At 64.0% G+C, this 57671-nt stretch carries 46 protein-coding genes and 2 pseudogenes (2 of these 48 only partly in view); 22 read left to right on the forward strand and 26 right to left on the reverse strand.

All coding sequences use genetic code 11. The features are described 5' to 3' along the window. Positions 1 to 662, reverse strand: partial view of a patatin-like phospholipase family protein gene (locus CD04_RS0112125; RefSeq protein WP_031407134.1) — the 5' end (the start) only. The gene continues 1624 nt to the left of window position 1, outside the view; 662 of the gene's 2286 nt are visible here — the first part of the coding sequence; it begins with the start codon at positions 660 to 662; its stop codon lies beyond the left edge, outside the window. A gap of 433 nt (positions 663 to 1095) precedes the next feature. On the opposite strand from CD04_RS0112125, the gene CD04_RS0112130 reads away from it, so the two are divergent. Both CD04_RS0112130 and CD04_RS0112135 read left to right on the forward strand, forming a co-directional pair. Beyond that, on the forward strand, positions 1096 to 2193 hold the full coding sequence (locus tag CD04_RS0112130; protein ID WP_031407136.1) for an RNA-guided endonuclease TnpB family protein: 1098 nt from the start codon (positions 1096 to 1098) through the stop codon (positions 2191 to 2193). A gap of 140 nt (positions 2194 to 2333) precedes the next feature. Continuing rightward, the gene (locus CD04_RS0112135; protein ID WP_231480588.1) at positions 2334 to 3830 is read left to right on the forward strand and encodes an IS5 family transposase; all 1497 of its coding nucleotides are present in this window, start codon (positions 2334 to 2336) and stop codon (positions 3828 to 3830) included. Positions 3831 to 3851: 21 nt separating this feature from the next. Here CD04_RS0112135 and CD04_RS0112140 read toward each other — a convergent pair whose 3' ends face one another. The 4 genes and pseudogenes from CD04_RS0112140 to ltrA form a co-directional block, all read right to left on the reverse strand. Further along, complete coding sequence (locus CD04_RS0112140) at positions 3852 to 4718, reverse strand: Druantia anti-phage system protein DruA (RefSeq protein WP_031403796.1); 867 nt, start codon at positions 4716 to 4718, stop codon at positions 3852 to 3854. Next, positions 4715 to 6408: pseudogene (locus CD04_RS0112150) on the reverse strand (IS66 family transposase). The gene CD04_RS0112140 and the pseudogene CD04_RS0112150 overlap by 4 nt, the downstream one beginning before the upstream one ends. Before the next feature lie 150 nt (positions 6409 to 6558). Beyond that, complete coding sequence (locus CD04_RS0112155) at positions 6559 to 8262, reverse strand: IS1634 family transposase (RefSeq protein ID WP_031407141.1); 1704 nt, start codon at positions 8260 to 8262, stop codon at positions 6559 to 6561. A 330-nt stretch (positions 8263 to 8592) separates the two neighbouring features. After that, positions 8593 to 9951, reverse strand: a complete 1359-nt coding sequence (ltrA, locus tag CD04_RS0112160; RefSeq protein ID WP_231480571.1) for a group II intron reverse transcriptase/maturase — start codon at positions 9949 to 9951, stop codon at positions 8593 to 8595. A gap of 462 nt (positions 9952 to 10413) precedes the next feature. On the opposite strand from ltrA, the gene CD04_RS23750 reads away from it, so the two are divergent. Then, positions 10414 to 10641 (forward strand): transposase, encoded by a 228-nt coding sequence (locus CD04_RS23750; RefSeq protein ID WP_231480572.1) that lies wholly within the window; start codon positions 10414 to 10416, stop codon positions 10639 to 10641. Here the strand turns inward: CD04_RS23750 and CD04_RS0112165 are convergent. The 14 genes from CD04_RS0112165 to CD04_RS0112235 all read right to left on the reverse strand — a co-directional run bounded on the left by CD04_RS0112165 (position 10622) and on the right by CD04_RS0112235 (position 30871). Further along, entirely contained in the window at positions 10622 to 11731 is a 1110-nt protein-coding gene (locus tag CD04_RS0112165; protein WP_156030250.1) for a zinc ribbon domain-containing protein, read from the reverse strand. The two genes, CD04_RS23750 and CD04_RS0112165, sit on opposite strands and share 20 nt — an antisense overlap. Positions 11732 to 11853: 122 nt before the next feature. Further along, positions 11854 to 13203, reverse strand: a complete 1350-nt coding sequence (locus CD04_RS0112170) for an IS5 family transposase (protein WP_031407147.1) — start codon at positions 13201 to 13203, stop codon at positions 11854 to 11856. A gap of 273 nt (positions 13204 to 13476) precedes the next feature. Then, entirely contained in the window at positions 13477 to 15123 is a 1647-nt protein-coding gene (groL, locus tag CD04_RS0112175; protein ID WP_031407150.1) for a chaperonin GroEL, read from the reverse strand. Between the two features lie 42 nt (positions 15124 to 15165). Continuing rightward, positions 15166 to 15456, reverse strand: coding sequence for a co-chaperone GroES (groES, locus tag CD04_RS0112180; protein ID WP_031407152.1), 291 nt, complete (start codon positions 15454 to 15456; stop codon positions 15166 to 15168). 669 nt (positions 15457 to 16125) lie between these two features. Next, the gene (locus CD04_RS0112190; protein WP_031407154.1) at positions 16126 to 17388 is read right to left on the reverse strand and encodes a hypothetical protein; all 1263 of its coding nucleotides are present in this window, start codon (positions 17386 to 17388) and stop codon (positions 16126 to 16128) included. A 16-nt stretch (positions 17389 to 17404) separates the two neighbouring features. After that, positions 17405 to 18964, reverse strand: a complete 1560-nt coding sequence (locus CD04_RS0112195; RefSeq protein WP_197033092.1) for a glycosyltransferase — start codon at positions 18962 to 18964, stop codon at positions 17405 to 17407. An 80-nt stretch (positions 18965 to 19044) separates the two neighbouring features. Then, entirely contained in the window at positions 19045 to 21015 is a 1971-nt protein-coding gene (locus tag CD04_RS22650) for a rhamnan synthesis F family protein (protein ID WP_051849145.1), read from the reverse strand. Positions 21016 to 21153: 138 nt separating this feature from the next. Continuing rightward, a complete protein-coding gene (locus CD04_RS0112205; protein WP_197033093.1) occupies positions 21154 to 22284 on the reverse strand; it encodes a DegT/DnrJ/EryC1/StrS aminotransferase family protein in 1131 nt (376 codons plus the stop codon). Between the two features lie 100 nt (positions 22285 to 22384). After that, positions 22385 to 23401 (reverse strand): hypothetical protein, encoded by a 1017-nt coding sequence (locus tag CD04_RS24165; RefSeq protein WP_031407163.1) that lies wholly within the window; start codon positions 23399 to 23401, stop codon positions 22385 to 22387. Beyond that, a complete protein-coding gene (locus tag CD04_RS0112215; RefSeq protein WP_051849146.1) occupies positions 23398 to 24057 on the reverse strand; it encodes a hypothetical protein in 660 nt (219 codons plus the stop codon). Before CD04_RS0112215 ends, CD04_RS24165 begins: the two co-directional genes overlap by 4 nt. A gap of 197 nt (positions 24058 to 24254) precedes the next feature. Beyond that, positions 24255 to 26627 (reverse strand): hypothetical protein, encoded by a 2373-nt coding sequence (locus CD04_RS0112220; RefSeq protein WP_156030252.1) that lies wholly within the window; start codon positions 26625 to 26627, stop codon positions 24255 to 24257. Between the two features lie 187 nt (positions 26628 to 26814). Beyond that, the gene (locus tag CD04_RS0112225; protein WP_031405719.1) at positions 26815 to 28170 is read right to left on the reverse strand and encodes an IS1182 family transposase; all 1356 of its coding nucleotides are present in this window, start codon (positions 28168 to 28170) and stop codon (positions 26815 to 26817) included. A gap of 46 nt (positions 28171 to 28216) precedes the next feature. Further along, positions 28217 to 28471 carry a hypothetical protein gene (locus tag CD04_RS0112230; protein ID WP_031407170.1) on the reverse strand — a complete coding sequence of 85 codons (255 nt, stop codon included), beginning with the start codon at positions 28469 to 28471 and terminating at the stop codon, positions 28217 to 28219. 252 nt (positions 28472 to 28723) lie between these two features. Continuing rightward, positions 28724 to 30871 (reverse strand): tetratricopeptide repeat protein, encoded by a 2148-nt coding sequence (locus CD04_RS0112235; RefSeq protein ID WP_081857920.1) that lies wholly within the window; start codon positions 30869 to 30871, stop codon positions 28724 to 28726. Between the two features lie 199 nt (positions 30872 to 31070). Between CD04_RS0112235 and CD04_RS0112245 the strand changes: the two genes are divergently transcribed. The 8 genes and pseudogenes from CD04_RS0112245 (at position 31071) to CD04_RS0112285 (ending at position 40921) form a co-directional block, all read left to right on the forward strand. Then, the gene (locus CD04_RS0112245; protein WP_031407174.1) at positions 31071 to 32621 is read left to right on the forward strand and encodes a ShlB/FhaC/HecB family hemolysin secretion/activation protein; all 1551 of its coding nucleotides are present in this window, start codon (positions 31071 to 31073) and stop codon (positions 32619 to 32621) included. 2 nt (positions 32622 to 32623) lie between these two features. Continuing rightward, positions 32624 to 33490: a peptidyl-prolyl cis-trans isomerase gene (locus tag CD04_RS0112250; protein ID WP_081857921.1), complete on the forward strand. Its 867-nt coding sequence runs from the start codon at positions 32624 to 32626 to the stop codon at positions 33488 to 33490. 439 nt (positions 33491 to 33929) lie between these two features. Further along, the gene (locus CD04_RS0112255) at positions 33930 to 34610 is read left to right on the forward strand and encodes a glycosyltransferase (RefSeq protein WP_031407178.1); all 681 of its coding nucleotides are present in this window, start codon (positions 33930 to 33932) and stop codon (positions 34608 to 34610) included. Then, entirely contained in the window at positions 34610 to 35287 is a 678-nt protein-coding gene (locus CD04_RS23225) for a class I SAM-dependent methyltransferase (RefSeq protein WP_081857922.1), read from the forward strand. Before CD04_RS0112255 ends, CD04_RS23225 begins: the two co-directional genes overlap by 1 nt. A 43-nt stretch (positions 35288 to 35330) precedes the next feature. Continuing rightward, positions 35331 to 36248, forward strand: a pseudogene (cysD, locus tag CD04_RS0112270) (sulfate adenylyltransferase subunit CysD); the annotation flags it as partial. Between the two features lie 87 nt (positions 36249 to 36335). After that, complete coding sequence (gene cysC, locus CD04_RS0112275) at positions 36336 to 38132, forward strand: adenylyl-sulfate kinase (RefSeq protein WP_231480573.1); 1797 nt, start codon at positions 36336 to 36338, stop codon at positions 38130 to 38132. A 231-nt stretch (positions 38133 to 38363) separates the two neighbouring features. Beyond that, positions 38364 to 40058 carry an IS66 family transposase gene (locus tag CD04_RS0112280; protein WP_031403963.1) on the forward strand — a complete coding sequence of 565 codons (1695 nt, stop codon included), beginning with the start codon at positions 38364 to 38366 and terminating at the stop codon, positions 40056 to 40058. Beyond that, positions 40055 to 40921, forward strand: coding sequence for a Druantia anti-phage system protein DruA (locus CD04_RS0112285; protein ID WP_031403962.1), 867 nt, complete (start codon positions 40055 to 40057; stop codon positions 40919 to 40921). The genes CD04_RS0112280 and CD04_RS0112285 overlap by 4 nt, the downstream gene beginning before the upstream one ends. Before the next feature lie 94 nt (positions 40922 to 41015). Here the strand turns inward: CD04_RS0112285 and CD04_RS0112290 are convergent, their stop codons facing one another. The 4 genes from CD04_RS0112290 to CD04_RS0112305 form a co-directional block, all read right to left on the reverse strand. After that, positions 41016 to 42719: an IS1634 family transposase gene (locus CD04_RS0112290; RefSeq protein WP_031407186.1), complete on the reverse strand. Its 1704-nt coding sequence runs from the start codon at positions 42717 to 42719 to the stop codon at positions 41016 to 41018. A gap of 444 nt (positions 42720 to 43163) precedes the next feature. Beyond that, positions 43164 to 44288, reverse strand: a complete 1125-nt coding sequence (locus CD04_RS0112295) for a porin (protein WP_038167769.1) — start codon at positions 44286 to 44288, stop codon at positions 43164 to 43166. A gap of 293 nt (positions 44289 to 44581) precedes the next feature. Next, positions 44582 to 45769: a porin gene (locus CD04_RS0112300; RefSeq protein ID WP_031407190.1), complete on the reverse strand. Its 1188-nt coding sequence runs from the start codon at positions 45767 to 45769 to the stop codon at positions 44582 to 44584. Positions 45770 to 45856: 87 nt separating this feature from the next. Continuing rightward, a complete protein-coding gene (locus tag CD04_RS0112305; RefSeq protein ID WP_031407192.1) occupies positions 45857 to 46048 on the reverse strand; it encodes a hypothetical protein in 192 nt (63 codons plus the stop codon). 25 nt (positions 46049 to 46073) lie between these two features. Here CD04_RS0112305 and coq7 point away from each other — a divergent pair, with 25 nt between their 5' ends. Continuing rightward, positions 46074 to 46700 carry a 2-polyprenyl-3-methyl-6-methoxy-1,4-benzoquinone monooxygenase gene (gene coq7 / locus CD04_RS0112310; protein ID WP_369792829.1) on the forward strand — a complete coding sequence of 209 codons (627 nt, stop codon included), beginning with the start codon at positions 46074 to 46076 and terminating at the stop codon, positions 46698 to 46700. An 18-nt stretch (positions 46701 to 46718) separates the two neighbouring features. On the opposite strand, the gene CD04_RS0112315 is transcribed toward coq7, so the two are convergent. After that, the gene (locus CD04_RS0112315) at positions 46719 to 47156 is read right to left on the reverse strand and encodes an OsmC family protein (RefSeq protein WP_031407196.1); all 438 of its coding nucleotides are present in this window, start codon (positions 47154 to 47156) and stop codon (positions 46719 to 46721) included. A gap of 417 nt (positions 47157 to 47573) precedes the next feature. On the opposite strand from CD04_RS0112315, the gene ilvA reads away from it, so the two are divergent. Then, positions 47574 to 49121, forward strand: a complete 1548-nt coding sequence (ilvA, locus tag CD04_RS0112320; protein WP_031407198.1) for a threonine ammonia-lyase, biosynthetic — start codon at positions 47574 to 47576, stop codon at positions 49119 to 49121. 18 nt (positions 49122 to 49139) lie between these two features. On the opposite strand, the gene CD04_RS0112325 is transcribed toward ilvA, so the two are convergent. Continuing rightward, positions 49140 to 49667 (reverse strand): type II secretion system protein N, encoded by a 528-nt coding sequence (locus CD04_RS0112325; protein WP_156030253.1) that lies wholly within the window; start codon positions 49665 to 49667, stop codon positions 49140 to 49142. A gap of 221 nt (positions 49668 to 49888) precedes the next feature. On the opposite strand from CD04_RS0112325, the gene gspG reads away from it, so the two are divergent. The 8 genes from gspG to gspN all read left to right on the forward strand — a co-directional run bounded on the left by gspG (position 49889) and on the right by gspN (position 55575). Then, on the forward strand, positions 49889 to 50347 hold the full coding sequence (gspG, locus tag CD04_RS0112330; protein ID WP_031407202.1) for a type II secretion system major pseudopilin GspG: 459 nt from the start codon (positions 49889 to 49891) through the stop codon (positions 50345 to 50347). Further along, complete coding sequence (locus tag CD04_RS21830) at positions 50322 to 50897, forward strand: GspH/FimT family pseudopilin (protein ID WP_038167771.1); 576 nt, start codon at positions 50322 to 50324, stop codon at positions 50895 to 50897. Before gspG ends, CD04_RS21830 begins: the two co-directional genes overlap by 26 nt. A gap of 7 nt (positions 50898 to 50904) precedes the next feature. Further along, positions 50905 to 51273, forward strand: coding sequence for a type II secretion system minor pseudopilin GspI (gene gspI / locus CD04_RS0112340; protein ID WP_031407206.1), 369 nt, complete (start codon positions 50905 to 50907; stop codon positions 51271 to 51273). Then, positions 51273 to 51965, forward strand: a complete 693-nt coding sequence (locus CD04_RS0112345; protein ID WP_031407208.1) for a type II secretion system protein J — start codon at positions 51273 to 51275, stop codon at positions 51963 to 51965. Before gspI ends, CD04_RS0112345 begins: the two co-directional genes overlap by 1 nt. A gap of 2 nt (positions 51966 to 51967) precedes the next feature. Next, positions 51968 to 52978: a type II secretion system minor pseudopilin GspK gene (gene gspK, locus CD04_RS0112350; protein WP_031407209.1), complete on the forward strand. Its 1011-nt coding sequence runs from the start codon at positions 51968 to 51970 to the stop codon at positions 52976 to 52978. A 42-nt stretch (positions 52979 to 53020) separates the two neighbouring features. Beyond that, positions 53021 to 54184 carry a type II secretion system protein GspL gene (gspL, locus tag CD04_RS0112355; RefSeq protein ID WP_031407212.1) on the forward strand — a complete coding sequence of 388 codons (1164 nt, stop codon included), beginning with the start codon at positions 53021 to 53023 and terminating at the stop codon, positions 54182 to 54184. Continuing rightward, positions 54184 to 54717 carry a type II secretion system protein GspM gene (gene gspM, locus CD04_RS21835; protein ID WP_038167775.1) on the forward strand — a complete coding sequence of 178 codons (534 nt, stop codon included), beginning with the start codon at positions 54184 to 54186 and terminating at the stop codon, positions 54715 to 54717. The genes gspL and gspM overlap by 1 nt, the downstream gene beginning before the upstream one ends. Positions 54718 to 54834: 117 nt before the next feature. Then, positions 54835 to 55575 (forward strand): type II secretion system protein N, encoded by a 741-nt coding sequence (gspN, locus tag CD04_RS0112365; RefSeq protein ID WP_051849152.1) that lies wholly within the window; start codon positions 54835 to 54837, stop codon positions 55573 to 55575. Positions 55576 to 55721: 146 nt separating this feature from the next. On the opposite strand, the gene CD04_RS0112370 is transcribed toward gspN, so the two are convergent. Next, entirely contained in the window at positions 55722 to 56861 is a 1140-nt protein-coding gene (locus tag CD04_RS0112370; protein ID WP_031407218.1) for an RNA-guided endonuclease TnpB family protein, read from the reverse strand. Between the two features lie 107 nt (positions 56862 to 56968). On the opposite strand from CD04_RS0112370, the gene CD04_RS24670 reads away from it, so the two are divergent. Beyond that, positions 56969 to 57671, forward strand: the 5' portion of a protein-coding gene (locus tag CD04_RS24670; RefSeq protein ID WP_038167778.1) for a secretin N-terminal domain-containing protein. The gene runs 494 nt beyond the window's last position; only the first 703 of its 1197 coding nucleotides appear in the window; the start codon lies at positions 56969 to 56971; its stop codon lies off the right edge, out of view.

Genomic DNA, 57671 nt, shown 5'->3' on the forward strand with positions numbered 1-57671 from the left:
ACCGACATGCTGGCACGCAGCGCTGCAGCAAGATCGCCCTGCTGCAGAACCACTTTCTTGCCGTCGACCATATTCGTGGCCACCGCGCGAAACGCAATGGGAAGCGCCGCAAAATCAGCTACCGCGCGGGTCTGCAACGTGAGGTTGGTCAGAACCGTCTCGAGCGCGGTGCTGTTGACCGCAGCGTCGGGCAGGCTGAGTTGTCCGTGTTCGTTGATACCGAGTTCGATCCCTCCCGGGACGCGCATGTCATCCACTTTGCGCTGAAAATCCAGGCCCGCGCGCGGCGGGCGGCCGCGGAACACGGCATTCCAGTCCAACCCGGCCACCTGCTGGCGCAGCACGGCCAGCGGGACCCCTGCCGCGTACAAGCCGCCAATGATGGCGCCCATGCTGGTGCCGGCGATGCAATCCACGGGCACGCGCATGTCCCGCAGCGCCATCAGCACACCAATGTGCGCCAATCCCCGAGCGCCACCGCCGGAAAGCGCAAGGCAGATGCGAGGCTCGGCCTGCGCACCAGCGATCCCGGGCATGACGCGCTCAGCTGACGCGCGCGTAGCAGGCGCTGCCAGCCCGCCTTGTGCATGGGCGGGATGCCTTGCCACGCCGGCGAGGACGATGGCCCCAAGCAGGAAACACCGGGTGATGAGTCGAGACATGCGCATGAGCTCAAGCGTACCGAAGGCCCGCGTGGTGCAGTGGATTTCCTTCGCGGCGATCTTGCCTCATTCACCCCTTGCGCGCGGTCACACCCGCGGGTCAGACCCTCGGCAAGCGCGCCGATCGCAACATCGCTGTCAGCCCTCGAAGGGCAACGTTGATCGCAGACGGGCGCTTCGTCGGCCGCCTCCGAGCCCGGGCTCGGACCGCGGGAAGCGATCGTGTGCCGGCGCCTTCGAACCGCCCCACGCGCTTTGCATGTCAGTCGCGGAAACTCATCAGACCTTTGAGCCACTGAACACATGCTCGCGCATTCCCCTTCCTCGCCCGGCCCGACGCACAGCGTCGCATAGGCGAAGCCGTCCGGGCAGGAGGGGGTCAAGCGGGCGGTTTTCGCTTGTTGTTCCTCGCCATGCTGGATAAAATACCAGCATGCAACGGCGCAAAGTCACGCTCAAGCTGTATCCCAATGCCGCGCAGATGGCGCGGCTGGAGGCGTGGACGCGGCTGCACTGCGAGTTGTACAACGCGGCGCTCGAAGAACGCATCGATGCCTGGCGCAAGGCCGGCAAGCATGTCTCCTACTACGACCAACAAAACGTCCTACCGCAGATCAAGGCAGATCGGCCTGAGTTCAACGAACTCGGCAGTCATGCCTTGCAGCAGACGCTGCGCCGCCTCGACCTGGCCTTCCAGGCGTTCTTTCGCCGGGTCAAAGCCGGGCAGACGCCCGGCTTTCCGCGTTTCAAGGCAGCGAAGCGGTTCTCGGGCTTCGCGTATCCAGACCCGTCGGGATGGAAGCTCATGCAGCACGGCGGCCGTGGCGCGACGCTGCGTATCGGCAGCGGCGAGGCCGCCATGTCCATCCGGGCGCGCGGGCGTCACCGCTTCGGGCCGGATGCCAAGCCCAACGACATCACGCTGACGCGCCGCGGCGGCCAGTGGTTCGTGTCGGTGACGCTGCGCGTGCCGGACGCCGCCTGTGCACGCCAGCGCACCGAGGAGCAGCGCCGGGGTGTGGACTTCGGCGTCACCGACTGGGCCACGTTCGACGATGGACAGACCATCGCCAACCCGCGCTGGGTGCGCGAGGAACTGCCGCACCTTGCGGCATTGCAGCGCGAACGCGCCAGAAAGCGCAACGGGTCGTTGCGTTTCAAGAGGCTCGGGCGTCGGATCGCCAAGCTGCACGATCGCATCGGCAATTTGCGCCGGGACTTCGTGCACAAGGAAACGACCAGGATGGTGCAGCAATGCGCAGTGCTGGCGACGGAGCAACTGGCTCCGAAGACCATGAGTCGCAGCGCCCGAGGTACGGTGGATGCGCCGGGCCGGCGCGTGAGGCAGAAGTCCGGACTCAACCGAGAAATGCTCTCGGCAGCGTTCGGCATGGCGCATCAGATGCTCGCGTACAAAGCGGAAGAAGCTGGCACGCGACTGCACCTGAGTAACACGCGCCAACTCAAACCGTCGCAGCGCTGCTCAGCCTGTTGGGAGATCGTGCCCCCCGACTTCGTAAAGATTCGGTGATGACGTCGGCAGCCGTTACCGAGTCGGCCCTGAAGAACCCCCGCAACCCGCATGAATACGGGGTTTCTGGGGTGATTGCCGATGGTGTGAACTCCCAGTCTGATTTCCAATAGGGGCTGTTTTCTGGGAGTTTTGCCGTGATGTTTGCCTGCCCTGCCACCGACGATTTTTTCCGCGCACGCATCGACCACATGATCGATCTGCGCCATCCGCTGGCCGTGCTGGCCTCGCGCATGCCCTGGCAGGAGATCGAAGCAAGGGTGGCGCAGACTTTTTCGCGCAAAGGTCGTGCAGGCGTGGCCATGCCCGACCTCGATCTCTTCGGCGAACAGGTGCAGCGCGCGGCTGTGCCCAGCAACGCCGGGCGGCCTCGCGTGGCGCTGCGCATCATGATTGCGCTGCTGTACCTCAAGCACGCTTTCAACGAGTCCGACGAGGGCGTCGTCGAGCGCTGGGGCGAAACGCCGACCTGGCAGTTCTTCTCGGGTCAGGCGTACTTTGAACACCACCAGCCTTGCGACGCCACCACCCTGATCAAGTTTCGCAAGCTGCTGGGTGAGGACGGCGTGGAAGAGCTGCTGGCGCAGACCCTCAACGTGGCTGTGGACCTCAAGCTGATCAAGCCGCAGGAATTCGCGCGGGTGATTGTGGACAGCACGGTGCAGCACAAGGCGATCGCCCACCCCACCGACAGCCGCCTGCTGGAGACGGCGCGCACCAAACTGGTCGAGGCGGCCAGGGATGCGGGGATTGCGCTCAAGCAGACCTTTGCCAAGGAAGGCAAGGAGCTCAGCCGCAAGGCCGGGCGCTATGCGCATGCCCGCCAGTTCAAACGCATGCGTCGGACCATCAAGCGCCAGCGCACCATCGTGGGCCGCTTGCAGCGCGAGATCGAGCGCAAGGGCAGCGCCATTGGCCAGGCGGTGCGAGAGGCACTGGGTGAGACCTTGCACAAGGCCCAGCGCATCAACGCCCAGAGCGGCCAGCGCAAGGCGGCGGATGGGCAACCCAAGCTTTACGCCTGGCATGCGCCGGAAGTGGCCTGCATCAGCAAAGGCAAGGCCCGAACGCCCTATGAGTTCGGGGTCAAGGTGGGCATCGCCAGCACGCTCAGGGGCAATCTGATCGTGGGCGCCCGGGCCTTCCACGGCAACCCGTACGACGGCCACACCCTGAGCGAGCAACTGGAGCAGGCCACGATCCTGATGCAGGACAGCAGGTCAAAGCCGGCAACCGCGTTCGTTGACCTGGGCTATCGGGGCGTGGATGCTGACAACCCGGATGTGCATATCGTGCACCGGGGCAAATCCAAACGCATCAGCAGCAAGGACAGAAAACAACTCAAGCGGCGCCAGGCCATCGAGCCCATCATCGGCCACCTCAAGAGCGATCACCGCATGGACCGTTGCCCCCTCAAGGGTGAGCAGGGCGACCGGTTGCACGCCGTGCTGTGCGCGGCAGGCTACAACATCAAATGGCTGCTGCGCATGATCGCCAGGAAGGGGGTGCCCTTTGTGCGTCGGCTTTATTTGCGCCTGTGTCAGGCTGCGTACTTACGCCCGAACTGGCATCAGATGCTGCGCGAACTCGCCTGCTATGCGCTCAACGGCCCAGCGCTGCGACTGGCCGCCGCTTGAAAATGAATAAATCAGGGCCGACTACCGACGCAGGATGGCTGCGTAGTCGGGACGCAGCGGGTACAGCCAGATGTCCTTGATGGGCAGCGCCTGTTGGTGCGAGAGGCTCTTTTTGCCGCGGCCGGTTGTTTTGCCCACGAGGACCCAGTTGGCGGCCTTGTAGCAGGTGCCTTTGTGCCTGGGGCTTTCGACGAAGGTCTCCAGCATCACGGGCGAGTAGCCGTAGCGCTGCTGCCAGTCTTTGGGCAGGCGACGCGCGGCGAGGGCCAGGATCTTCGAGGCAAGCCCTTTGGACTGCACCCACGGCAGGATCAGGAAGCGCGTGTTGTTGACGACGCGCTGCAGGTTGTTCTGCCGCTGCTCGTGATTCCAGCCGATGAATCGTTCGCGATCGGCCAGCTTCCAGGCGCTGGCGCCGAAGCTCAGCAAGGCAACGAGCCGGTCGCCAGCGTAGACGTTGTAACGGATCTGGCTGCCCGACATGGGCGTGTAGCCCAGGTAGTGGTAGCGGGCCACGTATTCGTTCCACAGCTTGGAGGCCGCGCCGACACCGGCGACGACCTCCAGGCGCAAGGCATCCAGAGCATGCACGGGCATGTCGATCGCACCTTGCGCATCGGTGGCTGGGGTGGGGTCGAACTGCGCCCGGCGCCGCGGGTGAGGCATCTGTGAGGGTGGCAGCGTGATCAAGCCGTCAGTCTGCATGCGCAGCATCGCCACGCGGCAACTCATGTCGCTGAGGCGTCCATCAGGGCGGCGCCAGTCCAGCATCTCGCACACCCTGCGCGACAGCGGCGCGCGCTTGAGCTGGGGGTTTTGCGCCATCAGCCAGGCGATGGCGTCAAGCTCCTCCTGCGTGAACACGCGCCCGCAGTACCGTTTGTTCATGAGCTGTCGATTGTTGCGCAGGCCACGCCGCGCATCGCGCTCAGCCGGGTTTCATCCATCCGCCAGGGCAGGAAGCGGTCGAGGTCCGCCGGCATGCAGCCGCCCGCGTGTGCGCAGGCATGCAGATACGCGCTCAGCCAGGTGCGCGGATTGAGCCCCCACAACTCCAGCGTGCCGAGCACACTGCGCATCGTGGCGGCCAGCTGCCCGACCACTGGCTGCCCGAACCATAGAAGTTCTTGCGCCCGACCACCGCGGGCCGCAGCGCGCGTTCGGCGGCGTTATTGTCCAGGTCGATGGCGGGATGATCCAGGAACAGGATCAGTCCCGCCCAGTACGTGCGCAGGGTACGCAGCACCTTGTGCGCCGCGCCTGCCAGTGCCGTGTCGGCCAACTCATCCAGGCAGCGCTGCTCCATCGAGGCCACCAGCGCGCGCGTCTCGGCATCGCTGTCCTTGAAGGCAGCGTCGCCATCCGCCCATTGTTGCCGCCGCCGGGCGTGCAAGGCGTACAGCTCGCCGATGAGCCCGACCCAACCCATGGCCCAGTCCCACAGCGCCGGATGCTCGTTGGCCGCGCGCAGGAAGTCGCGCCGCTGGTGCGCCCAGCAGATCGACAGCTTCACCCCCGGGTTCAACCGGGCGAACTTGCGGTACGAGGCGTAGCGGTCGACACTGAGAATCCCCTCGTCCACATGGTTGAGTGCGGCCGCCGGCACCGAGGCCGAGCGTGAAGGATCGAGCACAAAGCACACCGCAGTGGCCGACTGAAACACCCACAGGTACCAGCGATGCCCGACCTTGCCGGGCTCCTCCTCGAACACCTCCCAGCGTGTCTCGTCGGCATGCCAGTGCGAGCCACGTCGCAGCTCATCCAGGCCAGCCTCGGCCACCGGCCCCAGCAACGGCCACAGCATGCGCAGGCCCTCGGTGAGCGTGCCCTGCGCGATGTGCAGCCCATGATCGTCCCAGTCCTGCAGCAGCCTGTGGCTGGGCTGCCCATAGAGAAACTTCGACAGCAGTGCCTCCACCCAGACCGACACGCCCAGCTTGCCCCGTGGGATGAGTTGCGCCGGCGGCGGCGCCGTCACGATGCCGGGAAGTGCGCCGCAGCAGCACAGCGGCCGGTAGCGGTGCCGACGGACGATGCGGCGGTACGCCTTGACCTCGATCTCCAGAATCTCGGCATCCTGCGTGCCGGGAAACGCGCTCAGCCCCAGGCCGCAGCGTGGGCACGTCGTCTGCAGCGTCACCTCCTCAACCCTGGCCGGCAATCCGCCCAGGCGCGTGCGGCCGTGACCACGCCGCCCACGTTGCTGGCCCCGCGGCCGTGGAGGGCCAGCGCTGACCTGGCACACCGCATTGATCGAGCGCGACTGTTCCGTCTTGGCGCCAAACACACGCAGGCGAAGGTCACGGATCTGCGCCTGCGCGGCCTCCAGCGCCGCCTTCAACTCGGCTTCACGCTGCGCAAATCGCGCCTTCTCGGCCTGATGCCGACGTTCCACGAACTCGATGCGTGCCACGGCTCGCGCATGCAGGGATCGGTATGCGTTTGCCCGCTGCACCAACTCGATGTGCTCGCGCCTGGTCAGCGTGACCAACTCCTGGTCATAGGGTTTCGGCGTCGGCCGTCTTGCGTCGGGCACCGTCCCGATCGCCGAGTCCAGGTCTGCGGCTGTGTCGTTCACAGCAAACAGGGTACGGCGAAAAAACTTCTGTGTCCAGCACGTTCTGCTCGCGACTCGGTCAGCCTACGTCATCACCGAATCTTTACCCGACTTCGTCACTTCCGGCACGCAAGTTATTGATTGCATTGAAAGCAAGCTTCCAAACGCAGACTACAGAACGGGGGCAGGAAGGTCGGCCGGTATGGGAGTTGGCAGTGACAGGTCGGCGAACAGGGCCTTTTGTGCAGGCGTGATCTCGGTGAGTCCGGTGGCGGTTTCGCCGTCAGCGGATTGGACTGTCTGCTGGTGGATGGCGCGCAATTGCTCGAGCCAGCGGGTCGGCGAGCCCTCGCGCCCGGCGGCGCGCAGCCGCATGCGCATGACGCGGTGCAGGATCAGCGCGATGAAGCAGATCAGCGCATGGGCGCGGATGCGCCTGGGCAGGCGGTGGTAGACCGGGCCGATGGCGATGTCGGATTTCAGAACCCGGAAGCCGCGCTCGATGTCGGCCAGGCTCTTGTAGCGCTGCACCACCTCGTCGGCTGGCGCATCGGTGTTGGTCACCAGCAAGAGCTTGCCGTCGAGCAATTGCAGGTACTGCTTGCGCGCTTCGTCGATTTGAAAGCTGAACAGCTTGCCCTGAAGGTCGACTTTGACCACGTGGGCCATGTTGGCTTCTTTGACCGCGTGATAGAAACGCGCGGTCGCCCCCGAGTCTGATAGCGGCCGCCCGCGCCGGCGCTCTCCAGCGTCCTGCGCGTCGAGGGTTCCGCTCCACTGCTGGCCCAGCGCGATGAGTTCGGCAAGCTGCTCCTCGCGCTGCTGGCGGCGGCGCGCGGCACCCTCCGGGTCGTGCGCGACGACCAGGCGCTGCTGTTTCCACGGCAACTGCGCCGCCCAGGGTTTCGTGCTGTCCTGGGTCGCGGCCAACGTGCGCAGATCGTCGGCGAACTCGCCGTAGCGCGCAGCCGGCACGGCCAGGATGTACTGCACCTCGACGTCGCGCCCCTCGGTGCGCAATGCGTCCTGCAGCGCGCCGAGCTCCTTGAGGTTGTCCAGGCTGAGCAGTCCGCGATCGGCAATCAGCACCACGCGCTTGAGCGGGTAGCGCGCCAACAGTGCGCGAATCATGGGCAGCAATGTCCTGGCCTCGGCCGTGTTGCCGGGGTGGACCTCGTGGGCGATGGGCAGCCCGTCGGCGGTCTGCACCAGCGAGAGCATGAATTGACGCTCCACCTTGCCCGACTTGCCCATGCCGTGCACGCGCACGTCGCCGGGCAGTTCGCTCTCGCCGGCAACGCTCACCGTCGTGAGGTCGTAGAACACCACCGACAGATCCTGATCGACCAGCGGGCGCAGCAGCATCGACAGCCTCTCGCCAAGGGCGTCGGCGTGCTCGTCGATCACGTCCATCGCCCGCAGCAGGTGCTGGTGCTGCGGCGCCTGCGAGAAGGCGAACTCCACCGGCAGGGCCACCGTGTCCAGCCAGCGCAGCACGCCGAGCTTGCTCTGCGCGTCGCTGAGGCGGTTCCACACCATGGCGCGCAGGCACCCCAGCACGTCGACCTCGGTCTTGGACCTGCGCCAGGCGCCGGCCAGCTCATCGAGTTCGAGCTGTTTCCACAGCTGCGCCAGCGCCCACACGTCGCCGGCCTGGCGGCTGGCCAGAAAGCGCAGCCCTTGCAGCGACGAAGCTGCAGGAGCGCGGCCCTGGGCGCGCTGCAGTCCGGCGATGAGCTTGTCCACGTCGCCCCCGACGTCCAGACGACCCAGCGTGCACACCGTGCGCTGACGCGGCTGACCGGCGTCGTTGCGAAACGATTCCACGAGCTGGGCGTAGCGCCGACCGCCGGACTGGGTGATCTTGATGAACATGGCCGAAGTGTAGCTGGCGCGCTCCGCGAAATCAACTACACAACATTTACAAACGTGCCACTACACGCAATCAACGAGAAACGGCCTCACGGTGCACTCAAGTCATTGATTCAACACGCCCCGGTCGGCGTGCAAGCGCCGCGCACAGACCAAAATCGGCCCGGAAAGTGTAGAGTCGAGATGTGGCGCGCCGACCGTAGGTCCAGGTTGTCTGTTTGCCGCCCCTTTCGTCTGGCGGTGCCCGAGTACCCTCGCCATAGCCACGTTTCCACACCCCGCTCATCGAACCCGGCGTGCCGATTTCCGGCACCGGGCTCTCGGACAAGGCGCTCATGCCTTCGCACACGGCCAGTTGCTGCGCCGCGCCGACAGTCGTTCCAGACCCAAGGTCTCGAACAGGTACTCGTAGGGATACAAGACCCTGCCACTGCGTCGCTGCTTGTGTTTGCGCAACAACCACCGCCACAGCCGCTGCGTGCAATACGCTTCCACGGCGCGATAGGCATTGCCCACCGTGCCGAGGCTGAAGTAATTGGCCCAACCCCGAAGCACGCGGTTGAGCTGCTGCACAACGTCAGCAGTTTCCTTCCAGGTCCACTTCCGATCCGTGATGGCGTGGAGCTCCTCCACCACACCACGCATGCTTTTCCTCGACGGCCTCAACCCATAGTAGGGATTGCCCGTGCGAGGCGAGTACATGCGCGCGAACGTGTACCCCAGAAAGTCAAAGCTCTCGCTTTGCGCCGTGCAGATGCGCGTCTTCGCCTCGTTGACCGCCAGTCCCAGCTTGCCCGTAATCGTGCGCAATCCTTCCAGCGCCACATGGGCCTCGCCCGGTCTGCACAGAATCACGAGGTCGTCGGCGTACGTCACCACGCGAGCCGCCAGTCCCAGTCGCTTCTGCCATTGTTTGAGGCCCAGAAGGACCCTTCGCATGGACAGATTTGCCAACAAAGGACTCAGCGGGGAGCCTTGCGGGATGCCCCGGCCGGTGTCGCGGTTCGTCGTCGTCCATCGCGGTTTGCCGCGATCGCCCGCTTCCTCCACCACGCATTCCAGCCAGCTCTTGATGAGCGCCAGCATCCGCCGATCCACCACGCGTCGGGCCACGCTGCGCATGAGCGCGGCGTGCTCGATGCTGTCGAAGTACGCCTCCAGGTCGGCGTCTACCACCTGCGTGTAGCCGTCGCGCAAACCCTGCGTCACGGCGCTGAGCGCGCCGTGTGCATTGTGGCCCTTGCGATAGGCGTATTGCTCAGGCTGCAGATCCGACTCGAAGATCGGCTCCAGAATCAGCGTCGCTGCCATCATGCACACGCGGTCGGCCAGGCACGAGATGCCCAGCGGCCGCATCTTGCCGTTCGCCTTGGGGATGTACACCCGGCGAATCGGCTTCGGTCGATAACTGCCATCTTTCAGCGTCTGTGCCAGTTCCCCGAGCCACCGCTCCGGACCGTACCTGGCCACATCCTCGAACGTCAGCCCGTCCACACCCGGCGCGCCCTTGTTGGCGCGGCACCTCGCGTAGGCGTGCTCAAGCACGTCCGCACGATACAGCTTGTCGTACAGCGCGTAGAAGCGAAACTCAGGTTCGGCCTTCGCTTTCGCATGCAATGCCTCCCGCAGATTGCCGACACCCTCCGGAGTTCGTAGGTCGCCCAATCTCCTGCCCTCAGCTGCCTTTGACATCGTCCTTGAACCAGGGCCCCTTCCCTCCACCGGCATTACCCGGCTTCGGCAGTACTACAGGCCCCTCCGCCATCCTGCACCGCCCGCTTCCGCCGTCACCGGCCAGCGGTTGTACGTCCCTTCGTACACGGCACAGGACTTCCCATGTTGCGGTCGCTTTCCCCTTGCATCCATGCCGCCGCCAATACCCCGGCGCGTCCACTCGGAGCCCTACCATGCTCGTCTCTCCAAGCAGTGCCAGCCTTCCCCGCATCAACTGACGGGTCGGCACGCGCATCACCCTTTTCGAGGATTGCTCAGCGTTCACTCGCGTTGCGGCCTGCATGCTCGCCAAGTCACCTAGCGTGACCCTCTACACCGAAGGCTTCAGTCATTTCGTTACCTCCATCACTGCTCCGGTTGCTTCCGGCTGGAGCACTCTGGCCGGGTGGGATTCGCACCCACTGGAAAGCGCCACCTTTCATGGCGCACGTTGAACTTGGGGTGCCCAAGACGTTGGCGCAGCGCGAGCATGCGTGTCCGCACTGCGGTCACGTCATGCAACGCGACCAGAACAGCGCGTTGGTGGTGCTCATCGACGCAAACACGCCTGGAACGGGCGTGGCGGCGAGACCCAAACCTCTGCCACGGCAACGTGGCAAGTCCAGGTCCTTGACCCGCGAAACCCCCGCTACAACGCCATGCGTTTAGCGGCGGGAGAGTTCATGAAGTTGCCCTTGGCCTGGCACGCAGTGATGGCCTCGCGCAGTGCTTCCACCCGCCCCTGGGCACCCTGCACGGGCTGCGAAGACTGTTGCGCGACCTGCTGGGACTTGGCCACCTGCACCGAGCCTTCAGCCTGCCGTTGATGCGTTCGCAGCCCAGCTGCCGCATGACTTTTCGCCTCAGGCTTGGGCTGCGTGTCCGCGCGCCGCCGCTGTGCGACTGACTTTTCCCGCTGCATGGCCTCAGGCGCCGCGCCGCGATGCGCACGCGGCTTGCCTTGGTCAGCCGCAGTCGTTAAGCCTGTTTGTTGCGCAGTGTGGGGCGCCAACGCAGCCACGCGCGGCGCAGACCCTGGCGCTGCGGCCCGCGTGGCGGGCACGTCGCTGGAGTGTTCCTGCCGAGCTGGTGGTACGGGCGGCGTCCTCACCACGGCCGGCGAATCAGCCGTCCCGGGCGTAATCGCTGTCTGGCGCACGTGGATTGCCCAGTAAGCTCCGCCAGCAATCACCAGTGCGGCCAAGCCAGCCACTGGCAGCGTCATGTGCGTGCGTTGCATGGGCGTGCGCGCGCGCACCACTCGCGCCGGCGGGGACTTCGCGCCCTCCTTCCCCATACCGTTGGCCGCATGCGCCTGGGAAACACTCTCCTCCTCAGGCATTGGCGCCGACAGCAAGCTCGCCCTTCGTGGGCGCTTGACGTCAGCCGCCACGGGAATGCGCGCGGCAGCCAACGCGGCAGCCCGCGCTTTGTCCTGGGCTTTGATCCGTGCTGCGATCTCGGCCAGGCGGGCCTGCTCGCACTCGGCCTCGGGATGGGTGGCGTCGGTTCGTGCACCATGCCCCCGGTCGACGTGCACGTGGCTCGCCGCAGCCGGCGCAGCATCCTCACCCTGCACCGCAGCTTGTGGCATCGATCCGCCATCGCGCCCTGAGGCAATGCCCGAATGGGCTTGTTCGGCTTCAGTCGAGGCCGAAGCGGTTCCGGCGGACGGCGCGGACAGCGTCGCCCCACAGCCTTTACAAAATCGGGCCTCGTCGTCATTCGACATGCCGCATCGGGTACAAAAGCGTGGCATTCCAACCCCGTGAGCCGAGTCGCCACATGGTAATGGACACACACGGGCCGGGTGCAAGCTGCAGCGCCCGATTGGCTTGTCGGGACCAGTTCCTCATTAGTCGGCGCTGAACAATGGCGTTTTCAGCGCACCGAGCCCAAGGGGATAGAGGCTGGCGGCACGTTCGCCACCAACCATGCGTGCACGGCGTCGGCAATGCGGGCGCAAAGAAACCTCAGCTTTTTCAGCAGCAGACGGATGTTGTGGCCGGCGCCGCACATCACGGCATGCAAGGCATCTCCGAGTGCGCCTTTGAGCGGATTGCGGGCAAGTCGGCCGTCGGATTTCATGTGACCGATGGCGGGTTCGATCGCGCTGCGCCGCTTGACCATTGCGTGCAGCGTTCGTGTGAGACCGCGTTTCTGGCCTGAGCGCAAGATGCGCACGCCATCGACCTTCACCCCCTGGTAGCCTTTGTCGACAATGGCGATCTTCGGCTTGGCGTCGGCCAGGATCTCCACTTGTTCCAGAGTTTCGGCCAGCGTGTGGCCATCCCAGGGGTTGCCCGGCATCGAGCGCATGCCTACGACCAGGCCCTCCTTGAGCGTGGTGGCGATCGTGACCTTCACGCCGAACTCATAGGGCGTCCTGGCCTTGCCTTTCGAGATGCACTCGACCTCGGGGGCATGCAGCGCGTACAGCTTGTTCTTGTCCTTGGTCTTCTGCGTCAGAATGCGCCCGGCACGCTGCAGCAGATCCTGGGCTTTGTCCCGCTGGGCTTCGGGCAGCGCGTGCAGCTTGCGCCCGACCTCGCGGTGCACCCGCCCGACGCGGCTGCGCAGAGTGCGCAATGCCTTCTTCATCCGCTTGAACTGCTTGGCGTGCGCGTAGCGGCCGATCTGCGCCGCCAGGCGTGGTGCCTCGCGGTTGTAGTTCTGGCGCAGCTCGATGCCGCCTGCGTCGGCCAGCTTGACCAGATGCTGGCGGCTTCTCTCCAGCAGCCGGCTGTCGGTCGGATGGGCAATGGCCTTGGGCATCACGGTCGTGTCGACGATGACGCGGTCCACGCTCGTCTTGCTGATCATCCCGGCCTTGCGCGCCGCCTCGATCGTCAGCGCCAGCAGCGTCTCGACGCCGGCTTCGCCAACGCGCTTTCTCCAGCGCGTCAGGCTCGATGGATCCACTGGCGCCTCGGTCTGCAGGTAGGTCTCGCCCGTGAAGAACTGCCAGTACGGATTTTCCACCCAGGTGCCCACCACCGCTTCATCCGAGGCGTCGAACGCGTGCTGAAGGTACAGCAGCCCTGCCACCAGCCGGGGAGACAGCGCCGGGCGGCCACGGCCCGAACTGAAGTGCCCGGCAAACGTGCGATGGATTTCGTCCCAGTCGATCAAACCCGCCAGGCGCACCAGCGGATGCTTCATGTTGATTTGTTCATCCAACCGCGCCCGGAACAGATCCGGCGGCGGCGACTGCGGGGAATGCGGACCCATGCGCCAAACCTCGTCGAAATTTGCAGGAAACCTCAGCGTTTAACGCACAAGCCTGCGATTTGGACGACTAAGAACGCTTGAATTGACGAACAATATCAACGTGTTGAGAATTGTTCAGCGCCGACTCATTACCGGTGCATCCCCCGATTTCGCGCTGGCAGGTCGGCTCAGCCGGCGCCCAAAGAAATGGGCCTGCAAACCCGAAAGTCTGCAGGCCCATGACCGAGTGAGCTGCGGCGTACCGCCGCGGCCCAACCCAGACACCGGACAGCTTTACATGTCCATGCCACCCATGCCGCCCATGCCGCCCATGCCGCCACCCATGGGTGCACCGCCCGTCTCATCCTTGGGCGCGTCGGCCACCATGCACTCGGTGGTCAACAGCAGGCCAGCCACGGAGGCCGCATTTTGCAGCGCGGTGCGGGTGACCTTGGTGGGGTCCAGAATCCCCATCTCGATCATGTCGCCGTACTGGCCGTTGGCCGCGTTGTAGCCGTAGTTGCCCTTGCCTTCCAGAACCTTGTTGAGCACAACACTCGGCTCGTCACCGGCGTTGGCCACGATCTGGCGCAGCGGCTCTTCGACGGCGCGCATCACCAGCTTGACGCCGGCGTCTTGGTCGTGGTTCGCCCCAGTGACCTTGACGTTGATACGGGCACGCAGCAGGGCCACGCCACCGCCGGCGACGATCCCTTCTTCCACCGCAGCGCGCGTGGCATGCAGGGCGTCTTCGACGCGGGCCTTCTTTTCCTTCATTTCCACTTCGGTCGCGGCACCGACTTTGACCACGGCCACACCGCCGGCCAACTTGGCCACGCGCTCTTGCAGCTTTTCACGGTCATAGTCGGACGTTGCTTCCTCGATTTGCACGCGGATCTGCTTGACGCGAGCTTCGATGTCGGCAGCGTTGCCGGCACCATCGATGACCGTCGTGTTTTCCTTCGCCACTTCCACGCGCTTGGCTTGGCCGAGGTCGGCCAGCGTCACCTTCTCCAGGGTCATGCCGGTCTCTTCCGAAACGACCTTGCCACCAGAGAGAATGGCAATGTCTTCCAGCATGGCCTTGCGACGATCGCCGAAACCTGGAGCCTTGACAGCCACGGTCTTGAGAATGCCGCGGATGCTGTTGACCACCAGGGTTGCCAGTGCCTCGCCGTCCACGTCCTCAGCGATGATCAGCAGCGGCCGGCCCGATTTGGCAACCTGCTCCAGGATCGGCAGAAGATCGCGAATGTTGGAAATCTTTTTGTCGTTCAGAAGAACGTACGGATTTTCCAGCACAGCGACCTGGCGGTCCTGGTTGTTGATGAAGTAGGGCGACAGGTAGCCGCGGTCGAACTGCATGCCTTCGACGATGTCGAGCTCATTGTTCAGGCTCTTGCCATCTTCGACCGTGATCACGCCTTCCTTGCCAACCTTGTCCATCGCCTGGGCGATGATCTGGCCGACGTCCTCATCGGCATTGGCCGAGATCGTCCCGACTTGGGCAATTTCCTTGCTCGTGGTGCAGGGCTTGGACGTCTTCTTCAACTCTTCAATCAGGGCTGCCACAGCCTTGTCAATGCCGCGCTTGAGATCCATCGGATTCATGCCGGCGGCAACAAGCTTCATGCCTTCGCGGGCCATTGCGTGCGCCAGCACGGTAGCCGTCGTGGTGCCGTCACCGGCATTGTCGCTGGTCTTGGACGCCACTTCTTTCACCATCTGCGCGCCCATGTTCTGCAGCTTGTCCTTCAGCTCGATTTCCTTGGCCACGGACACACCATCCTTGGTCACGGTCGGGGCACCGAAGCTGCGCTCCAGCACCACGTTACGGCCCTTGGGGCCCAGCGTGGCTTTCACGGCGTTGGCCAGTACGGTCACGCCTTCCATCATGCGGGCGCGGGCATCTGCGCCGAATACAACTTCTTTTGCTGCCATGTGTATATCTCCGAATGGGGTTTGAATGAGGACGGGTGCGAATTACTTCTCGATGACCGCCATCAGGTCATCTTCGCGCATCACCATCAATTCGTCGCCGTCAACCTTGACGGTCTGCCCGGCGTACTTGCCAAACAGCACGCGATCACCAACCTTGACCGACATGGGGCTTAGTTCGCCCTTGTCATCACGCTTGCCTGGGCCCACGGCCAGAACTTCACCCTGATCGGGCTTTTCGGCGGCGTTGTCGGGAATAAAAATGCCCGAAGCCGTCTTGGTTTCTTGTTCCACGCGCTTAACGATCACGCGGTCATGCAAGGGACGCAATTTCATTCGTGTTGCTCCTGTTGATGGAATTCGAGGGATTGAACGCATGCCAGTGCAGGGCACCAGCCTGAGCGCTTGGGGAGACTGCCGGATTTCCAAACATCTGCCGCTAGCACTCACTACATGCGAGTGCTAATTGTAGGGCCAAAGCGCGGGAATTCAAGCCCCTCACTCACCACATACCCGACCCGCTGTCGAGTTTCATTCAATTCTGAATTCCGTTCACTCAATTCTGAACTCCACGCACGGCCAGCACGGCTGCTCACAAGACCGCAACCCAATCCGTCCCGCGCTGTCGATCGGCTCCAACGAGCAATCGGACGCGTCAAGTTGTCGGGCAGAGGAAGCCGCGGTGCGTCTTCACACAGCCTCCGCCCGAAGTGGTCGGCCATGAACGTGCAGCCGATGGACAGGTCACGGCCCGGGCCTGCCGTTCATCGTGGCAAGCTTCCCATGGCCGGTTCTGTTGCCATTCGGGCACGTCCGTCGCAGCGTCAGCGGGGCCTGCGAGATCGTCCAGCAGCCCTTCCTGTCCGTGCGAGCCTACGGAGATGGTGACGCGCTCAGCTGCCATGATGCTTGCCATCAATTTCACCGCTGCGGCACTGCAACGCAAAACACTCCCTGAAGTCGGACCGTGCGCAAGTCGCCCTTGAAGACCTGGCGACACATCGCTCAGTATCTCTTTAACCGACGCAACAAGCCGCTGAGTCCTTCGCTTTGCAGCACCTGCATCCCCCTTGAGGCAAGCCGGCGCGCCGTTGTGGGGTTGCGCAGTGCCTGCAAGAGTAGGTCAGTCAAAGGCACCATCCCGGCAACCTCATCTCCGGCGCGATAACCCGGGCTCAAGCGCGAACGAAGGCGCTCAAGCGCCGCCGGCGCGAGCCTTTCATCGAATAGCTCCGGAAATTCACGCACGCCCTGCTTCTTCCACCATTGCAAAAAGCCACCCGCTGCGAGAGGGTCTGGGAACGCACGTTGCAGATCCACGCGCTCACGATACACCACACGCTGTTCCGCGCTGATTGGCTCGCCATTGTCGAAAGTCGCAAAAAACCAAGGAATGCGGCACAACGGGTCTTTTCCCAACTCAGCGATTCTGTTGGCATACCACCGAAGCAGCATTTCCACGCTTTTATTTCCGCTGGCGTTCTTAGCCGCCATAATATGGTGATCGCCCTTATCAAATCCGGTAAAATGATAAAAGCCGAGTGGCTTGCCATCCACCGTAAAACCCCGGTCGAAATCACCGTCCAATTGGCGCGTTGTCAAGTTCCAAGTGGCAACATCATGGCGTGTCGTTCTGACAATCCCAACTTCATCAAAAAATGCTGGAACGAGATCGACCCACCGCTGATCCGTAAACAGTCCATTGCAAATATCGGCACGGCAGAAATAATAAAGTCGTTGCGCCCACCAATGCGCAAAACGCATACCCTCGTCGGTTGGTGAAACACCAAGAAAGCCGAGGTTATAAATCCCATGTTTGAGGCTGCCAATTTCATTATCGATCACAGCACTTAGGGTCGTCTCCGGGTCAGTCTGATGCGGCACGAGAAGAATACTCGACTGCCGCAATGCCGCGATGATATCGTCCAAGGGAGAAAACAGCACGACATCGGGATCGAGGTAGATGACACATTCACAGTCCTCACGCCTGAGCAAACTCTGCAAGGCAAACGGCTTGATCGCCGTGGCCAGTTCGACGATGCGATGCGTGAAAGCCCAGGCACGATGCTCTGGGATCCCGAGCGAATCGATGGTCATTAAGTCGTCGAAGGGCTCTTTCGACAAATCAATCTCGCCGCGCAACTCATCGGCCAAAGCCAAATGCAACACCCAATCAGGATGATATTTTCGGACCGACTCAAACAAGACGCGCGCCTTGGGGATGTAATTCAGCGCCGCACTGGTGAAAACATGTATTTTTTTTTGCATTATTAAGCTCGCTTGGTCACTTATTTTGCCCTTCACCCCGAGACTGCAAAGACTCATAGGCGGTGTTCAACGCATCGAGAAGGGCATTGCCCTCGAGGATCGGGATCACCCGTCCCGAAGAATAGCCGCGCACTGCCTCGGCCTGTGCGCCCAAATCAAAGCAGACCAGCGGAAAATCCATCCGAATTATCTCGTGAGTGACATAGGAAAACGTTTCTGGAACCATTGATGGAACAAATATAAAATTGACTGCAGATTTCTCGATCAAATCTGGCAAATCCGCATGCTGATAATTCCCCATGATCTCGACAACCTCTTTTGGCACCGCCTCATCGATTAGCCCAAAGATCGTGATTTTTACATCGGATCGACGCTCGGCAATGGCGCGAGCCAAACCGGAAACAATCCGAGAGCCCTTGTGTTTTCCAATATTGCCTACCACACCAACGCGTAGAGGAGAAGATGCCGGGACCAACACTTTCCGCGCGGGGAAGTACTCCAAGGAATGGGGCTTGACGTGCAACTTGTCGACGGGTACGTCCGGATACGCCTGGCGCAGGAGTTGCAGGGTTGATTGGGAGAAAAAAAGCAATTCATCCGCTTCATTGATCAAACGCCGCCATTCACGTCGCCAAAGGTGGATGTCCCGCGCCGGAAAAAAGCTCACGAATCCTTCTTGATTCTTCGGCAGGCATTTTGCACAGACACTGGTGTCCGGAACGTTGCAAAATTTGCCTGAGGCATTGATCAAGAAATGCGATGGGCAAAGCATGTAAAAGTCGTGGACTGCGAGCGTCAGCCGTCCGCCAGCGATCGATCGCAGGGCGATGAGAAAATCGGGAATGCGTTCCGCCTGCGGAAACGACACCGCGTTATTGAAAAAAATATCCCCGATGTATCCCTGGCGCGCCAACTCCAACACGGCATCGAGATTCGGCATGGCAAGGCGGCGCGTTCCGGGCGCTCCATAGACCTGCGCGGCGTAGGTCAGCGTGGGCACATGGAAAGTCAGCAGCAGGGCAACGCCGCCCTCGGCAACATGGGCGGCTATGCGTTGCTGACGGTACTGCGGTGCGCCACCGCCAAGGTCATGGTCGATGACGAACAGCGCTGGCTTGCCCGATCGTGCAGGCTGAATCACACTTTTCAGGTCTGCGAGCGGGTCAGCCACTGACACCGGTTTGGCGGCCAAATAACGTCTGGCCTTGTCCCAAAGCACGTTGAAATGCCCGTGACGGATCAACCGGAGCGCTCGCATCGCCAAGGTCAGGCCAACGTGAAACGCCGTTCGCAGTCTCGACAGTCCGTCGGACGTGCCGTGTGTCGTTTCGAACAGCGAGATGCTCCTGGACGCTCCCGTGGCCGTGATCGCGATCAGGTGCACACTGACTAATTCAGCTCCATTCCAAGCGACGCTGGCAAGGAACCCCGACGCATCGGCATGAGGAATGTGCGCGAACCGATCGCTTACATCCTCGCGCAACGATCCATATTGGACAGCTTGCTCAACTATCCGCCCGTCTTGCAAAATGCACTGCAAGCGGACATCGACCAGTGGCCCGGCCTCATCGCACATCCAGCCCCAGCAGTGCAGGAGCCCTGGCTTGATCACGAGGTGATCGACGTTGTGGTGCATCCCCGTTGTGTGAGCGGCGCTCATGACTTGATCCGCCGCAGCACCTGTGCCACGCGCCCAGGGAGTGAATGGTGGAATTCGTCGATATAGGCCAAGCGCTCCAGCGCCAGATGCTGGGCTTGCGCCAGCGCTGCCTCCAGAGCCTCGGCGTGCGCGATGCGCTCTCGCGCCAACGATTGCACATCGGCCAGCGCGGCCTCCAGAGTCTCGGCATGCGCCATGCGCTCTAGCGCCAGCTTTTGCGCATCGGCCAGCGCGGCCTCGGTGACGACCAAGCGCTCACGCACCTGGCGAAGCTCATCAAGCAATTGGTCGCTCGCGGTTCGCGCAAACGCCACCGGCCCTTCCGCGTCCTGCCGTCTGAGGGGAGGCGCGGTCATCAAAGCGACGCCGTAGCCGCCGCCGCGCACGGCCAGTGGCAACACCCGCTCGATCGCATGCGCGAGCGTTCCCTCACGCTGCCCTTGCTCGGGCTCGAAATCCGAGGCACCCAAGCCCAAGGTCAAAAGCGGGACCAAGGCCTGGGGTCGGAACCAAAACATCGTCCCAGCGAAGAAATGCCAGTTGTCGAGGCTACCATCAGGCAACAAACGGCGTGCCAACTCGACCACGCGATCATGGCAGCTGTCACGGTAATCCTGTTCCGCCACCCAATAATCTTGCAGACCCAAAAGACCCAGCGCCTGATCGATTCCAAAACGCGCGCGAATCCGCTCGGTCTCTTCGGCACGGCCGAGCAAGCCACCCCACAAATCCAGGCGCCAGCCCTGGCCGTCGATCTGCGCGTAGTCCGAGCGTTTGGTATGCAGTTTGCAAACACACGCATAGCCCTCTTGAATCAGGGCCGGCAAGACGTGCAGGAAAGCCGCCAAGTCGCGCCCCTGATTCGGTAATTTAAACACCCGGGCCTTGGGCTCATACGCCTCAACCAAGACCTTGGCGTGCTCGGCGTGGGGCCCCGCCACGCTCACGAATAGGTCGATATCGGGCCAGAGCTGCTCAAGCAGCGCCACGACTTGCGGCCATTGCTCCGGGTAATACAGGTGCAACATCACGGCGGTTTTGACTGGCGCAATCCCTCCGCGCGGCGAGGTATCAAGGTCAGTATGCGAGTGTCCGGCGCGCAAGCGGTGCACCTCCTGGCGGACGAGGCTCCATCCGTGTTCGGCGTGCTGCGTCTGAAGGTCGGCCCCGGACGACCGAGGCAGCAACGCGTCATAGACACGCCGATCAACCTGCCCCAGGGTCGCATCTGTCGGCGAGTCAGCTGCGCCCGCAACTGTGTTCAAGTCCTGAATTTGGTGCCGCAAAGCCGGCTCCACCACGGCCACGACGCGCGCATCCACTGCCGATGGCTTCAGCCCAAGAAAGGCGGCCAATCGGTGAAGTTGTCCTGTCGGGTCACGCAGAAGTTGCGCATATGAAACGAACAGCCGATCCCGGCCCGCCGTCTGGTTGCAGGCTGACACCAGATGATCGGCCCACAACCAGCGCGCCCGCTCCAGGGGCAACCGGTCGCGCCGGAGGATCGACAACGCGCATTCCAGCGGATCACGCAGGGTCAGAACGTATCGGACGCTCAGCCCCGCCTGCTCGAACTGTGGGATCCAAAAATCCAGCAGCCGGCACATCCGCGGGTCCTTGATCACCAGAGCACGCTCCGCGCCGAACGCCGCGCACAAGAGCTCCTGCGCGCGTTGCGCGAATTCCCCGAAGCGTCTCGCGCCAATCCGAGCAACCGGGGGGATGCGCGACGCGTCCCAGGCGCAGCCCAGCGCGGCCAGCAGGGCGTCGTTGAACTCCACTAGGGCGCGCAACTCCCAGTAGCCGCGCGCGTTTTCGGGGGTGGCGCCAAGAAGATCTTCCTCTTCGCCCGCCCACATACCCATGGCATTCAGACATGCGGCGAGCGCGCTCGTGCCGCTGCGGTGCATGCCCAGCACCACGACCAGTGTTCTTCCCTCCAGGGGCTGTTCAATATCGGTTTGCATTTTCAACACTACGGTAGCAGTGGACGGAGTAAGCGGTTTGCACCCGCACCGCCTCACCAATCCACAAATCGCCTGAAGGCGGCCGGGCGAAGGGGTGTGTCGAGTCCTTCACTGGTTGCCCCGAGCACCGTTCATCCATCAGCCGCTGCATGCGCTCAACGCTGCACGCAGCGCCTCGAAGAGCGCCTCGCGCTCGCCGCCCTCCCAGCGCGAATACATCGGTAGGCACACCATCCGGGCTGCCAGATCGGCGCTGACCGGCAGCGGCTGCCCGCTGCTGTCGCCACCGGCTCCAGCCACGGTATGCAATGCCGGGCGGTAGTAGCGCCGGGTTTGCACGCCGAAACGGGCCGCCGCAGCCTCGAAACGGTCGGCAAGATCGGCAGTCGGCGCCAGCACCGGGTAGGCCTGCCACGGCGGGACGCCCGGAGCGCTTGCCAAGCCCCAAGCGGGCGCTTCGGCGCGGTACAACTCAGCATAGGCGGTCGCGGCTGAGCGCCGCGCGGCCAAGTGCGCGTCAAACGCCGCGTCCTGCGCCAGGCCGATGGCGGCCGTGAATTCGCTGACCTTGCCGTTGAAGCCCCAACCTTGCAGGGCACCGTCGTGCAGGCCGAAGTTCATCACCCGGCGCAATAGGGACACGTCCTGCGCGTCGCAGGCAATAGCGCCGCCTTCGCCCACCGCAAACACCTTGGTGGCGTGCAGGGAAAACGTCTCCATCCTACCCTGTCGGCCCACCGGCACGCCGCCGGGCAGCGCACCGCCCAGTGCGGCGGCACTGTCAAGCACCAGAGGCAGGCCGTGGGCGTCGCACCAAGTCTGTACCGGCGCCCAGTCACGGCACATGCCAAAGGTCCGCACACCGAGCACCGCGGCGAGAGGCCCGCCGTACGCTTCAGCCGCGGCTTGGATCGTGGCCACGTCCAGCTCCCAAGTCTGGGGGTTCACGTCCGCCAAGACGGGCGTGAGCCCAGCCTGCAACACTGCGCCCAGCGTGGCCGGAAACGTGAAACTCGGCAGGATCACCCCTCCGGTGCGCTCAAGGGCCAGCAAGGCAGCGGTGATGGCCGCCGTGCCGTTGGCCGCCAACACCACACGGCGGCCGACCCGCGCGGACAAATGCGCCTCCAGTTGCAGCGCCAACGGCCCGTGGTTGCTGAACCGATGCGTCTCATAAGCGCCGCGCAGCAGCGGCTGCCAAGCCTCGGGTGGGGGCAATTCGGGGCGCTGAAACCAAAATCTGAGAAGCGGTTGTTGCGAGGTGGGCATGGCAGAACGCAAGGCGGCGGCAAGGCGCACTGACCACCAAATCGATGATGATAGTGTGGAGGCCACTCCAACAGCCGACGGCTGGCACCGGGCCGGTGTTTCAGCCCCCAGTCGTATCAGGCCGAAGCTGCGGCACGGGCTGCAGCCAACGATGCCGCAAGCGCTGCAGCCAGCCGTCCAGCGGGCAGGCACCGAGTGCGCGCAACCTGTCCTGCAGCAGCCGGTTCGTCCCTGACAGACCGGGTCTGGCCAGGAGAGCGGCATAAGCCTGCTTGTCCTGAAAATCCGCATCCTTGCTCACACCTCGATCCTTGCGCAGATAGTGCAGCAGGCGGATGCTGCGCATCTCGCCGGCGTGAGCCTGCTCGAAGGTGGCGTCGTTGGGAAAGTTGTCCCTCACATCCAGCGCCTCCCAGGGCAAAACATGCCGGGCGCGCGATAGTGCAACGGCCACCTGGCAACGGAAAAAGCTGCGGTGGGGATCGCTTGCCGGCGGCAGGTGACGGTTGAAATGTTCCATTTCCGCGATCACCCCCTGGCCGAGCCGTTCCATCACCGCCCGCGCGGCGCCGATCACTCCCAGATTGAAATAGGCCGGCATGCGCTCTTCGCGCGCGTGCGGATAGAACCCGGCGCCGCTGGGGCGGCAGTCCAGCGTTGGTGCCGGCAGCGCCGCGTCGGCGAACAATGCCTGCCACTCAGTTTGCGAAAACGGCGAAAAATGCGCCGGAAAGCCCCACACCGCCTCGCTTGCTGTGATGGTCTGCACCAGCTCGTCGAGCGGGCTGCACACCAGCACGTCGGCATCGAGCATCAGCACCACATCGGCGCTGAACGGCCCAGCCCAGCGCGCCAGGGCCGTGCCGTAGTACCAGTGCTTGGTGAACAGCGCTTCATCCACCCAACGAAACGTGACGCCAAGCGGGCGAGCCCAGGCATGCAGACGGTTGAGATCCGGCAGGCCCGGCAACTCGGGGCTGACCCAAGCGGTCAGCGTTGCCATACGGCCGACCGCCCCGCCGAAGCGGCGCAAACTCGCAGCCAGCGCCCAGGTTTGCCGCAAGAACATCGGCGTGGGGCTGATGGGGACATGCACCTCCAGAGTGGGCAGGTTCATGGCTGCGCTTGCCCGGGCGGAGGAGGCTGAAAAAACTCCGCCGGCAGATCCAACTCGGCGTAAGGCGCCGCACGGAAGCTCTGTGGATAAGGGCCTTCACGCGCCAGAAGGCGTGCCTCGCCCGCTTCAATGTGCGTGCTCGGGCGCGTCTTCACCCGCCGCGCGGGATTGCCTGCATAGACCCCCCAGGGCGGGAGCGACTTGCTCACCACACTGCCTGCGCCGACCGTGCTGCCTTCGCCGATGGCCACGTCCGGAAACACCACGCTGTTGGCGCCCAGGCCGCCGTGCGGGCCCAACCACACGCGGCCGCGGTGCACCGAACGCAGATCGGCGGGGACCGTCGGATTGGTGAGGCCTCCGCCCAGAAAATCGTCACTGCCGGTTAGCACGCGCACACCACTGGACAAGCCAAAAAAATCGCTCACATAACACCAGCCGCCGCCGATGAGAGCGGTATGCACGCCGATGTGCACATGGTTGCCGATCACCAGTTCCTCGTGGCCGCCGAGAAAGACGAAGTCGTCGATCATGACATGACTGCCGATGTGGATGCGTTCCGGGCGCACGATGCGCACCGTGGGGCGGATGATGACGTTTTCGCCACACGAGGCCAAGCCGAGAGCGCGCGGGTCGAGCAAGGCAGGTGTGGACATGGTAGATAACGCTGGGAAAAATGTGCAGCCCGTCGTGGGCCTGCCATGGGCCTGCCGAAAGGCACCGGACGCATGCTCAGGAATGGCTGCCTTGCGCCAGCCATTCCTGAGCCGGCAAATAACCGGAAAAAAAACCGGGGCCGAAGCCCCGGACGATGAACCTCTTGTTGTGCTGAACGTCAGTGATGCAGCCCTGCTTAGTAGGCCGGCGGGGTGTAGGACACCACGTTGGCTGCAGGCAGGGTGGCGTTGTAGGTCAACACAAGCCCGGTGGGGGCGCTCGCCGTGTAAAGATTCAAACCTGCCAATTGCAGCGGGCTGATCACGTTGACATTGCTGTTGGTATTGACCGTAATGTCACCCACGTTGAGCTTGCCCGACATCAGATACATGCCCGCACCGCCGGCTGCCTGATACGGCAGAGCGTTGGACAGCAGCTCGTTGGTGGTCAGAACATTAATCTGCTTGGTGGTGTCCACCGTAGCCATCTTGCCCGACTGCACCGTGGAGGCATAAATCAGGCCCGGCCAGTAGAAACCTTGACCAGCGTTCGGTTTCAGCAACAGGTTGCCGCCTTGGGCGCGGATGAACAGGTTGCTGGGCACGAAGCCGGTGTTGATCACGGTTGAACCGGTGCTACCGAAGATCGGCGACCCAGCATTCACCGTAGCCAGGGTGGTATTGCCAATACCCATCAGGTTGACGTTGTCCACGGCCGAGCCGAGGCTGTTCGGAATTACAGACAGAGCCACACCCGCGGTCGCATTGCTGCCGCCCACAACAACCCCATTGAAGAAGCCGTTGCTCGGTTGTGGGTTCGTCGGGTCGTTCACGATGCCGCCGGTGATGACACCGCCCGAGGTGGCGAAGCCATAGTTAAATACGGCCGTCGAGGTATTGATGGACGCGCCCGCACCTTGGTAGCTGTTACCGGTGAACTGGAAGCCGGTGGCTGCAGAAATGTTGCCATATTGCAGAGCGTTCCCAGCATTGCCTTGGTTCTGGGCGACGTCAACAGCGTAGGTGCCGGTCGTCACGTTGCCATTGGGCATCAGCACCACGCCGAGGCTGTACGGGCCGCTCCACACCTTGTTCGTGCTTAAGGCCACGGTGCCCGTGCTGGTGGCGTTCACGTTGGCGGACACCAGGATCTGGTTAGCGGCCGTAGCCTCGACCACGCCACCGGCGGCGGCAGTGATCGCCCCGTTGATCAGCACGGAGCCACCAGTTGCGCTCAGTAGCACATTTCCTGAAGCCACGGCACCGTTCATGGTGACGTTACCGTTGCCCGCGTTGACTTGGAGAGTCCCCACGGTGCCCATGTTCACAGCACCCAGAGCAGCCGCGCCGGTCACCGCGTTGACGTAGACAGACGGAGCCGTCACAGGGCCCGTATAGTTGATGTTGCCAGCCTCGGCCTTGAGATTGGCAGCGGTTGCGGTGAGCGCCGCGGAGCCGGTCAGATCGCCGGTGAGCGCGTCAACGGACACGCTACCCATCGTCGTGTTGGTGCTGCTGTTGGCCAACGTGCCGCCCAAGTTGACCGTGCCAGCCAGGATTTGGACACCATGACCGCCGTCGTACAGGGCGCCAGTGTTGGTGAAAGAAGCCAGCGTGCTGGCAGCGATGCCGACGACGGTGCCCGTCAGCGTGCCGGCATTGCTGACGGAAGCGCTGCTGCTGCTGGCCAGCAGGGCACCAGCCACGCTTGCCTTGCCCGCGTTGACGAAGGATCCGCCAAAGGCCAGGGCGCCCTGCGCAACCAGGTTGGCGCTGTTGGTGATGCTGCCAAAGCTGGTGCGAGCCGCAACGGTGGCGTTGGCGCTGTTGGCAAAATTGCTGATGGAATTGGCGCCACCCAACGTCACGTTGGCATTGTTGGTCAGCGTGCCGCCAATCGTGGCATAGTTCGCGTTAACGTTGCCCAGCACGTTGACCGCGCCTGCAGCGCCCAAGCCAGACACCGACAGCGAGCCACTGTTGGCGCCCAGGTTGACCGCGGCGCTGGACGACACAAGGGTGGTACCCAAGGTCACGCCGGTAGCGCCCGCGGTCAGGCTGGAACCACCGGCCACGTACACGGGTGTGGCGGTGGCGGTGGCGCCCACGTTCACTTGGCCAGCGCCGGCAACAAGCAGGTAGCCTGCGTTGATGGAAGCACCGTCGGTCACCGTCACAGCGCCACCAGCGGTGGGTGTGCTGGTGCCAGGGGTGCCCTGACTACCGAGGGTTGGCGCGGTGCCACCCACGAGGCCAACGGTCACCTGCCCTACGGCCGTGAAATTGGCGGCATCTGCTTGGTAGCCGAGCAGACCGATTTGATTAGTGCCTGCTCCGATCGTCGCACCGCCGCCCACCACCACGCCGTTCGGGTTGGCAACAAACAGCGCGCCACCAAGGCTGGTGTTCAGAGTGCCGTAGATGTTGGAGGCCTGACCCGTGAGGTCAGACACCAGCACGTTGGCTCCGCCATTGGTTGCATTGATATTCAGGGTTGCCGATGCACCGATGTTGAATCCCGCAACGGTGGTCACACCTGCCAAGGTCGCCGGGGTGAGAGTGGGTCCCACGGAACCAGTAATTGTGGCGCTAGGAGTCTGTCGGACTTGAGTTCGAGCGAACCCGGATAATCAGTGCGGCGCGTTTTTTTGGACGGCGGCGCGCTGATCGAGTGTTCTGGAGGGTTCAGGCGGCGCAGTGAGGGGGCATGAGGCCGCCTGAGGACTCGGTTTTAGCGTGATTGGGGCGCATTTTCCCTCACGCCGCGCGCAGCACGTACATGCGCTTGATGTTCCAGGCCATGGTCACCAAGCTCCACTCGCCTTGCGCTTTGGCCAGCCCACGCAGGCTCATCTGGCGCCAGCCCATCACCCGCTTGATGATGCCGAACACCGGCTCCACCGTCTGCTTGCGCAAGCTGTAGAGGGCTCGCCCAGCCTGTGTGCGCAGCCGGTGCGCCATCCGCTCCACCGCATCCGTCGTCTGAGGGTCGGGCGCATCGGATGCGAAGCGCTCCATCACGGGCGTGTGATGCGACTGCCTCTTGAGCGCCAGCAGCGGCTCGACCCCGGCATCGCCGCAGGCGATCACGTTGGCCTGGCTGCAGTAGCCGTTGTCCGCAATCAGGGACTGCACCTCGCCCAGCACCGCAGGCAACGCCACAATCTGCTCCAGCGTGGGCACGACTTCGCGCTTGTCGTTGGGCGCCTGGCTCACATGCCGGGTGATCACCATCATCGTCTGGGTGTCCACGCCGGCTTGGGCGTTGTAACTCTGCTCGAAGCTCCCGCCCGACACGGGCATGATGCGTGACTCCTCATCCGTGAGGTTGACTTGGTCGCTGTCCATGGGACCCGCCTGGGGCGGCTCGGGGTCCTTGCCGCGGGGTTTCTTGCCCGCGTCGCGCTGGGCCTGGCGCTTGGCCTGCTTGGCCTCGAACTCCTGCTGCTCCGTCTTGAAGCGTTCGGCTGCGCGCTGCGCGATCTTGGCCTTGGCCTGCGCAATGGCTCTGAGGCGATCCTCCCGCCGGGCGATCTCGGCGGGCACATCCATGCCGTCGGGCGCGCTGGCGCGATCGCTCGTCTCCGCCAGCGCCAGCAGGCCCTGGACTTCCTCGCGCAACTGCGCCTCAATCTTGTTGGCATGCGCCCACGACAGCGCCTTGTGCTTGCTGGCGTTGGCGTCGATCTTGGTGCCGTCCAGCGCAATGTGTCCGAGTTTGAGCAGCTTCATCTCGCGTGCGAGCACCAGCACCTGCACAAACAGGGACTCGACTTCCTTGAGGAAGCGGTGGCGGAACGTCGCCAGCGTGTCGTGATCGGGGTGGGTATTGGCGGCAACAAAGCGAAACGCCACCGAGTCGTAGGTCGCGCGCTCAATCTTGCGGCTCGAATGCACGCCGTTGGCGTAGCCGTAGATCAGCAGCCCCAGCAGCACGGCAGGGTGATGCGCCGCCGATCCGCGCCCCGCATACTGCTTGACCAGATCGTCCAGATCAAGGCGATCGATGACTTCCACAACGAACCGTGCCAAGTGATCCTGCGGCAACCACTCGTCCACCGATGGCGGCAGGAGGTAGGCAGTGTCTCGGTCAACGCTAACGAAGCGGCTCATCGCAAAAAACCCAGGAATGCACTGCCTCCATTGTCATGCATCGCCTTCAAATCCGAAAGCCTCGAAAGTCCGACAGGCTCCTAGTCGTGCCGCCAAACTGGATCACAGTGTTGCCTGGCGAAACCGCGATCACGCCCGCGGTGGGCGACGAAATGCTGTATGACGTTCCCGCCGCATTGTTGGTCAGAAATGCGCCCGGCAGCGCATTGGCCGCCGGTGCTGCGGCATAGGCCACGCCGCTCATGGCCACCATCAGCGAGGCAGCAAGCGGTGTGAGTTTCAGGACTGTTTTGTGGTTCATCGAAAGCTCCTATTGTGGGAGAAATGTTGGATACGCCCGGTTCAGATGCCGGCAGCGCCGGTGTCCCCTCGCCCGGCATAGTGCCGGCTGTTTGGGCATTCGAACGTAGGACGGGATAAATGTAGCGGAACTTATTGTCAATTGGCTAGTGGTCCTCCTCCTCGGCGATCGAAGTTGCACACACACAACGAAATTCACGCAAGCTTCATGCCAAACATCAGCTTTTGGCTGACGTGAGGGCGCGTCGCCCTGTCAGGCGAGGTGCATGTCTGCGGGCTGTCGGCCCTCCACATGGCGTGCCCAGGCTTGGACGTAGGCCTGCTCGAGGCGCAGCACCTGGGCCGCGGTGTCGAAGAGTTCGGCCACGGGCGTGGCGGCCTGCAAACGCGCCTTCAGCGCGGCCAGCCGCTCCGGGTTGTGCGCGAGTTCAACCGCCATCGATTCGTAAGCGGCCCGGTCAGGGGCAACGAGCTCGGGCAGCCCGAGGTGACTGAGCAAGGATTCGCCCACACGCGTGATGTAGGTGTGCCCGCGCGTGGTGAGCAGGGGCACACCAGCCCACAGCGCATCGGAGGCGGTGGCCCCGGCGTTGTAGGCCGGGGTGTCAAGAAAGAGGTCCATGAGCCGCTGGCGCGCGAGGTTGGATGGCTGATCCATGTATCCGGCGAACATGAGGCGATCGGGCTCGACGCCGTGTTGGCGCGCTTGCGCACGCAGGCGCTCGACCACGGGGGCGTCGGTGGCGAGCAGGGCGAGCCGCCCCTGGGGAACGGCTTTGAGAATGCGCATCCAGGTCGCGAACGTTTCGGGCTCGATTTTGTAGTTGTTGTTGAAGCAGTAAAACAAGAACCAATCCTTCCCGACGTTGAAACTCTCGCGCGTGTACTGCGGCCCGGCGGGCAGGCTGCGGTGCGAGTTGACCTGATAGACGGGCAGGTATACGACCGATTCGCTGCGCTGCTGGGGCTGGTCTGGCGGGAGCAGCACGGGGTCGGCAATGATGTAGTCGACAAACGGCGCGCCGGTGGATCCCGGGAAGCCAAGGTAGTGCATCTGTATCGGCGCGGGCCGGCGCGCCAGTACGCCCATGCGGCTGTCTGCCGTGTGCCCCATTAGGTCGATGAGCACCTGAATGCCATCTGCGGCGATGCGCTGCGCCAGCTCGGCGCTGGTGAGGCCGCGCGCCTCGACAAAATGCTCCGTGGCGCTCTGGATGGCCTTGCGCTGAACCGAGCCATCATCCACCCCGGTCGAATAAAAGAACACCTCGAAGTCGTCGCGGTTGTGCAGCTGGAACATGCCCTGCAGCAGGTGCCCCACAGGATGGTTACGGGCATCGGCGCTGAGATAGCCAATGCGCAAACGACCCTCGCGCAGAGCGGCAATGCCATGCAGCGGCGCCCCCGCATCTTGCGCAAGCTTGGCGCTTTCGCTCTTGGCAATGGCCACTTGCTCCTCGGGGGTGAAGGGCAGGTACAGGGCGGTGAACGCCCGAAAGTCGGCGTTCTGCCCTGCGGCCAGCCGCTCGCGCACCCCGGCCAGCGCGTTGGCGGTGGTGGTGGCGAGAAAGTCGTCCCACAGGCAGAGCTGGCGCGCGATTTCGATGTAGCCGTCTTGCGCGGCGGACATGGCCGGGTCGAGCGTGAGGGCCTTTTTGTAGTATTCGATGGCCTTGGGACGATCGGCATGGCCGTTGAGCACACCCATATTGCACTGCACCACCGCACTGTTGGGCGCGGCGGCCAGCAAGGTTTCGAAGGATTTGAGCGCGTCGTCGCGGTGGCCCAGCGCCATATAGGCCACGGCAAGTTGGTTGAGCACGTTGAGGTCTGCCGGAGCGAGCAGATGCGCGAGCTGGAACCAGGGCAGCGCGCCGGGACCATCGCCCTGCGCCCATATGGCCCGCCCCAGACCGTACGCTGCCATGGCATGGGTGGGCTTGAATTGCAGCGCACGACGAAAGCGTGCTTCGGCCTCGCGGGCCTTGCCCTGGGCGAGCATGGCGTCTGCCACGTTGTAGTGGGCCTCGGGGTTTTGCGGGGCGAGTTCGAGCGCCTTTTCCAGAGCAGCCAAGCCCTCTTCGGCGCGGCCTTGCAGCAGCAGCACGCGCCCCAGAGTGTTGTGGTAAGCGGTGTGATTGGGGAGCACTTGCAGGGCACGGCGCACCAGGCGCTCGGCTTGGGCCTGCTCGCCCTTCTGACTGGACACGACGGCGAGCATGTGCAGGGCGTCTGGCTGATCTCTCACCAAATCGAGCGCCTGGCGGTAATACGGCTCGGCTTCGAGCACTCTGCCCTGCTGGTGCAGGGCAATGCCTTGGTTGACCAGCGCACTGGCGTGGGCGTGGAAGGACGGATCTGCGGCCTGGGGAACAATCGAATCTGGCTGAGTTTGGCTCATGCGGCGGAGGAATTTTTGACGGTGGTCGCGCTGGGAGGCGCAAACTTTGGATATTAAGCCAGCCCGCTGCCCCCCCTCGCCCGATCAAGGTCGCTAGGTATCATGTGATGTTTTCGCGAGCGGAGCTGTTGGCAATGATCGGCAGCCCGCAGCACAAGCTGCGCGAGGCTCGCGCCGTACCCTGTTTGGTCCTGCCTGCATGACTTTAGCCCTCGAAACGTTTTCTCTTCCGCCCAAGGCGCCGCCCGTGGTGGAGCTGCGCCTACCCGCGGGCGCTGCCGCACCCTTGATCCTACACAGCCACGGTTTTGTTTACCGAGTGACCGGCAACACGCTACTGCCCGAGCAAGCTGTGCGCCGCGCGCTTGCCGAGTCGCAAAATCCACAAGCGGCGGTGGATGCCCTGAATGGCGCCTACCGTAGCGCAGGACATTTGTTGGTCGCTATACGAGCACAGGTGCAGGGCACGCAGGTCGCGCTGACGGTCGTGCAAGGGCAAATCACACAGATCACCGCCGAGCCTGGCGTGAAGCGGTTTTACGATGGTGTGGAGTTTGATCCCACCATCACGCAAAACGATCTCATCCGTCGCAACATCCTGGCGGAGATGTACGCTGGCCGCAGCGGCTTGGGCTTTCGCCCCAGCGTGGCGCCGGCGCCACAGCCTGGAGGCAGCGCGCTGGCCATCGACACGCAGGCGCAGCCGGGCTTCAAGCGCCTGAGCGGTAGCCTGGTGTTTGGCAACTACGGCAGCCGCTATGTTGGCGGTGACGTGGCCTCCATGAATCTGCAAGCACAACCGGGCGACGGTTGGCTGTTTGCCGCCAATTACAGCCACGGCCTGCCCAATCTGCAAAAGGACAGCACCGGCAGCCGCTACGACGCCGGTGCGTTTAGTGCCAGCAAGGTGACGCCTTGGGGCATTTACGGACTGAGCGTGAACCGCAGCACCTACCGCCTAGGGGTGGCGGGCGCGCCCTACTACCCGCAAGGACAGACGCAGACAGCCGCCCTGACGGGCACCCAGCTGGTGTGGGCCAGCCCCACGGCACGGCTGAGCGCCAACCAGGCCATTTCGCACGTGGCGTACAAGAGCACGGTGCTGGGCGGTCGCTACACCCTGGCTGACCAGAACTACAACTATGCAACGCTGGGGCTGCAGGGCGCGCGCAATGTGCAGATTGGCGGGCTGGCCGGCGCAGTGAGCGCTGCGGCCAGCTACAACCTAGGCCTGAGCGCACCGCGCGGGACCATGGTCTATGACCTGCCCTCGGCGCCGCAAACGCGCTTTCACTACTGGACGGCCAGCTTGGCCTGGCAACAGGCGCTGCCCAAGGGTTTCAGTGCCAACCTCTCGGCCAGCGGGCAGTGGGGGCTGGACACTCTGCCGGGCAACCAGCAATGGGTTGTGGGCGGCTATGGCAGCGTGTCGGCATTCTCCTCCAGTCTGTCCGGTGACGGCGGCTACCTGCTGCGCGCTGTGCTGCAGGCGCCGGCGTGGAATTGGCGCGGCTGGCAGGTAGCCGCGCAGGGCTATGCCGAGCAGGGCGCAGCCACCACGCACTACAACCCGGCCAATACCCCCGGCTGGCGCATGCTGGCCGACGTAGGTATCGGCCTGACCTTCACGGCACCGTGGAAAACGAGCCTCTCCGTCATGGCCGCCCGCCCCGTGGCGCAGAAAAACGTCAGTTCCCCCGTGTACAACAGCCAGCGCGCGGTGTATTTTGTTTTGCAGCAACCGTTCTAATCATGACCGTACCCACCCGAAGACAACACCCCCTGCACGCCGCGCTGGGCGCTGTGGCAATTTGCTTGGCGGGCTTTGCGCTTGCCTCCCCCGCCCAAGCGCAAGACCTGCTGCGCGTGAACGGCCACGTCATCACACTGGAACAAGCCGCAGCGGCAAACCCCGCTGCGGCCAGCAACCCCGCAGTGCGCCAGCAGGTGACCGAGCAGCTCGCACAGCAACAACTGCTGGCCGACAGCACCACAGACGTAGCTGCGCAAGTCGCAGCGCGCATCAAGGCTGCGCAGGTCAATGTGAAGCGCCAAGCCCTAGCGCAGCTGGCTGCCGACCAATACCTGCAAGCCCACCCAGTGAGCGAGGCCGAAGTTGAGGCTGAATATCACAAGCTCCTGTCCGAGCAGCCCGCGCAGCAGTACTGGGTGCGGTGGATGGTGTTGAAATCCCCCGAGCAGGCGCAAGCCACGCTCGACGCACTCCGAACTGGCAAACAGGGCTTCACCGCCCAGGCGGTGGAGCAGAGCATCGGCCAAAATGCCGAGCTCGGCGGCGCCCTGGGCTGGCAGAGCGAGCAGAGCTTGCCGGCGGCCGTGCTCGGGGTGGTGCGCAAGCTCAAAGCCGGACAAGTGGCCGGACCGATTGCGCTGGATGATGGCTATGCCATCGTGCAACTGGTTGCGCAGCGCTCGACACCCAAACCAACACTTGCGCAGCTCAAGCCGCAGATCGAACAACAATTGCGCAGCGCCGCGCTGCAGCAGCATGTGCAGGAGTTGGCCAAGGCCGCAAAGATCGAGAACTTGACGCAGCCGGCCGCCGCGGCCGCAGGCCCCGCCGCCGTCGACAAAGAGGCGAACCATGGCAGGAAATGACCCAATGATGCCAAGTGCCCCACGCGGCCTGCGGCTCGCTGCGCTGTGCGCCTGCTGCGCCCTGGCACTGGTGCTGAGTGCGTGCGCCGCGCAACAGGAGGTGACTGTGCAGCGCGAAACCGCGCAAACTTTCGCCCCAACCGCGCTGGTCGCGGTTCTGCGGCAGCTACCCACGCAACCCTATGTGCGCATCGCCGTGCTCGACGTCCAGGCCTCAGCCGGCACGCCGGTGGTGCAACTGCTCGCCCAACTGCAGGCCAAGGCCGGTGCGCTGGGGCCAACGCACTGGTGGTACAAGACCTCAGCACCAAGGAGGGTGGCACCGTGCAATACAACCCCTCCGGCGGCGAGTTCACCACGACGCCGAGCCTGGTGGTGCCGCATTTGCGGGCCCTGGCGGTGCGCATCAGCACCGCCGCGACGCAGTGAGATGGGTGCGATGAAGACCCGATTCGTCATTGCCACGCGCGAGTCGTACCAAGGCTTTTTCTCGAAAACAGCAACCGGCCGTTCCCTTGCGCGCATGATGCACAGTCCAGTAGAGGCGCGTGTTTTTCCAGATAATCAGAAGGGGTTGCCCGAGGTTTACAACATCGCAATTGCGGAGGCCGCGGGCGATCCGGCGAATCTGGTTTTTATTCATGATGACGTGCATATCTTGGATTATTTTTTGCCTCAACGTGTTGATGAGGGATTGAACGTTTTCGACCTCATCGGTGTGGCGGGAAACAAACGCAGAGTGAACAAGCAACCCGCGTGGGCATTCGTGGACGCCAATCTCACCTGGGATGCCCGCGAACATCTCAGCGGTATCGTTGCGCACGGAAAAACATTTCCGCCGCGCCAGCTCAGCAATTACGGCGAACCGAGATGCTCCGTGAAACTGCTCGACGGCGTATTGTTGGCGGCTCGCAGCGACCGGCTTCTATCCTGCGACCTGCGGTTTGACGAAGAATTCGATTTTCATTTTTATGATGTTGATTTTTGCCGCCAAGCTGAGGTCAAGGCCATGACGTGCGGAACTTGGGATCTGGCGATCATGCACGAGAGTGGCGGCGGTTTCGGCGGTGAAGGCTGGCGCCAAAACTATCAGCGGTACATTGGAAAGTGGGGAAACTGATGACCGCTCTCTCACAGACGCCGGCACACCATCAACACAACCCGGATCTTTTAAATCTCATCCCTGGCCGCGCAGAAAAACTGATCGAGATCGGCTGCAGCTATGGCGCATTGGCCCGGGAGTTTAAGAAGGTCAATCCTGGCTGTCATTATGTGGGGGTCGATATCGAGGACTTTTACACGAATGTTGCTAAACAGCATTGTGATGAGTGCATCACAATGGATCTCGAAGTAGCACCTAATTCATTCTGGACAAATTACTCAGATCGGGACTGCTGGATATTTGGCGACACATTGGAACACTTCAGGGACCCTTGGCGCATTCTCAGCCAGATTGCAGCAACTATGCCGCGTAATGGCTCCATCGTCGCCTGCATTCCGAACGCGCAGCATTGGAGCATTCAAGCGCGCTTGAGCGTCGGCGATTTCCGCTACGCGGACAGCGGGTTGCTCGACAAAACACACTTGCGCTGGTTTACGCGCCAAACGATGTTGGAGCTATTTGCCTCCGCGGGTTTCAAAGTTGTTGAAGGTCGGCCAAGGATTTTTCCTGAACCTCGGCGCGATGATTTCCTTCCTGTCATCGAGGAAATGGCCAGAATTGCTGGGGTTGACCCACAGATCGCTGTCAGTGACGCAATGCCTTTGCAGTATGTCATGCGGGCCGTATTGGCCTGAGGCAGAGAGGGCCCATTCTCCATTCTTCTCTGCTCGCAGCACGCCAAGTGTAGCTCGCTCCATGTCGGTAAAGTCGCTCGAATCCGAATCCATCGCCATCCTTCGCGAAGCCGTCGCCGAAGCGCGCAAGCCAGTCATGCTGTATTCCATCGGTAAGGATTCGTCGGTGATGCTGCACCTGGCGCGCAAGGCGTTTGCGCCCGGGGTGCTGCCTTTTCCGCTGCTGCACGTGGACACCACCTGGAAGTTCCGCGACATGATTGCCCACCGCGACCGCGTGGTGCGCGAGGTGGGTGCGACGCTGATTGTGCACACCAATGAGCAGGGTTTGCGCGAGGGCATCAACCCCTTTGACCACGGCAGCGCTTACACCGACATTATGAAGACGCAGGCGCTCAAAGAGGCGCTGGATGCGCACGGGTTCGATGTGATTTTTGGCGGGGCGCGGCGGGATGAAGAAAAGAGCCGTGCGAAAGAGCGCATCTTTTCGGTGCGAGAGGCCGGGCACCGCTGGGAGCCGAAGGCGCAGCGCCCGGAGTTTTGGGCGAATTTCAACACGCGGCTGAACACAGGGCAAACGCTGCGCGTCTTTCCGCTCTCCAACTGGACGGAGGCCGACATCTGGCAGTACATCCAGGCGGAGAACATTCCCATTGTGCCGTTGTATTTCGCCGCTGAGCGCCTGGTGGTGCTGCGCGGCGATGATGCCAACCCCCAGTGGATCATGGTGGACGACGCGCGCTTTCGCCTGGCGCCAGGCGAGACGCCCCAACTGCGGCGAGTGCGGTTTCGCACCCTGGGCTGCTATCCGCTGTCTGCCGCAGTGGAGAGCGAGGCTGACACGCTGGACAAGGTGATTGCCGAGACCCTGGCCACCCACACGTCGGAGCGCGCCGGGCGGCTGATCGACCATGACTCAGCGGGCAGCATGGAGCGCAAGAAGCAGGAGGGGTATTTTTAAGTGGCGTCAGGTCTAGAGATAAAGCGTGAACCGGGGCAGGATCTTGTGGGGTGCAACGATGCCAGCCCTGACCCCAGGCTCCGTTTTTTGACCTGCGGCAGCGTGGACGATGGCAAGAGCACGCTGATCGGCCGCTTGCTGTTCGACACCAAGCAGATTTTTGAAGACCAGTGGCAGGCCCTGCGCAATGACTCGCGTCGCTTTGGCACGCAAGGCGATGCACCCGATCTTGCGCTGTTGGTGGACGGACTGCAGGCCGAGCGCGAGCAGGGCATCACCATTGACGTGGCCTACCGCTTTTTCAGCACGCCGCGACGGGCCTTCATCGTCGCCGATGCACCGGGACACGAGCAGTACACGCGCAACATGGCGGTGGCGGCAAGCACTGCGGATTGTGCAGTCGTACTGGTGGATGCGCGCAAGGGGGTCGTGACGCAAACACGGCGGCACAGCCGCATCGTGGCGCTGATGGGCGTGAACCGGGTATTGTTGGCCGTGAACAAGATGGATCTGGTGGACTGGAGCCACGCGCGCTTCACAGCGATTTGCGCCGACTATGCCGCCTTGGCCCATGCCTTGGGCTTGTCGGTGCAGGCGGTGCCATTGTCGGCACTCACCGGGGACAATCTGAGTGCGACCTGCACGCGCACGCCGTGGTATGACGGCCCAACCCTGCTTGAGTGGCTGGAGCAGGTGCCCGCAGCCCGGCACGATGAGTCCGCACCACTGCACCTGCCGGTGCAACTGGTGCTGCGACCCAATGCGGACTTTCGCGGCTATTGCGGCACCATCGCGCAGGGGCAGGTGCGCACGGGCGACTGTTTGCGTGTGCTGCCTTCCGGGGTGGACGCCACGGTCGAGACGGTGCGCGTCGGTTTCGATCCTGTGGCGCACGCCCGCGCTGGCAGCGCCGTGTGCCTGACCTTGCGTGAGGAGAGGGACATCAGCCGCGGCGACGTGCTGGTGACGGCCGATGCCCGCATCGACCAAGCCGAGCAGTTCCATGCGCATGTCGTCTGGGTGGGGGAACAGGCGCTCTTGCCTGGGCGTCCATACTGGCTCAAGCTGCACCACCGCACGGTGAGCGCGGTGGTGACGACCATCCGCCATCTGGTCGATGCAGACACGGGAACGCATCTGTCGGCGCGCGAGGCGCCCATGAACAGCATCGCGGCGGTGCATTTGAGCGCCGACCGCCCCCTGCCCTTCACGCCATACACCGACGATCGCGAACTGGGGGGTTTCATCCTGATCGACCGCATGACGCAGGCCACTGTGGGCGCGGGCATGATCGACTTTGCCTTGCGCCGCGACAGCAATCTGCATTGGCAAGCGCTGGCGGTGGACAAAGCGGCACGGGCGCAGATTAAGCACCAACACGCGCGCTGCGTGTGGTTGACTGGATTATCAGGGTCGGGGAAATCGACTATTGCGAACCTTCTGGAACAGCGACTGCATACGCAAGGCCGGCACACCTATGTGCTCGATGGCGACAACGTGCGCCACGGTTTGAACCGTGACCTTGGATTCACCCAGGCCGACCGCGTGGAAAACATCCGCCGCGTGGCCGAGGTGGCAAAGCTGATGGTGGATGCGGGGCTGATTGTGATTGTGGCGTTCATTTCGCCGTTTCGGGCCGAACGGGAGTTCGCGCGCAGCCTGTTCGCGCCCGGCGAGTTCCTCGAGGTGTTTGTCGACACACCACTGGAGGAATGTGAGCAGCGCGACCCTAAGGGGCTTTATGCGAAAGCCCGGCGCGGCGAGATTCCGGGTTTTACAGGGATTGCAAGCCCGTATGAAGCCCCCCTGCACGCGGAGTTTCATTTGCAAACATCGGCCGAGTCGGCGCAAACGCTGGCTGAGAGAATCGCACAGGGGCTTTAAAGCATGGATGCCGGGCATCCTGCCGCCTCGTGGCACCAGGGGCGCTTTCGGCCACCAGCTTAGGCTCGCCGGCTCTTGCTTCCGCCCTCATGCTTTGCAGACGTACGCTGCGCCTTTCCGTGCAAGGCTTGGGCATCCCGACTTCGTAAAGATTCGGTGATGACGTAGGCTGACCGAGTCGCGAGCAGAACGTGCTGGACACAGAAGTTTTTTCGCCGTACCCTGTTTGCTGTGAACGACACAGCCGCAGACCTGGACTCGGCGATCGGGACGGTGCCCGACGCAAGACGGCCGACGCCGAAACCCTATGACCAGGAGTTGGTCACGCTGACCAGGCGCGAGCACATCGAGTTGGTGCAGCGGGCAAGTTCATACCGATCCCTGCATGCGCGAGCCGTGGCGCGCATCGAATTCGTGGAACGTCGGCATCAGGCCGAGAAGGCGCGATTTGCGCAGCGTGAAGCCGAGTTGAAGGCGGCGCTGGAGGCCGCGCAGGCGCAGATCCGCGATCTTCGCCTGCGCGTGTTTGGCGCCAAGACGGAACAGTCGCGCCGGATCAATGCGGTGTGCCAGGTCAGCGCTGGCCCTCCACGGCCGCGGGGCCAGCAACGTGGGCGGCGTGGTCACGGCCGCACGCGCCTGGGCGGATTGCCGGCCAGGGTTGAGGAGGTGACGCTGCAGACGACGTGCCCACGCTGCGGCCTGGGGCTGAGCGCGTTTCCCGGCACGCAGGATGCCGAGATTCTGGAGATCGAGGTCAAGGCGTACCGCCGCATCGTCCGCCGACACCGCTACCGGCCGCTGTGCTGCTGCGGCGCACTTCCCGGCATCGTGACGGCGCCGCCGCCGGCGCAACTCATCCCACGGGGCAAGCTGGGCGTGTCGGTCTGGGTGGAGGCACTGCTGTCGAAGTTTCTCTATGGGCAGCCCAGCCACAGGCTGCTGCAGGACTGGGACGATCATGGGCTGCACATCGCGCAGGGCACGCTCACCGAGGGCCTGCGCATGCTGTGGCCGTTGCTGGGGCCGGTGGCCGAGGCTGGCCTGGATGAGCTGCGACGTGGCTCGCACTGGCATGCCGACGAGACACGCTGGGAGGTGTTCGAGGAGGAGCCCGGCAAGGTCGGGCATCGCTGGTACCTGTGGGTGTTTCAGTCGGCCACTGCGGTGTGCTTTGTGCTCGATCCTTCACGCTCGGCCTCGGTGCCGGCGGCCGCACTCAACCATGTGGACGAGGGGATTCTCAGTGTCGACCGCTACGCCTCGTACCGCAAGTTCGCCCGGTTGAACCCGGGGGTGAAGCTGTCGATCTGCTGGGCGCACCAGCGGCGCGACTTCCTGCGCGCGGCCAATGATTATCCGGCGCTGTGGGACTGGGCCATGGGATGGGTCGGGCTCATCGGCGAGCTGTACGCCTTGCACGCCCGGCGGCGGCAACAATGGGCGGATGGCGACGCTGCCTTCAAGGACAGCGATGCCGAGACGCGCGCGCTGGTGGCCTCGATGGAGCAGCGCTGCCTGGATGAGTTGGCCGACACGGCACTGGCAGGCGCGGCGCACAAGGTGCTGCGTACCCTGCGCACGTACTGGGCGGGACTGATCCTGTTCCTGGATCATCCCGCCATCGACCTGGACAATAACGCCGCCGAACGCGCGCTGCGGCCCGCGGTGGTCGGGCGCAAGAACTTCTATGGTTCGGGCAGCCAGTGGTCGGGGCAGCTGGCCGCCACGATGATGAGCGTGTTGGGTACGCTCAAGTGCTGGGGGATCAATCCGCGCACCTGGCTGAGCGCGTATCTGCATGCCTGCGCACACGCGGGCGGCTGCATGCCGGCGGACCTCGACCGCTTCCTGCCCTGGCGGATGGATGAGGCCCGGCTGAGCGCGATGCGCGGCGTGGCCTGCGCAACAATCGACAGCTCATGAACAAACGGTACTGCGGGCGCGTGTTCACGCAGGAGGAGCTTGACGCCATCGCCTGGCTGATGGCGCAAAACCCCCAGCTCAAGCGCGCGCCGCTGTCGCGCAGGGTGTGCGAGATGATCGACTGGCGCCGCCCTGATGGACGCCTCAGCGACATGAGTTGCCGCGTGGCGATGCTGCGCATGCAGACTGACGGCTTGATCACGCTGCCACCCTCACAGATGCCTCACCCGCGGCGCCGGGCGCAGTTCGACCCCACACCGGCCACCGATGCGCAAGGTGCGATCGACATGCCCGTGCATGCTCTGGATGCCTTGCGCCTGGAGGTGGTCGCCGGTGTCGGCGCGGCCTCCAGGCTGTGGAACGAATATGTGGCGCGTTACCACTACCTGGGCTACACGCCCATGTCGGGCAGCCAGATCCGTTACAACGTCTACGCTGGCGACCGGCTCGTTGCCTTGCTGAGCTTCGGCGCCAGCGCCTGGAAGCTGGCCGATCGCGAACGATTCATCGGCTGGAATCACGATCAGCGGCAGAACAACCTGCAGCGCGTCGTCAACAACACGCGTTTCCTGATCCTGCCGTGGGTGCAGTCCAAAGGGCTTGCCTCGAAGATCCTGGCCCTCGCCGCGCGTCGCCTGCCCAAAGACTGGCAGCAGCGCTACGGCTACTCGCCCGTGATGCTGGAGACCTTCGTCGAAAGCCCCAGGCACAAAGGCACCTGCTACAAGGCCGCCAACTGGGTCCTCGTGGGCAAAACAACCGGCCGCGGCAAGAAGAGCCTCTCGCACCAACAGGCGCTGCCCATCAAGGACATCTGGCTGTACCCGCTGCGTCCCGACTACGCAGCCATCCTGCGTCGGTAACGGCTGCCGACGTCATCACCGAATCTTTACCCGACTTCGACACTTCCGGAACGCAAGTTATTGATTGCATTGAAAGCAAGCTTCCAAACGCAGACTACAGGACAGGGGCAGGAAGGTCGGCCGGTATGGGAGTTGGCAGTGACAGGTCGGCGAACAGGGCCTTTTGTGCAGGCGTGATCTCGGTGAGTCCGGTGGCGGTTTCGCCGTCAGCGGATTGGACTGTCTGCTGGTGGATGGCGCGCAATTGCTCGAGCCAGCGGGTCGGCGAGCCCTCGCGCCCGGCGGCGCGCAGCCGCATGCGCATGACGCGGTGCAGGATCAGCGCGATGAAGCAGATCAGCGCATGGGCGCGGATGCGCCTGGGCAGGCGGTGGTAGACCGGGCCGATGGCGATGTCGGATTTGAGCACGCGGAAGCCGCGCTCGATGTCGGCCAGGCTCTTGTAGCGCTGCACCACCTCGTCGGCTGGCGCATCGGTGTTGGTCACCAGCAAGAGCTTGCCGTCGAGCAATTGCAGGTACTGCTTGCGCGCTTCGTCGATTTGAAAGCTGAACAGCTTGCCCTGAAGGTCGACTTTGACCACGTGGGCCATGTTGGCTTCTTTGACCGCGTGATAGAAACGCGCTGTCGCCCCCGAGTCTGATAGCGGCCGCCCGCGCCGGCGCTCTCCAGCGTCCTGCGCGTCGAGGGTTCCGCTCCACTGCTGGCCCAGCGCGATGAGTTCGGCAAGCTGCTCCTCGCGCTGCTGGCGGCGGCGCGCGGCACCCTCCGGGTCGTGCGCGACGACCAGGCGCTGCTGTTTCCACGGCAACTGCGCCGCCCAGGGTTTCGTGCTGTCCTGGGTCGCGGCCAACGTGCGCAGATCGTCGGCGAACTCGCCGTAGCGCGCAGCCGGCACGGCCAGGATGTACTGCACCTCGACGTCGCGCCCCTCGGTGCGCAATGCGTCCTGCAGCGCGCCGAGCTCCTTGAGGTTGTCCAGGCTGAGCAGTCCGCGATCGGCAATCAGCACCACGCGCTTGAGCGGGTAGCGCGCCAACAGTGCGCGAATCATGGGCAGCAGTGTCCTGGCCTCGGCCGTGTTGCCGGGGTGGACCTCGTGGGCGATGGGCAGCCCGTCGGCGGTCTGCACCAGCGAGAGCATGAATTGACGCTCCACCTTGCCCGACTTGCCCATGCCGTGCACGCGCACGTCGCCGGGCAGTTCGCTCTCGCCGGCAACGCTCACCGTCGTGAGGTCGTAGAACACCACCGACAGATCCTGATCGACCAGCGGGCGCAGCAGCATCGACAGCCTCTCGCCAAGGGCGCCGGCGTGCTCGTCGATCACGTCCATCGCCCGCAGCAGGTGCTGGTGCTGCGGCGCCTGCGAGAAGGCGAACTCCACCGGCAGGGCCACCGTGTCCAGCCAGCGCAGCACGCCGAGCTTGCTCTGCGCGTCGCTGAGGCGGTTCCACACCATGGCGCGCAGGCACCCCAGCACGTCGACCTCGGTCTTGGACCTGCGCCAGGCGCCGGCCAGCTCATCGAGTTCGAGCTGTTTCCACAGCTGCGCCAGCGCCCACACGTCGCCGGCCTGGCGGCTGGCCAGAAAGCGCAGCCCTTGCAGCGACGAAGCTGCAGGAGCGCGACCCTGGGCGCGCTGCAGTCCGGCGATGAGCTTGTCCACGTCGCCCCCGACGTCCAGACGACCCAGCGTGCACACCGTGCGCTGACGCGGCTGACCGGCGTCGTTGCGAAACGATTCCACGAGCTGGGCGTAGCGCCGACCGCCGGACTGGGTGATCTTGATGAACATGGCCGAAGTGTAGCTGGCGCGCTCCGCGAAATCAACTACACAACAGTTACAAACGTGCCACTACACGCAATCAACGAGAAACGGCCTCACGGTGCACTCAAGTCATTGATTCAACACGCCCCGGTCGGCGTGCAAGCGCCGCGCACAGACCAAAATCGGCCCGGAAGTGTTGAACTTGGGGGGCATTGACCAAAGTGCGCGTCTTGCGCCTCACCCAGCGTGACGCCGCCTGACCGCGCCCCTTACTTCCGGCCAGCGCTTTGCGATCCGGCTTCCTCCAGACCCTTGGCCGCCTGCGAAACCTTGGCGCTGGCTAGCGATTCCCCCTTACGCGGTGTGTACAGAACTTCGTACCTGCGAGTGTGTGCGCCCGTGCCGGGCGCACACAAAAAAAGCCGCCCGAAGGCGGCTTTTCAAACACTAGCTAAACCAGCTTGCTGCTGATCAGAACTGGTGACGGATGCCAAGGGCGAAGCCGCTGGAAGAGGCACCGCCAACCGTGCCGCTGCCGGCAATGGTCGCATCGCCCACGTACTGGTCGACGTTCGTATCGTTGTTGATACGCGCGTAGGACGTGTACAGGTTGGTGCGCTTGGACAGCGAGTAGGTGTACCCGATGGCGATCTGCTTGGCAGCCGAGTTCGCCAGGTTCTTGTTCTTGATCTGGCTGTAGGAGGCGAGGATCGCGCCAGGACCAACGGGAACGGTGGCGCCGAGCATCCACACCTGGTTGTCAGGACCTTGCACGGGTTGGTTCGTCGCATACTTCTCTTCCGCATACAGCCCGGAGATCTTGGCCACGCCGAAGTCATACGAACCGAACACCTGGGTCAGCTTGTTGGTGTCATAGCCGTCGGTGATGAGACTCCCTGCGCCAGGTGTCGCGTTGTGGTGCAGATAGCCAACGCCGGCGAAGATCGGACCGTTGCTGTACTTCAGGCTCAGGTTGTAACCTTGGCCGTTGGCGTTACCCGTCGATTGGCCACCGAAGGCATAGGCTGCCACGCCTTGCAAACCGGCGAAGCTCGGGGACACATAGGCCAGCACTTGCGACGCGCGGACGTAGGTCAGAGCACCGGTGTCGATGTTGGTGATGGAGCCCGTCAGGCCAGCACCGAACGGATCCACGGTGGCTGCGTTGGTGAAGTAATCGGTGTACACGCGGCCGGCGACCACTTCACCGAAGTTGCCCTTCAGGCCGACCATGCTCGTGCGCCCCATGAACGTGCTGCCGCTGGTGCAATAGCTGCCGAGGGCTTGGGCTTGTGCGCCTTGGGTCGGAGCAAAACCATGGTTGTAGACGTCGCTACCAGCGCCGTTACCGTTAGCACAAAAACCGGTTTCGACCTGGAAAATCGCGGACAAGCCGCCACCCAGGTCTTCGCTACCCTTCAGGCCGATGCGCGAGCCGGACTGGACGCCGGAGCCCAGACGATTGACGCTGGTGTTGTCATAGGTCAGATGCTCGACGCCGAGGTCGATGATGCCGTACAGCTGCACGTTGCTCTGGGCCATGGCAGCGCCGGTGAAGGCGCCGAACATCGCCAGCGAAAGAATGGTTTTTTTCATGTGAACATCTCCAGAAAATTGTTGGACAACCTGCCCGGGACTGCGGACTTGCGTTGCGAACTGCCAAACCGGCAGTCACGTTCGCCAACTCCTGGATAGGAGCTGGGTGTATTTCAGCAAAGAATCAAAAGCAGTGCAAAGCATGCGACCAAGAAAAGCCTCGATCGCCCCAAATTGTTGGTTCATTGCCACAAAGCCTTGCCCTACGGGTTACCCCTGACGACAGGCAAGCACCCAGACACCATGAAAAAGCCGCCCGAAGGCGGCTTGGTTCGAGCGACTGGCAAGCTTGCTCAGAACATGTGGCGAATGCCCAAGGCAAAGCCGCTGGAGCTCTGCCCGCCCAGGGTCCCTTGGTTCATGAAGCCGTTGTCGCCGACATATTGGTCGACTTTGCTGTCGTTACTGATGCGCGCATAGGACGTGTACACGTTGGTGCGCTTGGACAGCGGATACGTGTAGCCGAGGGCGTACTGCCGCGCCTGGGTATCGGCAACATTGCTGTCCTTGCGTTGCGTGTAGGACGCCAGCAAATGTCCGGGTCCGACGGGAACGGTCACGCCCAGCATCCAGACTTTCAAATCAGGTGCCTGGTTGGCGCCCGAGTAGATCAGGCCCTCGCCATACTTCTGCTCGGAATACAGGGCGGTGACAGTCGCAACGCCAAAGTCATACCCGCCATAAATCTGGGTGATTTTGTTCGTGAAACTGTCGCCACTGTCGACCGTCTGTGCTGAACCGAACTCCTTGGCGAGAAAGGTGTAGGGGTCATAGGTTTTCGCTGCGGTCTGGTTGTGGTGCAGATAGTCGAGGCCAGCCAGGATCGGGCCATTCTTGTAGTTGACGTTGAGCTCGTAGGCTTGTCCGTTGGAGTTACCCACGGACTGCGCGCCAAAGGCGTAAATCAGGCCGGCCGTCAGTCCAGAGAAATTCGGGGTGATGTAACCCACGGCCTGCGACAGACGCACGTAGGTGTAGCCTGCGGGATCGATGTTCTTGATCGCGCCAGTCATGCCGGTTCCAAACGGGTCAACCGTGACGAGGTTGTCATAGTTGAAACTGTAAAACCGGCCTGCCTCGAGCGTTCCGAAACCACCCTTGAGGCCGAGCACGCTCAGGCGTCCCATGAAGTTGCCACCGGAACAATAGCTGCCCCCAGCCTGGTATTGGGCGCCTTGGTCGACGCCGGTGTACACCAACGTCTTACTCGGAGCGGGGGACCCGACGTCGTTGCCGTTGGCGCAAAATCCCGTCTCAGCGGTAAAAAAGGCGCTCAAGCCGCCGCCAAGGTCTTCGGAGCCGCGCACACCGATGCGGTCGGTCGACTGCGCACCGCTGCTCAACCGGTTGACGCTGCTGTTGTCGTAGCTCAGGTGCTCGACGCCCATGTCAATGATGCCGTAAAGCTGGACATGGCTTTGCGCCATGGCTGCGCCTGTGAAGGCGCCGAACATCGCCAGCGAAAGAATGGTTTTTTTCACAAATGTCTCCCAGGATGAAGCCAATCGGGTTGCGTGCTGTGGAGGTCATGGGCTCACGACCAGTGGTGACCATAAGTGAGGACTTGTTCAAGCGCAAACACGCAAATACCGGAACGAGTATTCTGGCAAGGTAATCTGTTGCATGTCGGCGACGCCAATCGGCTGGAATTTGATGGCCCGCAATGTCTCGCGGTCAGCGCCGCCGGCGGCGCCGGATTTGCAGCCGCGCGCCTGATTGATTGCAACGCCCGTTGCGACCTTCTGGAAGGATTCCGTCATGGATGACACTCACCTCGAATCTTCGCTGCCGGACCGGCTCATCATTGCTGCCGACAACGCCCTGAAAACGCTCGCCGGCGGTTTGCATCCCTCGCGACCCACGCCGCAGACCCCACTTGCGGCCAGTGCCGTGCTATCGGATGCCGAGCGCACCTTGTCGGGCCAGCTGATGCGGATCAACCATGTCGGGGAGATTTGTGCGCAGGCGCTGTATCAAGGCCAGGCGCTCGCCACGCGTGACGCGAGCTTGCGCGCACATCTCCTGCAGGCGTCTCGCGAGGAGGGTGACCATTTGGCGTGGTGCGCGCAGCGTTTGCGCGACCTGCAGTCACGACCCAGCCTGCTCAATCCACTTTGGTACGCCGGAGCATTCGCACTGGGGCTGCTTGCCGGGCGCGCCGCGGGCGACAAAGTGAGCCTGGGGTTTGTTGTGGAGACCGAAAACCAAGTCGAGCAGCACTTGGCTGGGCATCTCCAGAGCCTTCCGCAAGCTGACGTCGAGTCACGCGCCGTGGTCGAGCGCATGAAGGACGATGAAGTCGCCCACGCCCAGGCGGCGCAAAAACTGGGGGCGACCACCTTGCCACCCCCGGTGCGGTGGGCGATGCGCGCTGCAGCCAAAGTCATGACGACGACAGCGCGATGGATGTAGGGCGCTTGCGAGGAGCCGTCAAACCTCAACAATGTCGACGCTGTGCGTGATGGCGGCAGTCGCGGCCAGCATCGCGGTTGCTGAACAGTATTTTTCTTCCGACAGCTGCACGGCACGCTCGACGGCGTCGGGCTGGAGCCCCTTGCCGCTCACGGTGAAATGCAAGTGGATGCGGGTGAAGACCTTGGGGTCGGTCGCGGCACGCTCAGCCTCAAGCTTGACGCTGCATCCACGCACATCCTGCCGTCCCTTTTTCAGGATGAAGACCACGTCGTAGGCGGTGCAACCACCGGCGCCTGCGAGGACCGTTTCCATGGGCCGAGGCGCACGGTTATGGCCACCAGGGTCACCCGAGCGCGCGGCTGGCGCGCCGTCCATGGCAAGGGTGTGTCCACTGCCGGTTGTCGCGACGAAAGCCATGCCGTCGCTTCCCATCCACTGCACTGTGCATTCCATGATGAATCGAGACTCCCTACGCGTTGGTGGTGTACAGCGCGGAGCATGTTGTTGCAACGCAACACGATCCCTCGCACGGGTTTGGCAACCTGATTGGAAGCTGGAGAGGATCAAGCAAAGAATCCCACCTGATCATCTCTAACTCTTTGTTCTCCATATGCTTTTTATATAAGTCTATACTGATTCTCTGAAATACCTGAGTTTGCCGCAGGGTTTTGCATCGCAACAGGAAGATCGCTTATGATTTGCTCACGTTGATTGTTGTTGATCAACACCCCTTGTCTCCTCCACCCTCCTCCTTAGGTGGATTCCAACCCAGGCGCCGAGCCTGGGTTTTTTTTGCGCGCGACGAAACCCCAGGGCCGTCGCCCCACGGCTTTCTAGAATGGTGGCTTTCGTTCCGTCCCCAGGCCGTCCGTGACCAAGAAGGATACTGATTATCTGCGGCGCATCCTCACCGCGCGCGTGTATGACGTGGCGCATGAAACGCCGCTCGAGCCTGCTCGCGTCCTGAGTCGGCGACTGCACAACAAGGTTCTTTTCAAGCGCGAGGACCAGCAGCCTGTGTTCAGTTTCAAGCTGCGCGGCGCTTACAACAAGATGTCGCACTTGAGCGAGGACGAGCGCAAGCGCGGAGTGATTTGCGCCTCGGCAGGCAACCATGCGCAAGGCGTGGCCCTGTCGGCCCACAAGCTCGGTTGCCGCGCGGTGATCGTGATGCCCTCGACCACGCCCAAGGTGAAAATCGACGCGGTACGGGCCTTCGGCGGCGCGAATGTGGACATTGTGCTGGAAGGCGAGAGTTACAGCGATGCCTATGCGCATGCGCTGACCGTGCAGGACGAACAGGGCCTGACCTTCGTGCACCCGTTTGATGACCCCGATGTGATCGCGGGGCAGGGCACCATCGCCATGGAAATCCTGCGCCAGCACCAGGGGCCGATCCATGCGGTGTTCTGCGCCATCGGCGGCGGCGGACTGGTCTCAGGCGTGGCAGCCTACATCAAGGCGGTGCGCCCGGAAATCCAAGTGATTGGCGTGCAAACGACAGACTCCGACGCCATGCTCCAAAGCGTGCGCGCAGGCAAGCGCGTGGAACTGTCCGACGTCGGCCTGTTCGCCGACGGCACTGCCGTGAAGCGTGTGGGCGTGGAAACCTTTCGCCTTACGCGCGAGTTGGTGGACGATTTTGTCGTGGTCAACACCGACGAGGTGTGCGCGGCGCTGAAAGATGTATTCGAGGATACGCGCAGCGTGCTGGAGCCCTCGGGCGCCATGTCGGTGGCGGCGGTGAAGCAGTACGTGGCTACGCACAAGCTCAAGGGCGAAACGCTGGTCGCCATCACCTGCGGCGCGAACATGAATTTTGATCGGCTCCGCTTCGTGGCCGAGCGCGCTGAAGTGGGCGAAGCGCGCGAGGCGCTCTTTGCGGTCAACATCCCCGAGCAACCGGGCAGCTTCCGCAAGCTCTGCGCGCTGCTGGGCAATCGTGCCGTCACCGAATTCAATTACCGCATGGGCGACCCCGAGCAGGCTCATGTCTTTGCCGGCATCGGTGTCGGCGGTCGGGACGATGCGCGGCGCATGGCCCAGACGCTCGAACGCGCCGGCTACGCCACGCTGGACCTGACCGACGACGAACTCGCCAAGCAGCACGTGCGGCATCTGGTGGGTGGGCATGCCCCGCGAGACAGCAGCGGGCAGACCCTTGCCGTCAACGAGCGCCTGTTTCGGTTTGACTTTCCGGAACGCCCGGGTGCCCTCATGCGCTTTCTGGAGCACCTCAAACCGGACTGGAATATCAGCCTCTTTCACTACCGCAACCAGGGCGGGGATGCCGGGCGCGTTCTGGTCGGCATTCAGGTGCGCCCAGCCGATCACAAGCGCTTCAGCCAATTTCTCGGCACCCTGGGCTATGCCTACGTTGAGGAAACCGACAACCCGGTGGTCCAGCTCTTTCTTTAGGCTGCGCAGCGTTCCCCGTCAGGGCTGCGGTCGCGGCGTGAACCCCGGCGCCAAGTTGGGCAAAAAACTCGCGCCGGCGCGCCCTGGCGCCGGCGCAGTTTGAGGCTGGGCAAATGCTGCTGGCCCTGCCAAGGTGGGCGTGCTTGGAGCGCCTGGATTCGGCTGCACCTTGAGTTCGATGCGCGCGCCGTCCTGCTGCAGGACAGCCTGACCATACGCCGTTGAGTCGAGCCGCACCCCTTGGGCCACCTCTGCACCCACGGCAACGGCACGTGGAGGCTTGCCGTCGACCCCGATGAGCGCGGCGCCGGCCTGCGAGCCGCCGCCAATGACACCCCACAGACGGAACCGCGCCGGGGCTGCAGCCGCCTTTTCGTGGCCTGACGCCGCAGCGCCGAACAGCCGCGGCGCCGCGGCGGCTAGCGTGTCCGCGTCAAGACGGCCCACTTCTCGGGCGTCCGCCGGCACCGGCAGCGGGCGTGCGAGCAGACGCAGCCCCCAATAGCCGATGCTTGCTGCGGCGGCAAACGCCAGCAGCAAACTCACAAACCAAGCCAGGCGCAAGGAGGCTGCCGAAGGCGCGTCCGAAGACGGGCCGCCCGCTGCAGACGCGGGGGAGAAAGAGGATAGGAGCGCAACCATAACGCTCGTATTATGGCCGCCTCACGCGAACAGGTCCTCGCGCGCACCGCACCGGCTCCGATCCCGATGACTCGCGAGGATTTGGAATCTGGCCCAACCGAGTGGCCACCCACGGACGCCCAAGCATGACCCAAGCCCCACTATTCCTCTCCGCCCAGCCCCAGCCCACAAAGCGCCGCGCGCGCGGCTTCACGTTGATCGAGCTGATGGTCGTGTTGGTCATCATGGGCGTCCTGGCTGCGCTCATCGTGCCCAACATCCTCGGCCGCACCGATGAGGCGCGTGAAACCGCAGCCCGGACGGATATCGCCACAATCATGCAAGCCATCAAACTGTACAAGCTCGATAACGGGATGTACCCCACGCAGGAGCAGGGTCTTCAAGCGCTCGTGGTCAAGCCCGCTGCGCCGCCCATCCCGACCAACTGGAAACCCTACCTCGAAAAGCTACCGACCGATCCCTGGGGCCGCCCGTACCAGTACCTCAACCCGGGCGTGAAGGGCCCGGTGGACGTGTTCAGCTACGGCGCCGACGGCAAGCCCGGAGGTGAAGGTGCCAATGCCGACATCGGCAGCTGGCAATAGCGCTGGGCCAGCACGGCGCGGCCCGCGTGGCTTCACGCTGGTCGAGTTGTTAGTCACGCTCCTGGTGATGGCCCTGCTCACCGGGCTTGCCGCGCTGGCTCTGCCGCAAAGCGGGCAGGAAAGCATGCAACGCGAAGCTGAGCGTCTGGCCGCGCTGCTGGATGCAGCGCGCGAGCAAGCCGCCGACCGCGGCGAACCCCTGGCTTGGGCACCGGGCTCGGACGGCTACACCTTCCTGCAGCCATCCCCAAGGGGGTGGATTCCGCTGGACAATCCACCCCTTGCAGCGCGCGCCTGGCAGTGGCTGGACGCGCGCGAAACCGTGCCCCCCACCTATCTGCCTCGGTCCAACACACCGACCGTGCAAGCCGGCGACGTGACCGTGCAAGCCAGTGGCGGGACGGCGGGGTTGGGCGCATCCCCGGGCTGGTTGGTCTTCGGCACCGAGCCCGTATCAGCGCCGATGGCGGTGACCTTGCACGGGGATGGCCGCGTCATCACCATCGCCAGCGACGGTCTGGCGCCCTTTGCCGTGCAAAGCGCGCGCTGAAGCCATCATGCGCACCCGCCGCCACGCCACGGGCTTCACGCTGCTGGAGGTGCTCGTGGCATTGGCCGTGGTGGCCATTGCCCTGCTGGCGGCCATGCGTGCCTCGGGTGGCCTGCAGGACAACGCCCAGCGCTACCACCAGGCAGTGCTTGCGCAGCAATGCGCCGAGAACTTTCTCGTCGAACAGCGCCTGACCCGCAACTTTCTTCCGGTGGGCCAAAGCACATCCACGTGCACCGAGGCCGGCACCAGCTTCACGCTCGACGTGGACGTGCAGCCGACGCCCAACCCGAACTTCCGCCGTGTCGACGTCCAGGTGCAGCAGGCCTCGGGCTGGACAGCGTGGAACGTGGTGACCATCATCGGGAATCTGTGATGCACCGCCCTCCACGCTCCGCCGGCTTCACGCTCATCGAGTTGCTTGTGGCAGCGCTCATCCTGGCCGTGATGGCGGGCCTTGGCTGGCGCGGCCTGAACAGCGTGGCCCAGGGTCGCGACGCGGCCAGTGTGCGCATGCACGCCGCCGAGCAGCTGTCGCTGGCCATGCGCCAACTCGCCGATGACCTGAACGCCGCCAGCGACGAGGGAGCGGGTCTACCCGCGGTGAGCCTGGGCGGCAATGGCGACCTGCTGATCGTGCGCCGCGCGCCGCAAGCGCTCGGCGCTGATGTGCGCGCGTGGCCGGGCGCGCAGACTCCATCGGACGCGGGATTGTTAGAAGTGGCGCGCTGGGGGCTGCGCGACGGCAGCTGGATGCGCTGGGCGAGCGCCCCTACAGCCTTGCGCGGCATGCTGCTTGGCGCGATGCAAAGCCCACAGGGCCAGCCGCTCGCCGCGCTGACCGACATCACCGACGTGCGCATTCTGGTGTACCGCTATGCCGGGCTGGGCCTTCTGGCGCAGACCGGCGCGTGGGTGAACCCCTACACGGCATCGAACGCCACGGGCAACAGTCCTCAGGCCATCGCACTACGCACCCCGGCAGCGCTGCGCCTCACGCTGCAAAGCGCCGCGCCGGACCTGCAGGGCATGATCATGCGCGAATTCCTGCTGGAAAACCGACAGTGACGATGCCGCGCAGCCGATCCGGGGGCGCCGCGCTGATCACCGCGCTGCTGATCGCCGCGCTGGCCGCCGTGATGGTGTCGGGCATGCTCTGGCATCAGTGGGGGGCGATCAGCCGCGAGCAGACCGCCAAGGAGGCGACGCAGGCGCGCTGGATCCTGCGCGGCGCGGTCGACTGGGCTCGGCTCATCCTTCGCGAGGATGCGCGCAATTCCAGCGTGGATGACCTGAGCGAACCCTGGGCCGTGCCGCTGGCCGAGTCGCGCCTGTCGACGTTCCTCGCCGCGCGCGGGCAAAGCGCTGGCAGCTTGCCCGATGCATGGCTGGAAGGTCATATCACGGATGCCCAGAGCCGTTTCAACCTGGCCAACCTTGCTCCCGCAGGTCGTCCCGACCCGGTGGCCGCAGCCATCTTCGCACGGCTCTGCGCAACGCTGGGTGTCGGTGACGGGCCGCTCAATGCAATCGCCTCCGGCATCGCCTCCAGCGCCTCGATCGCGCAATCGGCCGCGCTCACACCAACCCCGGCCGCGGCGGCCTCGCTGCCTTCGGCACAAACTGATGGGTCCGGCTCGACACTGCCGCTGCGCGATTTGCAGGACGTCGCGCGCTTGTCCCCCGAGGTGGCGGCCGCCCTGCCCCAGCTCGCCCCTTATGTCACGCTGCTGCCCCAGCCCACGCCCGTGAACGCCAACACGGCCAGTGCCACGGTCCTCGCTGCCGTGCTCGATCTCTCGGCTGATGCGGCCGCGCGCCTGGTGCAGGTGCGCAAACGGGCGTACTTTCGCAGCACCGCGGACATCACCACCGCCCTGGGCAAGCAGCCGGCGCCCACCATCAACCCCCTGCAAGTCGGCGTCAGCAGCAGCTTTTTTGACGCCACTGCAGCGGTGCGCATCGGCCAGTTTGCCTATGCCGAGCGTGCCTTGATCCAGCGTGTGGGCCTCCTCACCCAGGTGTTGCGCTTGCAGCGCGTGCCGCCTTGGCTTGCGCAGTCGCCGGCAGCGACCCCCTGACGGGAGCACGAACGCAGCACCCCGTCCCTACAATCCCCACGCATGAGTACCCTCGTCATCCGCCTTGCCCCCGGCAGCATGCACACTGCGCTGGACTATGTCCTGGTCGACGCCAGGGGACAGGCGACGGACAGCGGCCAGGCGCAGCCTGCGCTGCTTCCACGCGCGCAACGCGTGGTCGGGGTGTGGCCCGCCGAGCAGCTCACACTGCTGGCCTTGCAGTTGCCCGCCGTGCCGCCCGCCCGCCTGCGCGCAGCTCTGGCCGGCGCGCTTGAGGATCGATTGCTCGCAGACCCTGCAGCACAACATCTGGCCGCAGGCCCACGCGAAGCCGATGGCAGCGTGCGATTGGCTTGCGCGTGCTCACGTGAACCGCTGGCTGCCGCCATCCACAGCTTGGCCCAGGCTGGGCGCGAACCCGCGGCACTCGTGCCCGAACCCGCCTTGCTTGCCCCCGGCGAGGCTTGGCTGCAGGCGGCGCCCGAGGGGATGCGGCTGCTGTGGCGCGATGTCGAGGGGGAGGCCGCCTGGATGCATCTTCCGAGAGACGCTGCGCAGCCAGCACTCCTGCCTTCCCCCACCCGGGTGCTGGCCGAGCCCGCGCTCCAGGAGACTGTCACGCGCTGGTTTGGATCCGGTGTCGACACGGTGGCGCTGACACCGGCACAAGGGCTCGCGCGCGCTGCGGAGTCGGCGTGGAACCTGCGCCAGTTCGACCTGGCGCCACAGGCGGCGATGCAACGCGGCGCTGCCGGCTTGGCGCGCCAACTCGCAACGCCGGCGTGGCGCCGCGCCGGCCTTGTCGCCGCGGCTCTGGCACTCGTGCAGATCGTCGGGCTCAATCTCTACGCCATGAAACTGCGCCACGAGCGCAGCGCACTCCAAAGCCAAGTCCAGACCGTGGTCAGCCAAGCGCTGCCGGGGGCCCCGGCCATTCTGGATGCCCGCCTGCAAATGCAGCGCGCCCTGGACACGGCGCGATTGCGTGCCGGCAAGCCCGCCAGCACCAGCATCGAGGTCCTGATGGGCGCCGCCGCTCAAGTGCTGCCGTCCGATGCCTCCATCGGAAAGCTGGAGTACACCCCCGGCCAGCTCAAGCTCGCGGTGGCCCCGACTCTGGCCTCGGCCGCTCAGGCTCGTTGCGCAGTGCTCGGTCTGACGTGCAAGGCGGATGGCGGGATGCTCACCATTGGAGCGCCGGGCTGATGGCCAGCATCCCGAAGGCCCGAAACCTGCCTGGTGTCGCCGCAGCCTGGCGATCACGCTGGAGCGCCGTTTCGGCGCGCGAGCGGCGCCTGGTGCTCATCGCCGCAGCCGTGGTGGGTCTGGCCGTTTTGTGGCTGGCGCTGCTGCGCCCGGCCCTGCGCACCTTGGGAACAGCGCCTGGCGAGATCGCGCAACTGCAAACCACGCTGCGCGAAGCCCAGGCACAGGCGCAGGACCTCGCTACCCTGGCTGCGGCTCCGGCCGTCGCGGCCAAGGCCGGTGACCTGCGCCGCGCCGTGAGCGACTGGGTGCACGAGCATGACCCACAAGCTCAGGCGCAGATCACCGTGTTGCCGGGAAGCGTCACGCTGGATGTCAAGAGCATGAAACCGCAGACCGTGCTCGCGCTCGCGCAGGCCGCGCGCCGCGACTGGGGCGCAACCCTTGCGCAGGCGCAGCTTGTTCGCGGCGCGGATGGACTGATGGCGGGGCGTGTGCAGCTCTCCCAACAGCAAAGCGCAGGCAGCTCCTGATGCACCCCCGCAGACGTTGCCGGCCGTTGTGGGCAGGCCGCGCATCACCATGAGCCGCCACCCGCGTCGCCTTCCCCCGCATCGCGCTGGCCGCTATGGCTGAGCGCCCTGGCGGGCATGTTGTGGGCGCTTGTGGCCTTTGCTCCGGCGAGCTGGCTGGCCGGAGCTGCGGCAGCCGTGACGCAACAGCGTGTGCTGCTCGCCGATGCGCACGGCACCTGGCGCGACGGTTCGGCTCAATTCGTTCTGTCCGGGGGCTCGCAAAGTCGCGACGCCACGCTGGCTCCCGGACGGCTGTATTGGCACATCGCCCTTTCCGGCATCTGGCACGGGGCGCTGGGCGTTACCCTGGATTGGCCCGATTTGGCCGCAAAGCCGCTGGTGCTTTCGGCTCAGGCCAACATCGCAGGCTGGACCGTTCGGCAGCGCGATCCCGCGAACTGGCAGACGCAATTTCCAGCGGCTGTGCTCCAAGGCTTGGGCACTCCGTGGAATACGCTGGCCCTGCAAGGGCGTGTCGGTTTGGCCCTGCAACAGACCCGTCTGGAATCGTCTGCGGGCCGCCTGCGTCTGGATGGGCGTGTGCAGGTGGACGCTGCCGACATGACATCGCGCCTGAGCACTGTGGCCCCCTTGGGCACCTACCGTCTGCTGGTCGATGGTGACGGTGCGAACGCCAAAATTGCGCTGTCCACGCTCGCTGGCCCCTTGCTTCTGATGGGCACGGGGGTGTGGAATGGGCGACAGTTGCGGTTCGCCGGCTCGGCCCAGGCCGCCCCCGGTCAGGAACAGTCCTTGGCCAACCTGCTGAGCTTGCTGGGGCAGCGCGAAGGCGACAAGGTGCGCATTGCGTTGTAATCTGGAAGCCTTTTCCTTTTGCCGCCCCGAATCCACCACGCTTGGCCCTTCACCGACGCCTTTGCATCAAGCCCGAACCCAGCCTTGACTGCTCCCCGGCCTGAAGGCCGAAGATTCCCACTTCACAGAGCCCTGCCCATGCCGCTTTACAGCAACACAGGACTGACAGTCTCTCCATGGGCTGCTACCGCAAGTCCTGCGGCCAATACATTGCGCGCTGCGTTCACGTCGCGATCGTGGCGCGTGCCGCACTCCGGGCACGTCCATTCGCGCACGCTGAGCGGCATCCTGCCTTGCACATGGCCGCAGGCCGAGCAGGTCTTGCTGCTCGGGTACCAGCGGTCAATGCCAATCAGCGTGCGCCCATTCCACTGCGCCTTGTACTCAAGCTGCCTGACGAACTCTGACCAGCCTGCATCGCTGATCGACTTCGCCAAGCAGTGGTTGCGCTGCATGTTCGACACGGACAGCGTCTCGACGGCGATCACTTGGTTTTCGCTGATCAGTCGGGTCGAGAGCTTGTGCAGGAAGTCCCTGCGCGCGTCCGTGATGTGCGCATGCAGCGCAGCAACTTTCAACTTCAACTTCGCCCGGTTCTTCGAGCCGAGCTTGGCTCGCGCCAGCCGGCGCTGGCGCACGGCCAGTCGCGCTTCGCAGCGGCGAAAGGCCTTGGGGGATGCGACCTTCTCGCCACTGGAGAGGATCGCGAAGTGGGTGAGCCCCAGGTCGATGCCGACTTGGCCGGATGCGGCCTTCCTGGACGTGACCACGTCGTCGCACAGCATCGAGGCGAAGTACCGACCGGCCGCATCCCTGGAGATGGTCACGGTCGTGAGCTTGGCCGCCTGTGGCAAGGTGCGCGACCAGCGGATGTCCAGCGGCGCGTCCATCTTCGCCAGACGCAACTCGCGCCGGCCCGCGTCCCATCGGAATGCGCTGGTGGTGTACTCGGCCGCCTGCGGCCCGTCCTTGCGCTTGAAGGACGGGTACCGGGCTCGCTTGGCGAAGAAGTTCGAGAACGCGGTGTTCAGGTGCCGCAGCGCCTGCTGCACGGGCACGCTGCTGACTTCGTTCAGCCACGCATGCTCGGGCGTCTTTTTCAGCGCAGTCAGCGCGGCGGAGGTTTCGTGGTAGCCCACGCGCTCCTGGCGCTGCATCCAGGCGTCGCTGCGCAGTCGCAACATGTGGTTGTAAGCGAAGCGTGCGCACCCGAAGGTTCGAGCCAGTGCGTCAACTTGCTCGGGCGTCGGGTAGAAGCGAAAGCGATAGGCGCGCTTGACCTGCATGCTTCACATGCTATGCGTATTCCGTGTAAATTGTCAACACAGCACCGATCTTCGATCGGCGCTCCTTTCCTCCCCGCCCTAAACGGCGGGGTTTCTCGGAGCAACGGATGAGCACGAAGCGTGTACCACTCGACTCGAAGCCGAAACGCCTCCCCGGCCGCGCTCTCCCAGCGCTGCTGCTGGCCCTGGCCGGGTTATTGCCCCCGCCCGCCTGGGCCACGCCGCCCCGATCGCAGCGGGAGGCGAGCAGCCAGAAGCCAATGACCATCAATCTGGTGAACGCCGAGATCGCCAGCGCCGTGCAAGCGGTGGCTGCCGCGACCGGCCGCAATTTCATTGTCGATCCGCGCGTGAAGGGGCAGATCACACTGCAGTTCGAAAAACCGGTGTCCCCGCAGCATGTGTATCTCGCGTTGCTGACACAGTTGCGTCTGGCTGGCTACGCGGTCGTGGAGCACGAGGGTGTGTTCAAGGTCGTGCCCGAAGCCGATGCGCGCCTGCAGACCACGCCGGTGGGCGTGGGTAACACTTTGGGAGCCATTCCCGGGCGGGGCGACCAGGTGGTGACGCAAATCTTTCAGCTGCGCAACCAGGGGGCCAACAATCTGCTGCCCGTGCTGCGACCGCTGATCTCGCCCAACAACACCATCAATGTGGATCCTGGCAGCAATGCGCTGGTCATCACCGATTATGCGGACAACATGAAACGTCTGGCGCGCATCATTGCGGGCCTGGACGTACCCACGGGCAGTGAGGTGGACGTCGTGCCGTTGCGCTACGCGGTGGCCTCGGAGCTGGCGCCCACGCTGC

This window comes from Thiomonas sp. FB-Cd, from assembly GCF_000733775.1.
Lineage (GTDB): Bacteria > Pseudomonadota > Gammaproteobacteria > Burkholderiales > Burkholderiaceae_C > Thiomonas_A.

Bases quoted from the DNA above. Each gene is read 5' to 3' on its own strand.
- CD04_RS0112130 (WP_031407136.1), top strand. From the start codon at position 1,096: ATGCAACGGCGCAAAGTCACGCTCAAGCTGTATCCCAATGCCGCGCAG.
- CD04_RS0112135 (WP_231480588.1), top strand. From the start codon at position 2,334: ATGTTTGCCTGCCCTGCCACCGACGATTTTTTCCGCGCACGCATCGAC.
- CD04_RS0112140 (WP_031403796.1), bottom strand. From the start codon at position 4,718: ATGAACAAACGGTACTGCGGGCGCGTGTTCACGCAGGAGGAGCTTGAC.
- CD04_RS0112155 (WP_031407141.1), bottom strand. From the start codon at position 8,262: ATGTTCATCAAGATCACCCAGTCCGGCGGTCGGCGCTACGCCCAGCTC.
- ltrA (WP_231480571.1), bottom strand. From the start codon at position 9,951: ATGTCAAAGGCAGCTGAGGGCAGGAGATTGGGCGACCTACGAACTCCG.
- CD04_RS23750 (WP_231480572.1), top strand. From the start codon at position 10,414: ATGGCGCACGTTGAACTTGGGGTGCCCAAGACGTTGGCGCAGCGCGAG.
- CD04_RS0112165 (WP_156030250.1), bottom strand. From the start codon at position 11,731: ATGCCACGCTTTTGTACCCGATGCGGCATGTCGAATGACGACGAGGCC.
- CD04_RS0112170 (WP_031407147.1), bottom strand. From the start codon at position 13,203: ATGGGTCCGCATTCCCCGCAGTCGCCGCCGCCGGATCTGTTCCGGGCG.
- groL (WP_031407150.1), bottom strand. From the start codon at position 15,123: ATGGCAGCAAAAGAAGTTGTATTCGGCGCAGATGCCCGCGCCCGCATG.
- groES (WP_031407152.1), bottom strand. From the start codon at position 15,456: ATGAAATTGCGTCCCTTGCATGACCGCGTGATCGTTAAGCGCGTGGAA.
- CD04_RS0112190 (WP_031407154.1), bottom strand. From the start codon at position 17,388: ATGCAAAAAAAAATACATGTTTTCACCAGTGCGGCGCTGAATTACATC.
- CD04_RS0112195 (WP_197033092.1), bottom strand. From the start codon at position 18,964: ATGTGCGATGAGGCCGGGCCACTGGTCGATGTCCGCTTGCAGTGCATT.
- CD04_RS22650 (WP_051849145.1), bottom strand. From the start codon at position 21,015: ATGCAAACCGATATTGAACAGCCCCTGGAGGGAAGAACACTGGTCGTG.
- CD04_RS0112205 (WP_197033093.1), bottom strand. From the start codon at position 22,284: ATGCCCACCTCGCAACAACCGCTTCTCAGATTTTGGTTTCAGCGCCCC.
- CD04_RS24165 (WP_031407163.1), bottom strand. From the start codon at position 23,401: ATGAACCTGCCCACTCTGGAGGTGCATGTCCCCATCAGCCCCACGCCG.
- CD04_RS0112215 (WP_051849146.1), bottom strand. From the start codon at position 24,057: ATGTCCACACCTGCCTTGCTCGACCCGCGCGCTCTCGGCTTGGCCTCG.
- CD04_RS0112225 (WP_031405719.1), bottom strand. From the start codon at position 28,170: ATGAGCCGCTTCGTTAGCGTTGACCGAGACACTGCCTACCTCCTGCCG.
- CD04_RS0112230 (WP_031407170.1), bottom strand. From the start codon at position 28,471: ATGAACCACAAAACAGTCCTGAAACTCACACCGCTTGCTGCCTCGCTG.
- CD04_RS0112235 (WP_081857920.1), bottom strand. From the start codon at position 30,871: ATGAGCCAAACTCAGCCAGATTCGATTGTTCCCCAGGCCGCAGATCCG.
- CD04_RS0112245 (WP_031407174.1), top strand. From the start codon at position 31,071: ATGACTTTAGCCCTCGAAACGTTTTCTCTTCCGCCCAAGGCGCCGCCC.
- CD04_RS0112250 (WP_081857921.1), top strand. From the start codon at position 32,624: ATGACCGTACCCACCCGAAGACAACACCCCCTGCACGCCGCGCTGGGC.
- CD04_RS0112255 (WP_031407178.1), top strand. From the start codon at position 33,930: ATGAAGACCCGATTCGTCATTGCCACGCGCGAGTCGTACCAAGGCTTT.
- CD04_RS23225 (WP_081857922.1), top strand. From the start codon at position 34,610: ATGACCGCTCTCTCACAGACGCCGGCACACCATCAACACAACCCGGAT.
- CD04_RS0112285 (WP_031403962.1), top strand. From the start codon at position 40,055: ATGAACAAACGGTACTGCGGGCGCGTGTTCACGCAGGAGGAGCTTGAC.
- CD04_RS0112290 (WP_031407186.1), bottom strand. From the start codon at position 42,719: ATGTTCATCAAGATCACCCAGTCCGGCGGTCGGCGCTACGCCCAGCTC.
- CD04_RS0112295 (WP_038167769.1), bottom strand. From the start codon at position 44,288: ATGAAAAAAACCATTCTTTCGCTGGCGATGTTCGGCGCCTTCACCGGC.
- CD04_RS0112305 (WP_031407192.1), bottom strand. From the start codon at position 46,048: ATGACGGAATCCTTCCAGAAGGTCGCAACGGGCGTTGCAATCAATCAG.
- CD04_RS0112315 (WP_031407196.1), bottom strand. From the start codon at position 47,156: ATGGAATGCACAGTGCAGTGGATGGGAAGCGACGGCATGGCTTTCGTC.
- gspG (WP_031407202.1), top strand. From the start codon at position 49,889: ATGACCCAAGCCCCACTATTCCTCTCCGCCCAGCCCCAGCCCACAAAG.
- CD04_RS21830 (WP_038167771.1), top strand. From the start codon at position 50,322: ATGCCGACATCGGCAGCTGGCAATAGCGCTGGGCCAGCACGGCGCGGC.
- gspI (WP_031407206.1), top strand. From the start codon at position 50,905: ATGCGCACCCGCCGCCACGCCACGGGCTTCACGCTGCTGGAGGTGCTC.
- CD04_RS0112345 (WP_031407208.1), top strand. From the start codon at position 51,273: ATGCACCGCCCTCCACGCTCCGCCGGCTTCACGCTCATCGAGTTGCTT.
- gspK (WP_031407209.1), top strand. From the start codon at position 51,968: ATGCCGCGCAGCCGATCCGGGGGCGCCGCGCTGATCACCGCGCTGCTG.
- gspL (WP_031407212.1), top strand. From the start codon at position 53,021: ATGAGTACCCTCGTCATCCGCCTTGCCCCCGGCAGCATGCACACTGCG.
- gspM (WP_038167775.1), top strand. From the start codon at position 54,184: ATGGCCAGCATCCCGAAGGCCCGAAACCTGCCTGGTGTCGCCGCAGCC.
- gspN (WP_051849152.1), top strand. From the start codon at position 54,835: ATGTTGTGGGCGCTTGTGGCCTTTGCTCCGGCGAGCTGGCTGGCCGGA.
- CD04_RS0112370 (WP_031407218.1), bottom strand. From the start codon at position 56,861: ATGCAGGTCAAGCGCGCCTATCGCTTTCGCTTCTACCCGACGCCCGAG.